At 72.7% G+C, this 54,725-nt stretch carries 52 protein-coding genes, 2 tRNA genes and 1 riboswitch (1 of these 55 cut by a window edge); of the genes, 17 read left to right on the forward strand and 37 right to left on the reverse strand.

Translation table 11 applies throughout. From position 1 onward, the window contains the following. Nucleotides 1-121: 121 nt before the first annotated feature. Nucleotides 122-1,972 carry an ABC transporter ATP-binding protein gene (locus ACFYM0_RS05700; RefSeq protein WP_388496942.1) on the reverse strand — a complete coding sequence of 617 codons (1,851 nt, stop codon included), beginning with the start codon at nucleotides 1,970-1,972 and terminating at the stop codon, nucleotides 122-124. A 233-nt stretch (nucleotides 1,973-2,205) separates the two neighbouring features. Between ACFYM0_RS05700 and ACFYM0_RS05705 the strand changes: the two genes are divergently transcribed. Further along, nucleotides 2,206-4,272, forward strand: a complete 2,067-nt coding sequence (locus tag ACFYM0_RS05705) for a phosphocholine-specific phospholipase C (protein WP_388496944.1) — start codon at nucleotides 2,206-2,208, stop codon at nucleotides 4,270-4,272. Nucleotides 4,273-4,308: 36 nt separating this feature from the next. On the opposite strand, the gene ACFYM0_RS05710 is transcribed toward ACFYM0_RS05705, so the two are convergent. The 4 genes from ACFYM0_RS05710 to ACFYM0_RS05725 form a co-directional block, all read right to left on the reverse strand. Next, entirely contained in the window at nucleotides 4,309-5,193 is an 885-nt protein-coding gene (locus tag ACFYM0_RS05710) for a DUF4436 family protein (protein WP_388496945.1), read from the reverse strand. 35 nt (nucleotides 5,194-5,228) lie between these two features. Beyond that, nucleotides 5,229-6,839 carry an alpha/beta hydrolase gene (locus ACFYM0_RS05715; protein ID WP_388496948.1) on the reverse strand — a complete coding sequence of 537 codons (1,611 nt, stop codon included), beginning with the start codon at nucleotides 6,837-6,839 and terminating at the stop codon, nucleotides 5,229-5,231. 12 nt (nucleotides 6,840-6,851) lie between these two features. Next, nucleotides 6,852-8,402 (reverse strand): alpha/beta hydrolase, encoded by a 1,551-nt coding sequence (locus ACFYM0_RS05720; RefSeq protein ID WP_388496951.1) that lies wholly within the window; start codon nucleotides 8,400-8,402, stop codon nucleotides 6,852-6,854. A gap of 739 nt (nucleotides 8,403-9,141) precedes the next feature. Beyond that, nucleotides 9,142-9,215 (reverse strand) — tRNA-Pro (locus tag ACFYM0_RS05725). A 119-nt stretch (nucleotides 9,216-9,334) separates the two neighbouring features. Here ACFYM0_RS05725 and ACFYM0_RS05730 point away from each other — a divergent pair. Continuing rightward, a complete protein-coding gene (locus ACFYM0_RS05730; RefSeq protein WP_388496954.1) occupies nucleotides 9,335-9,877 on the forward strand; it encodes a DUF309 domain-containing protein in 543 nt (180 codons plus the stop codon). 120 nt (nucleotides 9,878-9,997) lie between these two features. Here ACFYM0_RS05730 and ACFYM0_RS05735 read toward each other — a convergent pair whose 3' ends face one another. The 4 genes from ACFYM0_RS05735 to ACFYM0_RS05750 are packed head-to-tail and all read right to left on the reverse strand — an operon-like array spanning nucleotide 9,998 to nucleotide 13,260. Further along, nucleotides 9,998-10,387, reverse strand: a complete 390-nt coding sequence (locus ACFYM0_RS05735; protein ID WP_388496957.1) for a VOC family protein — start codon at nucleotides 10,385-10,387, stop codon at nucleotides 9,998-10,000. Nucleotides 10,388-10,391: 4 nt separating this feature from the next. Then, complete coding sequence (locus tag ACFYM0_RS05740; RefSeq protein ID WP_388496959.1) at nucleotides 10,392-11,024, reverse strand: lactate utilization protein C; 633 nt, start codon at nucleotides 11,022-11,024, stop codon at nucleotides 10,392-10,394. Beyond that, nucleotides 11,021-12,508 (reverse strand): lactate utilization protein B, encoded by a 1,488-nt coding sequence (locus ACFYM0_RS05745; protein ID WP_388496962.1) that lies wholly within the window; start codon nucleotides 12,506-12,508, stop codon nucleotides 11,021-11,023. The genes ACFYM0_RS05740 and ACFYM0_RS05745 overlap by 4 nt, the downstream gene beginning before the upstream one ends. After that, nucleotides 12,505-13,260: a (Fe-S)-binding protein gene (locus ACFYM0_RS05750; RefSeq protein WP_388496964.1), complete on the reverse strand. Its 756-nt coding sequence runs from the start codon at nucleotides 13,258-13,260 to the stop codon at nucleotides 12,505-12,507. The genes ACFYM0_RS05745 and ACFYM0_RS05750 overlap by 4 nt, the downstream gene beginning before the upstream one ends. Nucleotides 13,261-13,278: 18 nt before the next feature. On the opposite strand from ACFYM0_RS05750, the gene cobF reads away from it, so the two are divergent. Beyond that, entirely contained in the window at nucleotides 13,279-14,031 is a 753-nt protein-coding gene (cobF, locus tag ACFYM0_RS05755) for a precorrin-6A synthase (deacetylating) (RefSeq protein WP_388496966.1), read from the forward strand. Between the two features lie 15 nt (nucleotides 14,032-14,046). Here the strand turns inward: cobF and ACFYM0_RS05760 are convergent, their stop codons facing one another. From ACFYM0_RS05760 to ACFYM0_RS05775, 4 genes are all read right to left on the reverse strand, one after another. Continuing rightward, a complete protein-coding gene (locus tag ACFYM0_RS05760; RefSeq protein ID WP_388496968.1) occupies nucleotides 14,047-15,288 on the reverse strand; it encodes an aminotransferase class V-fold PLP-dependent enzyme in 1,242 nt (413 codons plus the stop codon). Nucleotides 15,289-15,412: 124 nt separating this feature from the next. Further along, nucleotides 15,413-16,036 (reverse strand): anaerobic ribonucleoside-triphosphate reductase activating protein, encoded by a 624-nt coding sequence (locus ACFYM0_RS05765; protein WP_388496969.1) that lies wholly within the window; start codon nucleotides 16,034-16,036, stop codon nucleotides 15,413-15,415. Further along, a complete protein-coding gene (locus ACFYM0_RS05770) occupies nucleotides 16,033-17,811 on the reverse strand; it encodes a ribonucleoside triphosphate reductase (protein ID WP_388496971.1) in 1,779 nt (592 codons plus the stop codon). Before ACFYM0_RS05770 ends, ACFYM0_RS05765 begins: the two co-directional genes overlap by 4 nt. 42 nt (nucleotides 17,812-17,853) lie before the next feature. Then, a riboswitch (cobalamin riboswitch) is annotated at nucleotides 17,854-17,995 on the reverse strand. A 121-nt stretch (nucleotides 17,996-18,116) separates the two neighbouring features. Continuing rightward, nucleotides 18,117-19,832: an endo-1,3-alpha-glucanase family glycosylhydrolase gene (locus ACFYM0_RS05775; RefSeq protein WP_388496972.1), complete on the reverse strand. Its 1,716-nt coding sequence runs from the start codon at nucleotides 19,830-19,832 to the stop codon at nucleotides 18,117-18,119. Between the two features lie 394 nt (nucleotides 19,833-20,226). Between ACFYM0_RS05775 and ACFYM0_RS05780 the strand changes: the two genes are divergently transcribed. Then, complete coding sequence (locus ACFYM0_RS05780; protein WP_388496974.1) at nucleotides 20,227-20,679, forward strand: hypothetical protein; 453 nt, start codon at nucleotides 20,227-20,229, stop codon at nucleotides 20,677-20,679. Between the two features lie 77 nt (nucleotides 20,680-20,756). On the opposite strand, the gene ACFYM0_RS05785 is transcribed toward ACFYM0_RS05780, so the two are convergent. Beyond that, nucleotides 20,757-22,976 (reverse strand): NADP-dependent isocitrate dehydrogenase, encoded by a 2,220-nt coding sequence (locus ACFYM0_RS05785; protein ID WP_388496975.1) that lies wholly within the window; start codon nucleotides 22,974-22,976, stop codon nucleotides 20,757-20,759. Between the two features lie 225 nt (nucleotides 22,977-23,201). Then, entirely contained in the window at nucleotides 23,202-23,555 is a 354-nt protein-coding gene (locus ACFYM0_RS05790) for a DUF805 domain-containing protein (RefSeq protein WP_388496976.1), read from the reverse strand. Between the two features lie 272 nt (nucleotides 23,556-23,827). Between ACFYM0_RS05790 and ACFYM0_RS05795 the strand changes: the two genes are divergently transcribed. Further along, nucleotides 23,828-24,832: an NAD-dependent epimerase/dehydratase family protein gene (locus tag ACFYM0_RS05795; protein WP_388496977.1), complete on the forward strand. Its 1,005-nt coding sequence runs from the start codon at nucleotides 23,828-23,830 to the stop codon at nucleotides 24,830-24,832. A gap of 86 nt (nucleotides 24,833-24,918) precedes the next feature. Here ACFYM0_RS05795 and ACFYM0_RS05800 read toward each other — a convergent pair whose 3' ends face one another. After that, nucleotides 24,919-26,064, reverse strand: coding sequence for a sensor histidine kinase (locus tag ACFYM0_RS05800; protein ID WP_388496978.1), 1,146 nt, complete (start codon nucleotides 26,062-26,064; stop codon nucleotides 24,919-24,921). Beyond that, nucleotides 26,061-26,759: a response regulator gene (locus ACFYM0_RS05805; RefSeq protein WP_388497698.1), complete on the reverse strand. Its 699-nt coding sequence runs from the start codon at nucleotides 26,757-26,759 to the stop codon at nucleotides 26,061-26,063. Before ACFYM0_RS05805 ends, ACFYM0_RS05800 begins: the two co-directional genes overlap by 4 nt. A 201-nt stretch (nucleotides 26,760-26,960) precedes the next feature. Between ACFYM0_RS05805 and ACFYM0_RS05810 the strand changes: the two genes are divergently transcribed. The 3 genes from ACFYM0_RS05810 to ACFYM0_RS05820 are packed head-to-tail and all read left to right on the forward strand — an operon-like array spanning nucleotide 26,961 to nucleotide 29,001. Next, nucleotides 26,961-27,683, forward strand: a complete 723-nt coding sequence (locus ACFYM0_RS05810; protein WP_388496979.1) for a glycosyltransferase family 2 protein — start codon at nucleotides 26,961-26,963, stop codon at nucleotides 27,681-27,683. Further along, nucleotides 27,680-28,303 carry a DUF2064 domain-containing protein gene (locus ACFYM0_RS05815; protein WP_388496982.1) on the forward strand — a complete coding sequence of 208 codons (624 nt, stop codon included), beginning with the start codon at nucleotides 27,680-27,682 and terminating at the stop codon, nucleotides 28,301-28,303. Before ACFYM0_RS05810 ends, ACFYM0_RS05815 begins: the two co-directional genes overlap by 4 nt. Next, a complete protein-coding gene (locus tag ACFYM0_RS05820) occupies nucleotides 28,300-29,001 on the forward strand; it encodes a class I SAM-dependent methyltransferase (RefSeq protein WP_388496984.1) in 702 nt (233 codons plus the stop codon). The genes ACFYM0_RS05815 and ACFYM0_RS05820 overlap by 4 nt, the downstream gene beginning before the upstream one ends. A gap of 117 nt (nucleotides 29,002-29,118) precedes the next feature. Here ACFYM0_RS05820 and ACFYM0_RS05825 read toward each other — a convergent pair whose 3' ends face one another. Further along, nucleotides 29,119-30,234, reverse strand: coding sequence for a serine hydrolase domain-containing protein (locus ACFYM0_RS05825; RefSeq protein WP_388496986.1), 1,116 nt, complete (start codon nucleotides 30,232-30,234; stop codon nucleotides 29,119-29,121). A gap of 86 nt (nucleotides 30,235-30,320) precedes the next feature. On the opposite strand from ACFYM0_RS05825, the gene ACFYM0_RS05830 reads away from it, so the two are divergent. Further along, the gene (locus ACFYM0_RS05830) at nucleotides 30,321-31,199 is read left to right on the forward strand and encodes a GyrI-like domain-containing protein (RefSeq protein WP_388496988.1); all 879 of its coding nucleotides are present in this window, start codon (nucleotides 30,321-30,323) and stop codon (nucleotides 31,197-31,199) included. Nucleotides 31,200-31,248: 49 nt separating this feature from the next. Here the strand turns inward: ACFYM0_RS05830 and ACFYM0_RS05835 are convergent, their stop codons facing one another. Continuing rightward, nucleotides 31,249-31,677, reverse strand: coding sequence for a hypothetical protein (locus ACFYM0_RS05835; RefSeq protein WP_388496991.1), 429 nt, complete (start codon nucleotides 31,675-31,677; stop codon nucleotides 31,249-31,251). Then, nucleotides 31,674-32,876, reverse strand: a complete 1,203-nt coding sequence (locus ACFYM0_RS05840) for a molybdopterin-dependent oxidoreductase (RefSeq protein WP_388496993.1) — start codon at nucleotides 32,874-32,876, stop codon at nucleotides 31,674-31,676. Before ACFYM0_RS05840 ends, ACFYM0_RS05835 begins: the two co-directional genes overlap by 4 nt. A 114-nt stretch (nucleotides 32,877-32,990) precedes the next feature. On the opposite strand from ACFYM0_RS05840, the gene ACFYM0_RS05845 reads away from it, so the two are divergent. Next, nucleotides 32,991-34,433: a glycosyltransferase family 87 protein gene (locus ACFYM0_RS05845; protein ID WP_388496995.1), complete on the forward strand. Its 1,443-nt coding sequence runs from the start codon at nucleotides 32,991-32,993 to the stop codon at nucleotides 34,431-34,433. Here the strand turns inward: ACFYM0_RS05845 and ACFYM0_RS05850 are convergent. Further along, complete coding sequence (locus tag ACFYM0_RS05850; protein WP_388496998.1) at nucleotides 34,406-35,251, reverse strand: chitosanase; 846 nt, start codon at nucleotides 35,249-35,251, stop codon at nucleotides 34,406-34,408. The genes ACFYM0_RS05845 and ACFYM0_RS05850 overlap by 28 nt on opposite strands. 297 nt (nucleotides 35,252-35,548) lie before the next feature. Here ACFYM0_RS05850 and ACFYM0_RS05855 point away from each other — a divergent pair, with 297 nt between their 5' ends. Next, entirely contained in the window at nucleotides 35,549-36,547 is a 999-nt protein-coding gene (locus tag ACFYM0_RS05855) for a methyltransferase domain-containing protein (protein WP_388496999.1), read from the forward strand. Nucleotides 36,548-36,569: 22 nt separating this feature from the next. Here ACFYM0_RS05855 and ACFYM0_RS05860 read toward each other — a convergent pair whose 3' ends face one another. The 4 genes from ACFYM0_RS05860 to ACFYM0_RS05875 all read right to left on the reverse strand — a co-directional run bounded on the left by ACFYM0_RS05860 (nucleotide 36,570) and on the right by ACFYM0_RS05875 (nucleotide 39,980). After that, nucleotides 36,570-37,226: a GNAT family N-acetyltransferase gene (locus ACFYM0_RS05860; RefSeq protein WP_388497001.1), complete on the reverse strand. Its 657-nt coding sequence runs from the start codon at nucleotides 37,224-37,226 to the stop codon at nucleotides 36,570-36,572. Between the two features lie 102 nt (nucleotides 37,227-37,328). After that, nucleotides 37,329-38,417 (reverse strand): magnesium/cobalt transporter CorA, encoded by a 1,089-nt coding sequence (corA, locus tag ACFYM0_RS05865; protein WP_388497700.1) that lies wholly within the window; start codon nucleotides 38,415-38,417, stop codon nucleotides 37,329-37,331. Nucleotides 38,418-38,537: 120 nt separating this feature from the next. Further along, nucleotides 38,538-38,930, reverse strand: a complete 393-nt coding sequence (locus tag ACFYM0_RS05870; RefSeq protein ID WP_327256190.1) for a TOBE domain-containing protein — start codon at nucleotides 38,928-38,930, stop codon at nucleotides 38,538-38,540. A 153-nt stretch (nucleotides 38,931-39,083) separates the two neighbouring features. Further along, a complete protein-coding gene (locus ACFYM0_RS05875; RefSeq protein ID WP_388497005.1) occupies nucleotides 39,084-39,980 on the reverse strand; it encodes a LysR family transcriptional regulator ArgP in 897 nt (298 codons plus the stop codon). 70 nt (nucleotides 39,981-40,050) lie between these two features. Here ACFYM0_RS05875 and ACFYM0_RS05880 point away from each other — a divergent pair, with 70 nt between their 5' ends. Together ACFYM0_RS05880 and ACFYM0_RS05885 are read left to right on the forward strand one after the other, a co-directional pair. Beyond that, nucleotides 40,051-40,686 carry a LysE/ArgO family amino acid transporter gene (locus tag ACFYM0_RS05880; protein ID WP_388497008.1) on the forward strand — a complete coding sequence of 212 codons (636 nt, stop codon included), beginning with the start codon at nucleotides 40,051-40,053 and terminating at the stop codon, nucleotides 40,684-40,686. A gap of 146 nt (nucleotides 40,687-40,832) precedes the next feature. Further along, nucleotides 40,833-41,951 carry an NUDIX domain-containing protein gene (locus ACFYM0_RS05885; protein WP_388497011.1) on the forward strand — a complete coding sequence of 373 codons (1,119 nt, stop codon included), beginning with the start codon at nucleotides 40,833-40,835 and terminating at the stop codon, nucleotides 41,949-41,951. A 26-nt stretch (nucleotides 41,952-41,977) separates the two neighbouring features. On the opposite strand, the gene ACFYM0_RS05890 is transcribed toward ACFYM0_RS05885, so the two are convergent. The 3 genes from ACFYM0_RS05890 to ACFYM0_RS05900 form a co-directional block, all read right to left on the reverse strand. After that, nucleotides 41,978-43,870, reverse strand: a complete 1,893-nt coding sequence (locus ACFYM0_RS05890) for a hypothetical protein (protein ID WP_388497014.1) — start codon at nucleotides 43,868-43,870, stop codon at nucleotides 41,978-41,980. A gap of 226 nt (nucleotides 43,871-44,096) precedes the next feature. Next, entirely contained in the window at nucleotides 44,097-44,489 is a 393-nt protein-coding gene (locus tag ACFYM0_RS05895; RefSeq protein ID WP_388497015.1) for a VOC family protein, read from the reverse strand. Beyond that, a complete protein-coding gene (locus tag ACFYM0_RS05900) occupies nucleotides 44,486-44,788 on the reverse strand; it encodes an ArsR/SmtB family transcription factor (RefSeq protein WP_388497017.1) in 303 nt (100 codons plus the stop codon). Before ACFYM0_RS05900 ends, ACFYM0_RS05895 begins: the two co-directional genes overlap by 4 nt. A gap of 288 nt (nucleotides 44,789-45,076) precedes the next feature. On the opposite strand from ACFYM0_RS05900, the gene ACFYM0_RS05905 reads away from it, so the two are divergent. Together ACFYM0_RS05905 and ACFYM0_RS05910 are read left to right on the forward strand one after the other, a co-directional pair. Further along, nucleotides 45,077-45,664 carry an RNA polymerase sigma factor gene (locus ACFYM0_RS05905; protein WP_388497020.1) on the forward strand — a complete coding sequence of 196 codons (588 nt, stop codon included), beginning with the start codon at nucleotides 45,077-45,079 and terminating at the stop codon, nucleotides 45,662-45,664. A 35-nt stretch (nucleotides 45,665-45,699) separates the two neighbouring features. Then, entirely contained in the window at nucleotides 45,700-45,981 is a 282-nt protein-coding gene (locus ACFYM0_RS05910; protein WP_388497703.1) for a hypothetical protein, read from the forward strand. 77 nt (nucleotides 45,982-46,058) lie between these two features. Here the strand turns inward: ACFYM0_RS05910 and ACFYM0_RS05915 are convergent. Continuing rightward, nucleotides 46,059-46,132, reverse strand: a tRNA-Pro gene (locus tag ACFYM0_RS05915). A gap of 134 nt (nucleotides 46,133-46,266) precedes the next feature. Between ACFYM0_RS05915 and ACFYM0_RS05920 the strand changes: the two genes are divergently transcribed. Then, entirely contained in the window at nucleotides 46,267-46,971 is a 705-nt protein-coding gene (locus tag ACFYM0_RS05920) for a transketolase (protein ID WP_388497021.1), read from the forward strand. Between the two features lie 12 nt (nucleotides 46,972-46,983). After that, complete coding sequence (locus ACFYM0_RS05925) at nucleotides 46,984-47,883, forward strand: transketolase family protein (RefSeq protein ID WP_388497022.1); 900 nt, start codon at nucleotides 46,984-46,986, stop codon at nucleotides 47,881-47,883. On the opposite strand, the gene ACFYM0_RS05930 is transcribed toward ACFYM0_RS05925, so the two are convergent. From ACFYM0_RS05930 to ACFYM0_RS05965, 8 genes are all read right to left on the reverse strand, one after another. Then, nucleotides 47,870-48,274, reverse strand: coding sequence for an MmcQ/YjbR family DNA-binding protein (locus tag ACFYM0_RS05930; protein ID WP_388497023.1), 405 nt, complete (start codon nucleotides 48,272-48,274; stop codon nucleotides 47,870-47,872). The two genes, ACFYM0_RS05925 and ACFYM0_RS05930, sit on opposite strands and share 14 nt — an antisense overlap. 69 nt (nucleotides 48,275-48,343) lie before the next feature. Further along, the gene (locus tag ACFYM0_RS05935; RefSeq protein ID WP_388497026.1) at nucleotides 48,344-48,895 is read right to left on the reverse strand and encodes a GAF domain-containing protein; all 552 of its coding nucleotides are present in this window, start codon (nucleotides 48,893-48,895) and stop codon (nucleotides 48,344-48,346) included. A 20-nt stretch (nucleotides 48,896-48,915) separates the two neighbouring features. Continuing rightward, nucleotides 48,916-49,593, reverse strand: a complete 678-nt coding sequence (locus ACFYM0_RS05940) for an ATP/GTP-binding protein (protein ID WP_388497028.1) — start codon at nucleotides 49,591-49,593, stop codon at nucleotides 48,916-48,918. Beyond that, the gene (locus ACFYM0_RS05945) at nucleotides 49,571-49,990 is read right to left on the reverse strand and encodes a DUF742 domain-containing protein (protein ID WP_327256178.1); all 420 of its coding nucleotides are present in this window, start codon (nucleotides 49,988-49,990) and stop codon (nucleotides 49,571-49,573) included. Before ACFYM0_RS05945 ends, ACFYM0_RS05940 begins: the two co-directional genes overlap by 23 nt. Then, on the reverse strand, nucleotides 49,987-50,418 hold the full coding sequence (locus tag ACFYM0_RS05950) for a roadblock/LC7 domain-containing protein (protein WP_327256177.1): 432 nt from the start codon (nucleotides 50,416-50,418) through the stop codon (nucleotides 49,987-49,989). The genes ACFYM0_RS05945 and ACFYM0_RS05950 overlap by 4 nt, the downstream gene beginning before the upstream one ends. 38 nt (nucleotides 50,419-50,456) lie before the next feature. Then, nucleotides 50,457-52,241 (reverse strand): ATP-binding protein, encoded by a 1,785-nt coding sequence (locus ACFYM0_RS05955; RefSeq protein WP_388497032.1) that lies wholly within the window; start codon nucleotides 52,239-52,241, stop codon nucleotides 50,457-50,459. A 397-nt stretch (nucleotides 52,242-52,638) separates the two neighbouring features. Next, entirely contained in the window at nucleotides 52,639-53,838 is a 1,200-nt protein-coding gene (locus ACFYM0_RS05960; protein ID WP_388497034.1) for an MBL fold metallo-hydrolase, read from the reverse strand. Nucleotides 53,839-53,975: 137 nt separating this feature from the next. Next, nucleotides 53,976-54,725, reverse strand: partial view of an SGNH/GDSL hydrolase family protein gene (locus ACFYM0_RS05965; RefSeq protein WP_388497036.1) — the 3' portion only. Its footprint extends 144 nt past the window's final position; only the last 750 of its 894 coding nucleotides appear in the window; its start codon lies off the right edge, out of view; the stop codon is at nucleotides 53,976-53,978.

Genomic DNA, 54,725 nt, shown 5'->3' on the forward strand with positions numbered 1-54,725 from the left:
GCCGGCGCCACGCCACCCGCCGGCACCACACCACCCGTCAGCACCACGGCATCCGCCGGCGCCACGGCGCCCGCCCGAACCGGGGCCCCCGCCGCCACGAAGGCACCCGCCCCTCCCCCGTTCAGCGCAGGTCGGCCCGCGCCGCGGTGTCGTCGATGAACCCGCCCGACTGGTGCTGCCACAGCTTCGCGTAGGCGCCGTCCGCGGCGAGCAGTTGGTGGTGCGTGCCCTGCTCGACGATCCGTCCGTGGTCGAGGACCACGAGCTGGTCCATGGTGGCGACCGTGCTCAGCCGGTGCGCGACCACCAGCGCCGTTCGACCCTCCATCAGCCGCCACAGCGCGTCCTGGACCAGGATCTCGCTCTCGGAGTCCAGGGCGCTGGTCGCCTCGTCGAGGAGCAGGATCGGCGCGTCGCGCAGGATCGCCCGGGCGAGGGCGACCCGCTGGCGCTGCCCGCCGGACAGCTTCACCCCGCGTTCGCCGACCATGGTGTCGAAGCCGTCCGCCAGCCCGTCGGCGAACTCCGTGACGTGCGCCGCCTCGGCCGCCCGGCGGATCTCCGCGTCGGTGGCGTCCGGTCGGGCGAAGGCGATGTTGTCGCGCAGCGTGCGGTGGAACATCGCCGGGTCCTGGGGGACGTAGGCGATCAGGCTGCGCAGGTCGGACTGGCTCAGCCTGCTGATGTCCTGCCCGCCGATCAGGATCCGGCCCGCGTCGATGTCCGTCATCCGCAGCAGCAGCCGGGTGAGGGTGGTCTTGCCCCCGCCGGACCGGCCGACGAGCCCGAGCTTCGACCCGCCGGGCACGTCCAGGTCCAGGCCGTCGAAGAGCGGCTTTCCGCCCTCGTGGCCGAAGGTCACCCGGTCGAACCGCACATCGGCGGCCGGCGGGTGGCGCAGCGGTTCCGGCTCCACCGGGTCGAGCACGGTCGGCGGTGTCAGCAGCAGTTCGGTGAACTGCGCGGCCTCCGTCATCGAGCTCTCCAGACGGCGGTAGATCTGGTTGAACTCGAACATGATCCGGGTCGCACTGGCGTAGTAGGTGAAGGCGACGATGACCGCTTCCACCCCGTGCGCTCCCCCGCCCAGCACGATGGCGAGCATCAGCCCCAGCACGTTGGTCGCCACGGACAGTGGCGCGACCAGCGTGTCGATGCGCAGGTTGCCGTAGTCCCAGGAGCGCAGGGTGAGCTTCCTCGACTCCGCCACCCGGGTGCGGTGTTCGGCGGCCTCGCGCGGTTCGGCGGCGAACGCCCGGACGGTGTCCATGTTCATCAGGCTGTCCGCGACGTGGCCGGACACCCGGGCGATGGCCTCCTCCCGCCGGGCGACGAGCACTTGGCGGCGGCGGATCAGGGGTCCCACGCAGAGCCCCGTGATGGTGATCATCGTCAGGAGCCCGACGACGAGCAGCGGGTCGTACTGCCACAGCACCACCGAGGCGAACAGCAGGGGCACGAAGCTGCCCATGACCGAGAACGTCAGCGTGTCGACGAACTCCTCGAAGCGGGAGGCGAAGCTCAGGACCCGCTTGGTCAGCGATCCGGCGAAGTTGTCGTGGAAGAACGCCGCGTCCTTGGCGAACAGTTCGTCCATGCCGGTGACGTAGAGCTGCTCGATCCCGCGGGCGTCGAGGCGGTTCAGGCAGTGAAGTCCGATCCGCCAGAACGCCTCCGCGAGCAACAGGACCCCGGCGAAGCCGATGATGTAGGGCATCGCCCATCCGAGGGCGCCGCCGACACCCTCGGCGGCTCCCTCTCCTCCCGCGATCCGTCCGACGAGCTTCGCGACGACCAGCGGCGCGATGTAGTGGATGCCGATGTTGCCCAGCGCCGGGAGCAGCATCGCGGGCGCCGTCAGCCATCGCAGGCGGATCAGCTCCCGCCCGTAGTAACGAAGTGCGAGGAGTACCGGACTCCTGCGTGGTGGACTCGTGTTCGGTGAATTCTCGTGCGATTCGGGCGATCCCATCCCAACCCTGCCTTCTCGGACCGTCTGGTCGGAAAGCGGAGTGTCCCGCACGGGCGCCCACGCGGTCCAAGGTTTTTCCGGCGGTAGCCCAAAACCGGCCGATCTGGGCACGAAACCCGACCGCCGTTCGCCTGGTGTACGCGCCGACGTCACGTCAGGCTCCCTTGTCGGAACCCCGGACGCGCTGTGCTGGGGTGTTCAGCCACCCCTCAACCGCGGAGGTCGTTCCCGCCATGGCAGAACTCGATCGTCGGCGTTTCCTGCAGCTCGCAGGCGGCACCACAGCCCTGACGATGCTGGGCGAGAGCATCGCCCGCGCCGCCGCGATCCCCGCGCAAGGGACCACCGGCTCCATCGCGGACGTCGAGCACATCGTCGTGCTCATGCAGGAGAACCGTTCCTTCGACCACTACTTCGGCGCGCTGCGCGGTGTCCGCGGCTTCGGCGACCCGCGCCCGGTGACCTTGCCCAGCGGCAAGTCCGTCTGGCACCAGTCCGACGGAACGAAGGAGACGCTGCCGTTCCGGCCGCCGTCCGAGGACCTGGGCATGGAGTTCCTCCAGGGCCTCAACCACGACTGGGCGGGCGGCCAGAGCGCCTTCAACAAGGGCAAGTACGACAATTGGGTGCCCGCCAAGACCGCCACCACGATGGCCCACCTGACCCGTCAGGACATCCCCTTCCACTACGCCCTGGCGGACGCGTTCACCCTCTGCGACGCCTACCACTGCTCGTTCATCGGCTCCACCGACCCCAACCGCTACTACCTCTGGTCGGGCCACACCGGCAACGACGGCCGGGGCGGCGGCCCCGTCCTCGACAACGCCGAGGCGGGCTATGGCTGGACCACCTACCCCGAGCGCCTCGAGGCGGCCGGAGTCTCCTGGAAGGTCTACCAGGACATCGGCGACGGCCTGAACGCCGCCGGATCCTGGGGCTGGATCAACGACGCCTACCGCGGCAACTACGGCGACAACTCGCTGCTGTACTTCAACAGCTTCCGCAACGCCCAGCCCGGCAGCGCCCTGTACGAGAAGGCCCGTACGGGCACCGACGCCAAGGCGGGCGATGGCTACTTCGACAAGCTGCGCGCGGACGTCGTGAACGGCACCCTCCCGAAGATCTCCTGGATAGCCGCCCCCGAGGCGTTCAGCGAGCATTCCAACTGGCCGTCCAACTACGGCGCCTGGTACATCTCGCAGGTCCTGGACGCGCTCACCGCCAACCCCGATGTGTGGGCCCGTACCGCGCTGTTCATCACCTACGACGAGAACGACGGCTTCTTCGACCACGTCGTCCCGCCGTACGCGCCCGCCAGTGCCGCGCAGGGCCTGTCTACGACACCCACCGCCCTCGACGTGTTCCCCGGCAAGGCCGGCTACGCGGCCGGACCCTACGGCCTGGGTCCGCGCGTGCCGATGCTCGTGGTCTCTCCCTGGAGCACCGGCGGCTACGCCTGCTCCGAGACCTTCGACCACACCTCGGTCATCCGCTTCATGGAACAGCGCTTCGGCGTCCACGAGCCCAACATCTCGCCCTGGCGCCGTGCCGTCTGCGGCGACCTCACCTCCGCCTTCGACTTCGCCCGCAAGGACACCGCCCCGGCCCCGCTGCCCGACACCGACGGCTGGTTCCCGCCGGACCGCGAGCGCCACCCCGACTTCCTGGCCACCCCGCCGGCCCGGGGGACCATGCCCCGCCAGGAGAAGGGGCTGCGGCCCACGCGCGCGCTCAAGTACGCCCCGTACGTGGACGGCGCCGCGCTCGTGGCGGACGGCAGGTTCCGGCTGACGTTCAGCGGCGGCCCGGAGCTGGGCGCGCAGTTCTACGTCACCTCCGGCAACCGCACCGACGCCCCCTGGACCTACACCACCGAGGCCGGCAAGTCGATCGCGGACACCTGGAACACCGCCTACTCGGCCGGGTCCACCGACCTGACCGTGCACGGCCCCAACGGCTTCCTGCGCGGCTTCCGCAACCCCGGCACCACCCCCGGCCCCGAGGTCACCGCGCGCCACAACGCCGCGACCGGGAACCTGGACCTGACCCTCACCAATGCGGGAGCCACCACCGCCACCCTGACGGTCGCCAACTCCTACGGCGGCAGCCCGAAGCGCCTCACGGTCGCCAAGGGCGCCACGCTCACGCACACCGTCTCCCTGAAGAACACGCGCCGGTGGTACGACGTCCAGGTCACCGCGTCCGGCGCCCCGGGCTTCCTGCGCCGCTTCGCCGGCAAGGTGGAGACCGGCGCGGCGGGCCTGTCGGACCCGGCGATCCTGACGGAGCAGTCTTCCTGACACCGACCCGCCCCGCCCCCGGCCCAGCCGTACGCCCTACGGGGTGTCGTCGTTCCGGAGGGCGGTGCGGACCCCCGTGACGACCACGGTGATGAGGCAGAGGGCGATGACGGTTTCGGCCCACAGGAAGGCGTACCAGTCCAGCACGCAGCCGATCGGCGGCGTGCCGGGGGCGTTGTTGCGGAAGGCCGAGAGGGCGAACAGGGTGGCGGCCATCCAGCCGAGTGCGGCCCAGACCAGGCCCTCGCCGCGGGTCGTCGCGTACCAGGCCCCGATGAGCACGGAGCCCGCCAGCGCCCACATCACGACCATCATGAAGACCGTGAAGACGAGCAGGCTGCCCGATCGGGACAGCCCCAGCGCCACGCCGGCGGCCTCATGTCCGGACAGGGCGGGTGTCGCGGAGACCGAGAAGAGTGCGTCGTCGTTGGAGAACAGCAGCCGCACCGGCACCGGCTTGCCGTCCAGCTCTGCCCAGAACTCGATGCCGGTCTCGTAGGTGTCGAACGGGTAGTCGCTGATCGATCCGTCCGTGAGCGCGACCTGTACGTCCCTGATCGTGAGCCGCTCGTGCGCGGTGAACTCCAGGTCGCCGAGGGTCTGCGCGGAGGTCTGGAGGCTGAGATCGGCCACCGGGGCGGTCCCGTCCTCCTCGCCCAGAGCCCCGCGCGGTGTGACCCGTACCCGCAGTGCCAGCTCTCTGGCCGCGGCGTCGACGCGTTGGACATCTGCCTCCACGTCCACCCGGTCGGCGGCCTGGGATCCGACCGTGTGGACCGTGTCGAGCCTCTGCCGCTCGGTGAACTGCAGCCACGACCCCACGGCCACCGCCATCAGGATCAGGACCGCGAGGGGAAGCAGGACCGGCAGGAGCGAGGCTCCGGAGCGGCGTGGGCCGCGTGCGTCCCAGGTGGGCGCCATGGTGACTCCGACGAGGCGAGAGGCGAGAGGCGGGCTCAGGGAGCGATCTCGAACGCGGGCGCCTCGAGGCTCTTCAGGCATTCGGTCTTCGGCGCCTCCGGGGTCTCGAAGAAGGAGACGGCGATCTCCTGGGCGCACTTCGACGTGGCGATCACCACGTGCGGCTCGTAGGGGATCGTGACGACCGCGGCCCTGCTCAGCGTACGGGCCACGTACGGCCCGTTGTCCGCCCCGGTCTGGGCGTCGAAGGCACCCGACAGGGCGAGGGTGGGGATGTCGCTGGTCGTGACGTCCCGGATCGAGCGATCGGCCGCGGGGATGTTCCAGGCGTCGCAGTCGGGATGGAGGAACGTCAGGAGCGGGGCCTGGGCCTGCACCGAGGCGGGGAAGGACGGGAACTCCTCCTGACCGCCCTGGAGCGCCGCGTCCTCGCTCTCGTACGGCGTCCACTCGCTGCAGAAGACGCCGTAGGCGAGACCGTGCGACACCACGCCGATGCCCTTGGGGTTGGTCCTCCAACCCGCCCACTGCCGGGCGATCCGCTCGGGGTTGCCGTTCGCCAGCTCGTCGATGGAAAGGGGTACGGCCTCCGCCGTGTGGGTGGCGGAGGTCAGCCAGTTCACCAGGGTCCCGCCGTCGATCACGACCTTGACCGGCTTGTCGCTGCCGGGGACGGTGACGGTGGTGGTGACCGGCTCGGCTTCGAGGTCGCCGACGAGCTTCTCGAAGGTGCCGCGCAGGTTCGGATAGCGCTCGTTGCAGGCCGGCTGGTCCGCGCAGGCCTTGAACAGCCCGTCGATGCCCTGCCGGAAGCTGCTCCAGGTCGCGGCCGACCCGGACCTGGACGGCGGCAGGATGCCGTCGATGCCCACCGAGCGGAGACCCTCGGGGTGCAGGCGCATGGAGACCAGCGCCAGGTGGGTGCCGTAGGAAATGCCGTACAGGTTCCACTGCTTGATGCCCAGCGCCGTACGCAGGTCGGCGTAGTCGGCTGCGCTCTCGGTGTCGTTGTAGGCGCCGAGGTCGACCCCGCGGGCCGCCAGCTTGTCGCGGCAGGCCTTCGTTGCCCCGACGTGCAGGCGCTCGGTGGAGGGAGCGTCGTAGACGAGGCCGACCACCTGCCCGTTGAACTCGTCGACGTTGGGACAGAGAAGCTCCGGGTCGGCGGAGTACGTACCGCGCTGGGACATGAGGATCACGTCGCGGTCGCGGTTCAGTCCGCCGTCGACGGCCATCTTGGCCTCGCCCACCGCATCGTCGCCCGGTCCGCCCGCGAGCCACACGATGGGGTCGGGTTTCGGCGTCTCGGCCACCGCGGGCACGATCGCGACACCGAGCCGGATCGTGCGGCTGCTCGGCCTGGCACGGTTCTCCGGCACGGTGAGCGTTCCGCAGCGGGCGTCCTTCAGCTCCTCGATCGGTTCCACCGTCTCGGGGCACGGGCCCGGCGCGAAGCGGGCGTCGCCCACGGTCCGGGCGGTCGTGCCGATCGGCGCTCCCGGGCCGGGACTGACGTCGGTGGGGGCCTGCGCCCGGGCGGGCGCCGCCAGCAGGCCGGTGACGAGGAGACCGGCCGCGATGCCGGCCGACGGGCCGAGGAGTCGTCGTACGGTGCGCCGACGACGGGGCGTGTGATGGCGTGTCATCTGCTCTCCCGGTCACTTCGGGATGATCGTGAACGGCTGGGGCTCGAGATCGTCCACGCAACTCGTCTCGGGCGCCGTCGGGTTGGCGAAGAACGAGGCCAGCACGCTTTGCGCACAGGGGGACTGCGGGACCACCCAGTGGCCGATTCCGGGTACCTGTATGGCGGTCGAGCGGGACAGGTTGTCGGCCACGCCCTTCGCCCAGCTCGCCCCGGTCTTCACGTCGAACGTGCCGGAGACGACGAGTGCCGGCACCGAACTGACCGTGGACACCCGCTGGACGGACGCACGGTCGGGAACGTTCCAGATCCCGCACACCGGGTACTGGAAGGGCAGCTGCGGAGGCTGGGCCAGGACCGTGTCCGGCCACCCGGGGTAGGTCTTCTGCCCCGCCTTCAGCACATCGGACTCCGTATGTCCCGGCGCCCATTCACTGCACGCGATCGAGTTCGTCAGGCCGTGGGCGAAGTCGCCCGCCTTCTGGACCGAGCCGGCCGCGCGGGCCTGCGCGAAGCGCTCCGGGTTCCCCTTGCTCAGTTCCTCGAGCGCCGCGGGCATGTCCTTGGGCCGCGGGGTGAAGGCGACGATCAGGTTCAGCAGCGCGCCCCCGTCGAGGACGGTCCTGACCGTCTTCCCACCGTCCTTCGGCATGACGTTCAGCGTCAGGGGGTGCGCCTCCAGCTTGCGCACCTGCTCCGTCAGCATGCCGGGGAGGTCCGGGTACCGGTCCTTGCAGGCCGGCTGCGCCGCGCACGCCTCGAAGATGTTGTGGATTCCCTCGGCGGTGCTGCCCCACGTCCACGGCAGGGTCACGAACTGGGAAGGTGCCACCGAGTCGATCGCCACCGCGCGGATCCCCTCGGGGTGCAAGCGCAGGTACGTCAGGGCCAGGTTGCTGCCGTAGGAGTACCCGTAGACGTTCCACCGGGGGATGTCCAACGCGCCCCGCAGATCGGCGAAGTCGGCGGCGTTCTCGGTGCTGTTGTAGGCGCTCAGGTCGACTCCGTCGGCCACGATGCGGGCCCGGCAGTCCGTCACCGCCTTCAGCATGATCTGTTCCGCCTGCGGTGCGTCATAACCCAGCCCCACGGCCCTCTCGTTGAACCGGTCGACCTCCGGGCAGGCGAGGTTCGGCTGGTCGTAGAGGTTGCCGCGCTGGGCCATGACGATCAGCTCGCGGTCCTTGTTCAGACCGGAGTCGACGAGGAAGGGGATGTCGTCGAACGTATCCGCACCCGGGCCGCCCGCCATGAACACCACGGGGTCGGCGCCGGGCTTCGGGGAGCCGGCCGAGATGCGCGCGACGGCAAGCTTTATGGTGCGACTGCCGGGGTCGGAGCGGTTCTCGGGGACCTCCAGGTAGCCGCACTTCGCGGCGCTCAGCGCTTCGACCGGCTCGGGCGGTTCAGGACAGGCGCCGGGCACGAACCGGGGGGCCACCGGGCCGGGCTCCCCGGCGGGCCGGTCCGCTCGTGGCGCGGCGCTGCCGGGTGTGGGGCCGAATGCAGCCAGGCAGACCAGAGCGGCTGCGGCAGTCACCGCGGGGACGCTGTGCTTTGGCATGTGATCCCGTTCCTCTGCCGACATCGGCGGCAGCCCTGCCGGGCCAGGCCGCAGCGTTCTGGGCGGAACTCACGCTTTCCACGCTACTCGCGGGCACCCTCACACGCGCGCGGAGCAGCGGAGCAGCCGCGGGCCGGTGCGGCGCTGCCCCTCGTGCGCCTCTTCCCGCCACCCGGTAGCGCTGATCGTGTGTGTTCCGCCCGCACCTGCGCTGCGCCGTCCGGCGGACAGCCGCCGATCGGCGCATGAGCCGGTGGCCCGGCCGCCGGCGTCGCACGTGGGCCGCCGCGGGGCGGACGGCACCAACTCGCCCTGATCGACACCCTGCTGGGCCGACAACTACCGCACCGGGCGCATCGGTGGAACGGAACTGCTCGCCGGGGTCAGGAGGGATCGGTGAGCGTGGGCGACGTCCTGCCGCGCGCGCGGCATCGAGGAGGGTCGGTACGGAGCCGGGATCCTCGTCCTCCCCGACGAGGGCCTGGTGCACCGCGGCGACTCGAAAGGGTTTCACAGCACCTTCAAGGTGAGCCCGGACCGCGACATCGCCGTCACCGTCGTGTGCAACGTGGATTCGCCCGATCACTTCCGTGCGGCGAACCAGCTGATGGACATCTGGACCGAATGACGCGTCGGCGCCCCCGCAGTGACCACCCCGGCACCCGACCGGTCCCGAAAACGATCAAGGGGCCGTTTCAGATTGCTCTGAAACGGCCCCTTGATTTGCGACTCTTTCGAGTCGGGACGACAGGATTTGAACCTGCGACCCCTTGACCCCCAGTCAAGTGCGCTACCAAGCTGCGCCACGTCCCGATGTGCTTCTGATCTGGGGTTTCCCCCGTCTCGGCGGCACATGCAGAACATTACCCCACACCGAGGGGTGTCCATGCACCGGTTATCGGCGGGAAGGGGGAGGAAGAGAGGATGGCGGAGTGAACGCACGGGATCGGGACGGTGAGGGGCGGGCGCGGAACGCGCGGCCCAGGGACGGGCTGGGGCGGCCGCTGCCCTACGGGGCCCAAGGGGTGGAGCGGCAGCCCGAGGGAGTGGTGCGCACGCCCGGGGAGACGGTGGCGCAGGCGCAGCTGCTGCTCGACGCCGGGATGCCCTTCCACGCGCACGAGGTGTTCGAGGACGCCTGGAAGTCCGGGCCCGGGGCCGAGGCACCGCTGTGGCGGGCGCTGGCGCAGCTGGCCGTCGGGCTGACGCACTGCGCGCGCGGGAACACGGTCGGCGGGGCCCGGCTGCTGCGCCGCGGAGCCTCTGCCCTGCCCCTGACCCTGGCCGGGCGGGACGGAGCCGGGTCTGACGGAACCGGGGACGCGGCCGCTCCCGGGGCCGGTCCCCCGTACGGGATGGACCTCCCCGGGCTGGTCCAGTGGGCGCGGGAGCTGGCGGGCCGCGTGGAGGACGGAGCTGTCGTCGACGCGGTGGCCGAGGCCCCGCGGCTCACGGGGGCACCCGGACCGGTCTGACTGGGACGGCGCGGGCGGACGGCCCGGTCGGACCGGCCGCCCGGCCGGGCCGGGGCAGTCAGGGGCCGGGGCCGGACCGTCCGGCCCCCGGACGGTGCCCGTCCCGCGCCCGGCCGGGGCCTACGCCGGCTGGAGGAGGTCCCAGCGGTTGCCGTAGAGGTCCTGGAAGACGGCGACCGAGCCGTACGTCTCGTGGCGCGGCTCCTCCAGGAAGCGGACGCCCTCGGCGGTCATCCGGGCGTGGTCGGCGGCGAAGTCGTCGGTGTAGAGGAAGAAGCCGACCCGGCCGCCGGTCTGGTCGCCGACGCGGGAGCGCTGGGCGTCGTCCTTGGCGCGGGCCAGCAGGAGGGCGGACTCCTTGGCGCCCGGCGGGCGGACCACGACCCAGCGGGAGCCGTCCGGGCGCACGGTGTCCTCGGCGAGGTCGAAGCCGAGCGCGCGGGTGTAGAAGTCGATGGCCTCGTCGTAGTCGTGGACCACGAGGGCGGTGAGGGCGAGGTGGGAGGACATGCCCTCATTGTGCGCCGAGGAGGACCACTTCCAGGGTGCGGGGGCCGTGCACGCCCTCCACCCGGTCCAGCTCGATGTCGCTGGTGGCGGAGGGGCCCGAGATCCAGGTCAGGGCGCGGGTGGGGTCCAGCAGCGGCAGCGCGCGGGGGACGGAGTCCACCACCTGGCCGGGGACGCGGACCACGCAGATGTGGTGGTCCGGGATGAGCGTGATCCGGCGCCGTCCCTGCCCGGGGCCGCCGTCGAGGACGATCGTGCCGGTCTCTGCGATCGCCAGGGCGCAGCCGGTCACCACGCTGTCCACCGCGTCCAGTTGGTACGGGGTGGAGCCCGCGCGGTCGTGGATCCGGGTCGGGCCGGCAGCAGCCGTCCAGTACGGGGGCAGCCCGGGCGGTACCAGGACCGACTCGGAGCCCCGCTCGGCGAGGAGCCGCATCAGCAGCACGGCGATGCCGTCCTCGCCGACCCGGTGCACCTTCGCCCGGTACTCCGTGAGGTTCGCGGCGAGCAGGTCGACGGTCTCGGCCGGGGTGCGGGCTCCGTGGACCTCGAGGTAGTCCCGGGGGATCGCGGTGTCCGGGCGCGGCTCCGGCAGGGCCCGGCGGATGCGGGCCAGGATCTGCTCCCTGGCGCTCATGGGCGTGCCTCCTTCTCGCGCGCCGCCCACCAGTCGCGGAACGAGCGCTCCGGGAGCTCGGGCAGCTCCCTGCTGTCGGTCCAAGCGCGCCCCGGCCCCGGCAGCCGGCGCGGTCGCAGCCGCCGGGCCCGGGCCAGCAGCCGCTCCCCCGCGCGCAAGGCCCCCGGATGGTCGAGGAGGAGCCGGGCGGCCCGCATCGCGGCCCGTTCCGCGGTGTGGCCGTCGGCGGGGCGGATGCGGACGCGGATGCCCTCGCGGGTCACCGGGCCGCCCTGGACCACGCGTTCGCGCAGGTGGACCAGTACCTCGGGGATGTCGATGGCGACCGGGCATACCTCGTAGCAGGCCCCGCACAGGGTGGAGGCGTAGGGCAGGGTGGCGTCGATCTCGCTCGCGGTGCCCCGGAGCTGGGGGCTGAGGATGGCGCCGATCGGCCCGGGGTAGACGGAGCCGTAGGCGTGGCCGCCGGCGCGCTCGTACACCGGGCAGACGTTGAGGCAGGCCGAGCAGCGGATGCAGCGCAGGGCCTGGCGGCCCACCTCGTCGGCGAGGGTGTCGGTGCGGCCGTTGTCGAGGAGGACGAGGTGGAAGGCGGAGGGGCCGTCGCCGTCGGCCCCCTTCGACGGCCCCAGCCCGGTCCACATGGTCGTGTACGGGTTCATCCGCTCGGCGGTCGAGGAGCGGGGCAGGGTCTGGAGGAAGATCTCCAGGTCGCGGAAGGTCGGGACCACCTTCTCGATGCCGACCACCGAGATCAGGGTCTCGGGCAGGGTCAGGCACATCCGGCCGTTGCCCTCGGATTCGAAGACGACCAGGGTGCCGGTCTCGGCCACCATGAAGTTGGCGCCGGACACGGCGACTTTGGCCCGCAGGAACTTCTCGCGCAGGTGCAGCCGGGCCGCTTCTGCGAGTTCGCGCGGGTCGTCGCCGAGCCCCTCCGGGGCCGGGCGGCCCCAGCCGCCCATCTCCGCGGCGAAGATGTCGCGGACCTCGCCCCGGTTGCGGTGGATGGCCGGGACCAGGATGTGGGAGGGCCGGTCGTGGCCGAGCTGGACGATGAGCTCGGCGAGGTCGGTCTCGTACGCGGCGATCCCGGCCGCCTCCAGGGCCTCGTTGAGACCGATCTCCTGGGTGGCCATGGACTTGACCTTGACGACTTCCTTCTCTCCGGTGGCCCGGACGAGCTCGGTCACGATGCGGTTGGCCTCGCCTGCGTCGGCCGCCCAGTGGACGGTTCCGCCCGCGGCGGTGACGGCGGCCTCCAGCTGGAGCAGGTAGCGGTCGAGGTGCGCCAGCGTGTGGTCCTTGACCGCCTTGCCTGCGGCGCGCAGCCGGTCCCAGTCCTCCAGTTCCGCGACGGCTCGCGCCCGCTTGTCGCGGATGGTGTGCGTGGCGTGGCGGAGGTTGGCGCGCAGCACCCCGTCCCGTACGGCCTCGCGGGCCGCGTCGGGGAAGGCCGGCATGCCGAGGTACGTGCCCGTCATACGAGTGGTTCCTCTTCCGTCGCGGCCAGGATCTCGGCGAGGTGCAGGGCGCGCAGCGGTGCGCCCCGGCGGCGCAGGATGCCGTCGAGGTGGGCGAGGCAGGAGTTGTCGGCCCCGCACAGCACCTCGGCGCCCGTGGACAGCGCGTGGGCGGTCTTGTCGGTGCCCATCGCGGCCGAGACGTCGGGGTTCTTGACGGCGAAGGTCCCCCCGAAGCCGCAGCACTCCTGCGCGCCGGGCAGTTCGCGCAGTTCCAGACCGCGTACGGCGGCCAGCAGCCGCCGGGGCCGGTCCCCGAGCCCGAGGCCCCGCAGGCCGTGACAGGAGGGGTGGTAGGTGACGGTGTGCGGGAAGTACGCGCCGACGTCCGTCACCCCGAGGACGTCGACCAGGAACTCGGTCAGCTCGTACACGCGCGGTACGAGGCCTTCGGCGAGCGCGGCCAGCCCCGGACCCCTGCCCTCGGCCTCGGCCGCGCGCCCGATCCGGGGGTAGTGGGAGCGGATCATGGCGGCGCAGGAGCCGGACGGGGTGACCACGTACGCGTGGCCGGCGAAGGCCTCGGCGGTACGCCGGACCAGTGGTTCGGCCTCGCGCCGGTAGCCGGTGTTGTACTGCGGTTGCCCGCAGCAGCTCTGCGCGGCGGGGAAGTCCACGGTGACCCCCAGCCGCTCCAGCAGGCGGACGACGGCGATGCCCGTGCGCGGGTAGAGCGCGTCGTTGACGCAGGTGACGAACAGGGCGGCGCGCATGACGGGCAGAATAGCCCGGTGAAGAAGTTCTCAGTGATCGGCATAGGCGCGGGCGACCCGGACCACCTGACCCTCCAGGCGGTCAAGGCGATCGGCGCGGCGGACGCATTCCTCATCCTGGAGAAGGGCGAGGAGAAGGCGGATCTGACCGGGCTGCGGCGCGCGATGCTCGACGCGCACGCACGCCCCGGACACCGGCTCGTGGAGGGCCGCGATCCCGACCGCGACCGGACGCCCTCCGACTACACCCCGACGGTGGACGGCTGGCGCAGCGCGCGGGCCGAGCTCTTCGAGCGGTTCATCGCCGAGGACCTGGCGGAGGGCGAGACGGGCGCCTTCCTGGTGTGGGGCGACCCCTCGCTCTACGACTCCACGCTCGCGATCCTCGACGAGGTGCTGGAGAAGGGCAGGGTCGCCTTCGAGCACGAGGTGGTGCCGGGCATCAGCAGCATCTCCTCGCTGCTGGCCCGCCACCGCACCAACCTCAACCGGGTGGGCCGTCCGGTCCAGATCACCACCGGGCGCCGGCTGGCGGAGGGCTGGCCGGACGGTGTGGACGACGTGGTGGTGATGCTGGACGCCCGGCACGCCTTCACGGCCCACCTCGACCAGGACCTGTACATCTACTGGGGTGCGTACGTCGGCACCCCGGACGAGATCCTGGTCTCGGGGAAGCTGGCGGAGGTCTCCGGCCGGATCGAGGAGCTGCGCACCGAGGCCCGTGCCCGCAAGGGCTGGATCATGGACACGTACCTGCTCCGGCGCGACTGAGGCCGTCCGCCGGGCCTAGGCCCGGCGGTAAGCGGGGAGATAGGCGGGGAGTACCTCGGCGAGCCGTTCGTACTCCTCGGCCCGGTTGTAGATCTGCCCGCTGACCCGGATCCCGCCGCCGCCCGGCCAGGGCCAGATCAGCACCCGGATCCGCTGCTCGGCCGCGATCCGCTCCCGCAGTTCGCCGGCCGCCGCCGGGGTCTGCGCGACCCCGGGCGGCAGCCGCAGCGTGCGCAGGGCCAGGCCTTCGGTGTACGGGAGCGGGGCCACCCCGGGGATCTCGGCGAGCAGGGCCGCGCCGTAGGCGGCCAGTGCGCTGTTGTGGGCGCGCACCTTCGCGGCGTCGAGTTCCTCCAGCAGGTCGAGCCCTTCCGGGGCGGCGAGCCAGCCGGTGTAGTCGAAGGTGGCCCGGTTCTCCACGGAGCGCGGGTAGCCGTGGTGATCCTCCCAGGAGGGCACCGGCGGGCGGACCCGGCCGCGGTGGTGCGGGGCGACGGACAGGATCGCGGTGCCGGAGGGGGCGTAGGCCCATTTGTGGAGGTTGCCGAACCAGAAGTCGGCGCCCCCGCCCAGGGGGTCGGGGATCATGCCGGGCGCGTGGGCGCCGTCCACGATGGTGGTGACGCCCCGCTCGGCGAGTTCGGCGAGCAGCCGGGGCGAGGCGATGAGCCGGGCGGTGGGCGAGCTGATGTGGTCGAGCACGGCGACCCGCGTGCGCGGGGTGACCCCGGCCAGCACGGTTTCCCGTACGGCGTCCTCGTCCGGGAGATCGGTGCCCAGGGCCACGGTGGTGAGCGGGGCACGCCGGGCGGCGGCCGCGACCACCGTGCCGTAGCCGTGGTCGGTGACCAGGATCTCGTCACCGGCTGCGAACTCCACGGCGTCGAGGGCCACGTTGGCGGCCTCGGTGGCGTTGGAGACGAAGGCGAGCCCGTCCGGATCGGCGCCGAGCCGGGCGGCGATCCGGGTCCGGGCCCCGACGAGTCGGTCGGGGGCGCCGATGAAGAAGGCGTCGGGGTCGGCGTGCGCCTCCGCCCGGAGGGCGGCCTGTGCTTCCTGGACGGGGATCGGGACCGCTCCGAACGACCCGTGGTTCAGATGGCCGACCGCCTCGGAGAGCCGGAACAGCTCCCGCCCGCCCGGGAATTCGGCGGGACGGCGCAGGGGCCCGCCGCGTGAGGCGGCCCCGGCCCGTCCGGCGGCGTCGGCGGGGCCGACTCGGTCGGTGCGGTCGGTCGGCTCTGCGGGCTGGGTCACGTGGGACCTCCGTGGGTGCGGCGCGGCTGTCGGCCCGATCATGCCCCGCCGCCCACCCGGAGCGACAGCCCCTTCCCCGGCCATCGCGCCCCGGGGCCGCCGGGCCATCGCGGCCGCCCGGGCCTCAGGCCGCCGGCGGGCGCACGGTCTGGCGGACCGTGGCCCCCGCGCCCAGCTCCGCGAGCCAGTCGTCCAGGTCGGCCATGGCGGGCGGGTCCAGGAGGTCCGGGTCCACCGTGGTGCGGAGCTGGTGGGGGACCTCCGAGGCGAGCAGCAGGCGCAGGCTCCGCTCGGCCGAGGCGGCCGCGTGGCCGATGCCGGTGACCCGTTCGTACCGGCCGGGCGGGGCCTTGACGTCGAAGCCGACCCAGTCCAGCAGGCCGGCGTCCAGCAGCCTGGCCAGGCGGCGGGGGAAGGCTCCCCCGGTGTGCAGGCCGACCTCCAGGCCCAGCGCACGGGCTTCCCGTACGGCCTGCGGCAGACCGCGCTGGAGCAGCGGTTCCCCGCCCGAGAAGACGATCCCGTCGAGCAGCCCCGTCCGGCGGGCGAGGTGGCCGAGCACCGCGTCCCAGGGGACGGCTGCGGGGGCCCGGGCGGGCAGCAGGCCGGGGTTGTGGCAGTAGCCGCACCGCCAGGGGCAGCCCTGGCAGAAGACGGTGGTGACCAGCCGGCCGGGCCAGTCGCAGGTGGACAGCCGGGACCAGCCTCCGATGCGGATGACCTCGTCCGGCTGCGCGGCGGGGATCACACCGCCGCCTTGAAGGGGACCCGCTCGGCGTGTTCGCCCTTCTTGCCGGTGTTGAAGGAGGAGACCGGGCGGTGGTAGCCCATGACCCGGGTCCACACCTCGCACACCGCCCCACAGGCGGGGCAGTGGGGCTGCTCCCCCGCCAGGTAGCCGTGGTCCGCGCAGACGGAGAAGGTCGGGGTGACCGTGAGGTACGGGAGCCGGAAGGTCTCCAGGGAGCGCCGGACCAGCTTGCGGCAGGCCTCCGCCGTCGGGATCCGCTCGGGGGTGTACAGGTGCAGGACGGTGCCGCCCGTGTACTTGCCCTGCAGCTCGTCCTGGCGCTCCAGCGCCTCGAAGGGGTCGTCGGTCCATCCGACGGGCAGCTGGGTGGAGTTGGTGTAGTACGGGTTGGCGTCGGTGCCGGCCTGGAGGATGCCGGGGAAGCGGGCCCGGTCCTCCTTCGCGAAGCGGTAGGTCGTGCCCTCGGCGGGGGTGGCCTCCAGGTTGTAGAGGTGGCCGGTGCTCTCCTGGAAGTCGACCATCCGGGCCCGCACCCGGTCCAGGAGGCGGACCGCGAGGGCGTGGCCCTCGGGCGCGGTGATGTCGTGCGCGCCCCCGCTGAAGTTGCGGACCATCTCGTTGACGCCGTTGACCCCGATGGTGGAGAAGTGGTTGCGCAGGGTGCCCAGGTACCGCTTGGTGTACGGGAAGAGGCCGCCGTCGATCAGGTCCTGGACGGTGATCCGCTTGATCTCGAGGCTGTCCCTGGCGAGCTCGCAGAGCCGGTCCACCTCGGCCAGCAGCCGCTCCTCGTCGCCCGCGCAAAGATGCCCGAGCCGGGCACAGTTGAGGGTGACCACGCCGAGCGAGCCGGTCTGTTCGGCGCTGCCGAAGAGGCCGTTGCCGCGTGCGAGCAGCTCGGTCAGGTCGAGCTGGAGCCGGCAGCACATGGAGCGGATCATGTTCGGTTCGAGCTCGGAGTTGATGAAGTTCTGGAAGTACGGGAGCCCGTACTTGGCGGTCATCGCGAAGAGCCGCTCGGCGTTCTCGCTCTCCCAGGGGAAGTCCCGGGTGATGTTGTAGGTCGGGATGGGGAAGGTGAACACCCGTCCGGTGGCGTCGCCTTCCGTCATCACCTCGATGTACGCCCGGTTGATCATGTCCATCTCGGCCTGGAGCTCGCCGTAGGTGAAACCGGTCTCCTCCCCCGCCACCACCGGGATCTGCTCGCGCAGGTCCTCGGGGCAGGTCCAGTCGAAGGTGAGGTTGGTGAAGGGGGTCTGGGTGCCCCAGCGCGAGGGCACGTTGAGGTTGTGCACGAGTTCCTGGACGCACTGCCTGACCTGGTCGTACGTCATCGCATCGAGGCGGACGTAGGGGGCGAGGTACGTGTCGAAGGAGGAGAAGGCCTGGGCGCCCGCCCATTCGTTCTGCAGGGTGCCGAGGAAGTTCACGATCTGGCCGACGGCCGAGGACAGGTGCCTGGGCGGGGCGGAGTCGATCTGTCCGGGGACTCCGTTGAAGCCTTCGGTCAGCAGGGTGCGCAGGGACCAGCCGGCGCAGTAACCGGAGAGCATGTCCAGGTCGTGGAGGTGGAGGTCGCCCTCGCGGTGGGCGCGGGCCACGGCGGCGGGATAGACCTGTTCCAGCCAGTAGTTCGCGGTGACCTTGCCTGCGGCATTGAGGATGAGCCCGCCGAGCGAATAGCCCTGGTTGGCGTTGGCGTTCACCCGCCAGTCCCGGCGGTCCAGGTATTCGGTCACGGTCTCCACGGCATCGACGACAGCAGTCACGGCAGCCCTCCCACGAGGCTCGGCACGGAAGAATGGCGGGCCTCTTCGAAAGCCCGTGCCGGCAGGTGTCGGACTCGTCCGCCGTGGCGGATTCACCGTTGCGGGGCAGTCCCGGATTCCCACCGGGTTCCCTGTTGCCTCGGTCGGGGAGGGGCCCCGCCGAACCGGCAAGACCAACACTACATATGGATGTGACGGCGGGGCACCACCACTACATATGGGGTGACGAAGGTCCCGCACCAAGGGACTTCAGCCCTGCGGAGAGCAGCGGAGAGCAACGGAGAGCAGCGCCGAGGCCCCCGGGCTCAGCTCCGGCCGCTGCTGGCGGCGTGGTACTGGAGGTCCTGCACCTCCACCGTGCGGTCCACCCGGTACCCCAGCTCCACCCGGGCCCCGGTCCTGCCGTCCCGCACCACGGCCGCCGAGCCGGTGCCCGGACCGAGGGGAAGCAGCTCGGAGTGGACCCCGGCCGGGGCCGCGTGCGCGTCCTCGGCCGCCCCCACGGCCGTACGGATGCTCGCGGGCCCGGTCAGGAAGCTCAGCACCTCCACCGTGTCGCGAGCCGCGGCGCTGCCGCCCCGCAGCGACATCACGAGGGACTGGCCGCCGCTCGGATCGGCGGCGGCGAACTGGGTGCGCGAGCTCAGGTACAGCGTGTCCCGGACGATCTTCGGCCAGCCGCCCGTCTTGAACCGGGTCAGGTAGTACGAGGAAAGGTCCAGGTAGGCATGGCCGTTGTGCAGGGAGGGCGCGAACTGGCTTCCCTCGCTGTAGTCGTTCCAGGTGGTGAGCTGGACCCAGTCGGCCCCGTCCTCGATGGCGCGGTTCCATGTGGTGCGCAGGGTCGCGGTGTTGCCCGCCTCGTCGTAGATGCCCTGGTTGGGACGGGCGTCCTGGACGGATACGGGCTGCATCCAGATCTTGCCCGCCGCGTGGGCGCGCCGCACGTCGCGCGTGGAGCTCTCCTGGCCGACGTAGCTGCGGCTGCCCCACTCGGAGAATCCGTAGCTGATCGACTCGAACTCGCCGCTGTGCGCGCCGAAGTCGAGGAAGAGCGGGACGAAGGCGGTGCGGATGCCGTGCCGGGACTTCAGGACGTCCATGACCCGGGTCCACCAGGCGGCGCTCTTCTCCTCCGCCTTGAACGGCGAGACGACCAGCCGTCCGTCGGGGAGCCGGTGGGCGGCCGGGGCCTTGCCGAGTTCCGCGAGGAGGTCGGCGAGCACGGCCGGGTCGTCGGTGCCCAGGGAGGTCATGTCCGGCATCAGCATGACCTTGAAGGCGGGGTCCACCGAACGGGCCGCCTCCATCAGGAGGTTGCAGCGTTCGAGGTTCTTCCCGGAGAGGGAGAGCAGGTCGAGGGTGAATCCGTCGATGCCGGCGGCGCGCGCGGTGCGGACCTCCTGCCGGAGGTTGGCGAGCTCCCAGTCCCCGGCCTTGGGCGGGACGGGCAGCGGCCGGTCGCGCAGCAGGCCGCCGTAGCGCTGGTGTTTGCCGTTCTCGCCGTCCGGCTTCAGGTAGTTGCGGGTGTAGTAGTCGGCGTCGGCGTTCGCGTTGTCCAGGGAGAGCGGGTACGGGGTGAAGTAGTGGGCGAAGACCAGCTTCTTGCCGGCGGCTCCGGAGCGCAGGGCGGCCGGCTGCGGCAGGTCGAAGGGCAGGGCTCCGGTGGGGCGCGCTCCGCCGTCCGTACCGGACCCCTGGGGCTTGGGGTCCGGGGCCGGCCCGCCCGGGCTCTGCGGGGCGGTGGTGCCCGGGCCGGTGGTGGCGGGGCCGGCGGTGGCGGGCGCGGAGCCGTAGCCGGACGCCCCGGACGGGGAGTCGGCCGGGCCGGGCCCCGAGCGGGCCCGTGCGTCCGAGACGGTACGGGGCTCCCAGGCGATGCCCGTCGCGGCGCAGACGCCCACGAGGAGGAAGGCGGAGAGCAGGAGGCTCAGCAGGGGTCTTCGGCGCCGGAAGCCCGCACGGCGCCGGTGCGACGCGGGTCTCGTGCCGCGCCCTGCCCGCCGCCGGTCCGCACTCATCCTGGCCCCTCCCCCGAATGTGCCCGCGCCATGCCCGTACATCGGGCCGCACAGCAGCAGTACAGCGGATTCCGGGGCCCCGGACAACTGTTCCCCGGGAGACGGGGCGTGAGACGGGACGGAACCGCGGGGCTACCGGAGTCCCGCCCGCGGCGGCCACCTCGGCCGACGGCCCCTTGGCCTGCGCGGTTCGGACGTCGGAGCGGCACTCTTCGCACGCGGTTGGACAAAGGCATGTGACCTGTACAACTGCTGCGATCACCGGGCGGCACGGGCTTTTCGCCGGAATAGGGAATTCCACTGGCCTTTCGCGAAAAGTGGCGCATAATCGTCTTCATGCGGCTTGAAACAACCCTCTTGCCGCAGGTCACGCATGCAGGGGGGCATCGTGTCGATGAGGGATTCCAGAGGCGCCGGAACGTTCCCGGCGACCTCGGCGGAGCTTTCCCGTCTTTTCACCGCCGTGCGGCGGGGCAAAGTGCTGACCGTCACCGGTCGGTTCCGCGAGCCCCGGAGCCAGTTGGTGCACGAGATCGGGAAACGGCTCTCGTCCAATTTCTACGACGGCGTGGCCGTGGTGTCCATGGACCGGCGGTTCGGGGTCCCCGACCTGACCGCCGCGCTGGGCTGCGTACCGGGCATGCCTTTCCTGCCTTACGGGACGCCGAACGCGGCGTCGTGGCTGGCGGAGCGCGACATGCTGCTCGTCCTCGACGGCTGCGAGCACCTCGCGTCCGACGCCCTGGACTGGCTGCGCGAGCTCCTCGCCGCGGCCCCCGGGCTGCGGGTCCTGGCCGCCGGACGCGACCCACTGGCCTTCGCCCGGGAGCAGGTCCACCCGCTGTGACGGGACGCTGAAACGGGTCCGCCCCGGTCGGCTGGTGCCGACCGGGGCGGACCCGTGAAGCGTTGAAGCGTTGAACCTCAGCCGAGGATCGCGAGCGCCGCGTTCAGCGTCGCGGACGGCCGCATGATCGCCGAGGCCTTGGCGGCGTCGGGCCGGTAGTAGCCGCCGATCTCCGCCGGGGCGCCCTGGACGGCGATGAGCTCGCCGACGATCTTCTCCTCGGACTCGGCCAGCGTCTTGGCCAGCGGGTCGAAGGCGGCGGCCAGCTTCGGGTCCTCGGTCTGGCGCGACAGCTCCTGCGCCCAGTACAGGGCGAGGTAGAAGTGGCTGCCGCGGTTGTCGATGCCGCCCAGCTTGCGGCTCGGCGACTTGTCCTCGTTGAGGAAGGTGCCGGTCGCCCGGTCCAGGGTGTCGGCCAGCACCTGGGCGCGGGCGTTGCCGGTGGTGGTGGCGAGGTGCTCGAAGGAGACCGCCAGCGCGAGGAACTCGCCGAGGGAGTCCCAGCGCAGGTAGTTCTCCTTGACGAGCTGCTGCACGTGCTTCGGGGCGGAGCCGCCGGCGCCGGTCTCGAAGAGGCCGCCGCCGTTCATCAGCGGGACGACCGACAGCATCTTGGCGCTGGTGCCCAGCTCCAGGATCGGGAACAGGTCGGTCAGGTAGTCGCGCAGCACGTTGCCGGTCACCGAGATGGTGTCCTCGCCGCGGCGGATGCGCTCCAGGGAGTACGCGGTGGCCTCGACCGGCGACAGGATCTTGATGGTCAGACCGTCGGTGTCGTGGTCGGCGAGGTACGTCTTGACCTTGGCGATCAGCTGCGCGTCGTGCGCGCGGCCCTCGTCGAGCCAGAAGACGGCCGGGACGCCGGTGGCGCGGGCCCGGGTGACGGCGAGCTTGACCCAGTCCTGGATCGGCGCGTCCTTGGTCTGGCAGGCGCGGAAGATGTCGCCCGCGGCGACCTCCTGCTCCAGGACCGTGGCACCCGAGGCGTCGACGACGCGGACGGTGCCGGCGGCGGCCAGCTCGAAGGTCTTGTCGTGGCTGCCGTACTCCTCGGCCTTCTGGGCCATGAGGCCGACGTTCGGCACCGAGCCCATCGTGGACGGGTTGTACGCGCCGTGCGCGCGGCAGTCGTCGATGACGGCCTGGTACACACCGGCGTAGCTGCTGTCCGGGAGGACGGCGAGGGTGTCGGCCTCGGCGCCGTCCGGGCCCCACATGTGACCGGAGGTGCGGATCATGGCCGGCATCGAGGCGTCGACGATGACGTCGGACGGAACGTGCAGGTTGGTGATGCCCTTGTCGGAGTCCACCATCGCGAGCGCCGGGCCCTCGGCGATCTCGGCATCGAAGGAGGCCTTGATCGCGTCGGCGTCGGGCAGCGCGCCCAGGCCGTTCAGGATGGTGCCGAGGCCGTCGTTCGGGGACAGGCCGGCGGCCGCCAGGGTCTCGCCGTAGCGGGCGAAGGTCTTCGGGAAGAAGGCGCGGACCACGTGGCCGAAGATGATCGGGTCGGAGACCTTCATCATCGTGGCCTTGAGGTGCACGGAGAACAGGACGTCCTCGGCCTTGGCGCGCTCGATCTGGTCGTTCAGGAAGGTGCGCAGCGCGTCGACGTGCAGGACGGACGCGTCCACGACCTCGCCCGCGAGGACCGGTACCGAGTCGCGCAGCACCGTGACGGCGCCGTCGGCGTCGACGTGCTCGATGCGCAGCGTGCCGGCCTCGGCGATCACGGCGGACTTCTCGGTGGAGCGGAAGTCGTTCTCGCCCATGGTGGCGACGTTCGTCTTCGACCCGGTGGTCCAGGCGCCCATGCGGTGCGGGTGCGCCTTGGCGTAGTTCTTGACCGAGGCGGGGGCGCGGCGGTCAGAGTTGCCCTCGCGCAGGACCGGGTTGACGGCGCTGCCCTTGATCTTGTCGTAACGGGCGCGGTTCTCGCGCTCCTCGTCGCTCTTCGGGTCGTCCGGGTAGTCCGGAAGGGCGTAGCCCTGGCCCTGGAGCTCGGCGACCGCGGCCTTGAGCTGCGGGATCGACGCCGAGACGTTGGGCAGCTTGATGATGTTGGCGCCCGGGGTCTTCGCCAGTTCGCCGAGCTCGGCGAGGGCGTCCGCGATCCGCTGGCCCTCTTCCAGGTACTCGGGGAAGCTGGCGATGATCCGACCTGCCAGGGAGATGTCACGGGTCTCGACATTCACACCGGCCGTCGACGCGTACGCCTGGATCACAGGCAGGAACGAATACGTCGCGAGGGCCGGGGCCTCGTCAGTGTGCGTGTAGATGATGGTCGAGTCAGTCACCGGATGCTCCGCTCCACAGTCTGCGTCTCTCGTCTGCAACATTGCTCGACATCAAGATATCTCGTGATCGGGCCGGTCTGGACAGCCCCCCGGCGCAAGCACGGGCGAGACGCGCGTCACTCTCGGTGGCCGTGGGGGCCCCGACCCGCCCACAAACGGCGAAACGCCGCCACCGGCTGTTTCCAGCCAGGGGCGGCGCTTCGGGCACGACGACTGCCGGCCTGCTCAGGCGTGGACGGCCTTGGGGCTCGGGCCGTACTGGTTCGGGTTCGGCTGACCCTCGGTGGCCGTCAGGACCAGCAGCCAGATGCCGCCGACGAGCGGGACCAGAGCGATGAGCAGCCACCAGCCGGACTTGCCGAGGTCGTGCAGGCGACGGATGGAGAGGCCGAGACCCGGAAGGAAGGTGGCCAGTGCGTAGAGCAGGTAGATCCACGGCGAGGTGCCGAGGATGCCGTCGATGACGGCGGCGATGATCAGCGCGGCGATGTCGAAGAGGACGAACATCCAGTACTCCTGGCGGCGCGCGCGGCCGGAGAAGACGGCGTACTTCTTCAGGACGTCGGTGTAGTAGTGCATGGGTCCCCCCAAGAGACGGTGTGCCGGCCGGTCCCCGATGGAGCGAGCCGGGGCAGAACTTATGCCCCGCTTACGTCGCGGTCAAGCCAGTTGGCAAGGCACCAAAAGGGTTACTTTTCGCCGCTCGGTCACTCAAACACCCTGGTATCGGACGTAACTTGGGACACCCTGCCCCCATCCACTCACCGCCCGTGACGAAATCGGCTGACGGAAGTCTTACGGCAAGGCGTGGGACACCCCGCCGCCCCCCGGATTTCCGTAGCGTCGCCACCATGCGCGTACTCGTCACCGGCGGATCCGGGTTCATCGGCTCCCACATCGTTACCACTCTGCGTCTTCGCGGCCACGATCCCCTCGTCCTGGACCTCGTCCCCCCGGCGGACGGCGTCGAGTTCGTACGGGCCGACGTCCGCGACCCCGAGGCCGTGCGCGCCGCCCTGCGCGGGGTGGACTCCGTCTGCCACCAGGCGGCGATGGTCGGCCTCGGCAAGGACTTCGCGGACGCCCCGGCGTACGTCTCCCACAACGACCTCGGCACGGCGGTGCTGCTGGCCGCGATGGCGGACGGCGGGGTCCGGGACCTCGTCCTCGCCGGCTCGATGGTGGTCTACGGGGAGGGGCGGTACGAGTGCCCGCGCCACGGGGTGGTCCGCCCGGGCCCGCGCCGCGCCGCCGACCTGACCGCCGGCCGCTTCGAACCGCACTGCCCCGTCTGCGACTCGGAGCTCGCGCCGGGCCTGGTCGCCGAGGATGCGCCGGCGGATCCGCGCAACGTGTACGCGACCACGAAGCTGGCCCAGGAACACCTGGCGGCCTCCTGGGCGCGGTGCGTGGACGGCCGGGCGGTGTCGCTGCGCTACCACAACGTGTACGGCCCGGGGATGCCGCGCGACACCCCGTACGCGGGCGTGGCCTCCTTCTTCCGCTCCTCGCTGGCGCGGGGCGAGGCCCCGCAGGTCTACGAGGACGGCGGCCAGCGGCGGGACTTCGTCCACGTGACGGACGTCGCGGAGGCCAACGCCCTGGCCCTGGAGGCGGCGACGCCGCTCGGCGCGTGCACCGCGTACAACACCGGCAGCGGAACCCCGCACACGGTCGGCGAGATGGCCACCGCCCTGGCCACGGCCCACGGCGGCCCCGCCCCCGTCGTCACCGGCGAGTTCCGCCTGGGCGACGTCCGCCACATCACGGCCGACTCCCACCGCCTGCGCACGGACCTGGGCTGGCGCCCGGAAGTCGACTTCGCGAAGGGCATGACGGACTTCGCACACGCCTGACGCCGGCCAGATCCAGCCCCTCCGGCGTTTGAGGAGCAGGGTCGGGGGCGGCGCCACCCGGGTCCCGGCCCCCTGCCGGCCCGGCCTCAGGCCGACACCGGCAGGGTCACCTCGAACCGGCACCCCCCGGGAACGTTCCGGACCGCCGCCTGCCCCGCGTGCGCCTCCACGATGCCCCGCACGATCGCGAGCCCCAGCCCCGCCCCCGCCGGAGGCGCCGGCACCGACGCCACCCCCGCCGGAGGGGTCCGCGCCGGGGTGCCCCGCCAGCCCGTGTCGAAGACCCGCGGCAGGTCCTCCGGCGGGATGCCGCCGCAGCCGTCCGTCACGGAGACGACCACCGCTCCCCCGCCGGCCGGCACGGAAGCCGCGATCGCCACCGTGCCGTCCGCCGGCGTGTGCCGGATCGCGTTGATCAGCAGGTTGGCCAGGACCCGCGTCATCTCCTTGCCGTCCACCTCCACCGGCACCCGGTCCACAGCTCCGCCGTCGAGCCGGACCCCGCGCTCCCGCGCCAGCGGGTGCACCCCGGACAGCGCGTCGCCGACCAGGTCGTACACGGACATCCGGCTCGGGCTCAGCGTCAGCGCCCCCGCGTGGATGCGGGACAGTTCGAAGAGGTCCCCGACCATGGAGTTCAGCCGGTCCACCTCGGTGCGGATCTGCCGGTGGTACCGCGCCGGATCCTCCGCCATGCCGTCCTCCAGGGCCTCGGACATCGCCCGCAGACCTGCCAGCGGGGTCCGCAGGTCGTGCGAGATCCAGGCAACCAGCTCCCGCCGCGAGGTCTCGAGCGCCCGCTCCCGTTCCCGGGACACCGCCAGCTTCTCGCTCGTCGCGGCCAACTCCCTCGACAGCGAGGCCAGTTCCGCGGTCGCCAGCCCCGGCGGCGCCGCGAAGCTGCCGCCGTCACCGAAGTCCCGCGCGGCCCGGGACAGTTCCCGGCTGCGGGCCACCACCCACCGCCCCAGCAGCAGCGCCACGGCGAGCGAGACCACCGCGGCCATCGCCACGACGAGGGTGACCACCCCGAGGTCGTGCCGGGAGAGGAACATCGCCTGGGCCACGGCGAGCGTCCCGGCCAGCATCGCGGTGACGGTCACGGCGGCGATCACGGTCAGGGACACCGCCACCGACCGGTGCCGCACCAGCCTCAGCACGAGCGCGCCGAACGCCCCCGCGCACACGGCCCCGCCGAACGCGAACAGCGCGATGAACAGGATGTCCTTCATGCCGCGGCCACCTCGCCCGGTTCGAAGCGGTAGCCGACGCCCCACACCGTCTGGATCAGCTTCGGCCGTCCGGGGTCCTCCTCGACCTTGGCGCGCAGGCGGCGTACGTGCACGGTCACCGTCGACAGGTCCCCGAAGTCCCAGCCCCACACCTCGCGCATCAGCTCCTCCCGGCCGTGCGCCTGGCCCGGATGCCTCAGGAAGTGCGCGAGCAGGTCGAACTCCCGGACCGTGAGCGCCAGTTCCCGTCCGTCCTTCGCGGCACGGTGGGTGGCCGGATCGAGCGTGATCCCGGCGCCCGTGAGGCGGGCCTCCGCCGCGCCCGCGGCACCGGCGGCACCGGCGGCCGCCGCGCGCCGCAGCACCGAGGTGACCCGCAGGACCAGCTCGCGCGGGCTGAACGGTTTCGTGACGTAGTCGTCGGCGCCCAGTTCCAGTCCCGCGATCCGGTCGTCCTCGTCGCCCCGCGCGGTCAGCATGATCACGGGGACCGGGCCGGTCGCGCGGAGCCTGCGGCACACCTCCAGCCCGTCCAGCCCCGGCAGCATGAGGTCCAGTACGACCAGGTCCGGCCGGATCAGCCCGGCGCGGGCGAGCGCCGCCGGGCCGTCGGCGCTCGCCACGGTGTAGCCGGCGCGCCTCAGGTAGCCGGTGACGACCTCCGCCACCGTCGGGTCGTCGTCGACGACCAGGATCCGCGCGGGCGCCTGCTCCGTACCGCCACCGCCGCCCTCGCCGCCACTGCTGCCGCTGCTCACGTCGTCACCGCTCATACCGTCCAGCCTCCCACCCACGGGCGCCGGTGCGGGCCCCGGACCGCGGCCGTGGGGGCGACGTCCGCGTTTCGTAAGGAGTCCACGCCCCTTTCGCGCGGCCCCGGTTCCTACGGTGAGACCGTGAGCGAAACCGTGACGGTAGACGTCGTACTTCCCTGTCTGAACGAGGCCGAGGCCCTGCCCTGGGTCCTCGCACGCATCCCGGTCGGCTGGCGGGCCCTGGTCGTGGACAACGGTTCCACCGACGGCTCCGCCGAGCTCGCGCGGGCCCTCGGCGCGACCGTGGTCACCGAGTCCCGGCGCGGTTTCGGCGCCGCCTGCCACGCCGGGCTGCTCGCCGCGGAGGCGGACGTCGTCTGCTTCTGCGACTGCGACGCCTCGCTGGACCCCGGGCTGCTGACCGGCTTCGTGGCGGCCGTCGCCGCGGGCGAGGCCGATCTGGTGCTCGGCCGGAGGCGGCCTCAGGGCCGCGGCGCCTTGCCCCCGCACGCCCGGGCCGGGAACCTGGCACTGGCCCGGCTGCTGCGCCGGCGGACCGGTCTGCGGCTGCGCGATCTGGGCCCGATGCGGGCGGCGCGACGGGAGGGCCTGCTCGGGCTGGACCTGTCGGACCGGCGCTCCGGCTACCCCCTGCAGATGGTGGTCCGGGCCGCGGACGCGGGCTGGCGGGTCCGGGAGGTGGACGTGCCGTACCTGCCGCGCTCGGGGAAGTCGAAGGTGACGGGCACCTGGCGGGGCACCTGGCAGGCGGTGCGCGACATGAGCCGGGTCCTGGCGCAGCCCGCCGACGGCCGGGCTGCCGGCCGGGCCGGTGCGGGCGCACCCTCCGGTGGTGCGCGATGAACACGACCACCCTGCTGGTGATCGCGAAGGAGCCGGTCCCGGGCCGGGTCAAGACCCGGCTCACCCCGCCGTTCACCCCGGTCGAGGCGGCCGCGCTGGCCGAGGCCGCGCTCGCCGACACCCTCGCCGCCGTGGCCGCGGCCCCGGCACGGCGCCGGGTCCTGGTACTGGAGGGGCGGCCCGGCCCGTGGCTGCCGCCCGGCTTCGAGGTGCTCCCGCAGTGCGCCGGGAGCCTGGACCTGCGGCTCGCCGCCGCGTTCGGGGCCTGTGACGGCCCTGCGCTGCTCATCGGCATGGACACCCCGCAGGTCACGCCGGAGCTGCTGAGCGTCGACTGGTCGCAGTACGGGGCCTGGTTCGGGCCCGCCGTAGACGGCGGGTTCTGGGCGCTCGGACTGGCCGTCCCGGACCCCGCCCTGCTGCGCGGCGTACCGATGTCGGTCCCCGGAACGGGCGCGGCCCAGTACGAACGGCTGCGCGCGGCCGGGCTGCGCACCGGCAGGCTGCCCGTGCTGCGCGACGTCGACACCGCCGAGGACGCCGGACCGGTCGCCGCTCAGGCCCCGGCGGGCGCCTTCGCCGCGCGACTGGCCGGCCTCACCCGGCCGGTCCTGCGATGACCACGCTCACCTCGGGCGGGGCCCGGGCCCGCGGCCCGGTCACCGCCTGGTCGGCAGACCCGTACACGGTGGCCCTGCGGCGCGGCCGGGGGCCGCTCTACCTGCGGCGGGGCGACGGGTGGCTGCTCCCGCTGGACGTGGAACGCTGGTGCGAGGCTCCGGACGGCGCCGACCGGACGGTGCTGGGCCGCTGCCGGGGAGCCGTCCTCGACATCGGCTGCGGCCCCGGCCGGCTGGTGGCCGCGCTCGCCGCACGCGGACACCTCGCCCTCGGCATCGACGTCAGTTCGGAGGCGGTGGCCCGGACCGCCCGCTCGGGCGGCAGCGCCCTGCACCGGTCGGTGTTCGACGCCCTTCCGGGAGAAGGCCGCTGGGACACGGCGCTGCTCATCGACGGGAACATCGGCATCGGCGGCGACCCCGTCGCGCTGTTGCGCCGGACGGCCGAGGTGCTCGCGGTGACCGGCTCGCTGATCGTGGAGTGCGCGCAGGCGGAAGCCGGGGCCGATGTGGACGAACGCTGCCAGGTCCGGGTGGCCGACGGCCGCGGCGGCCTCGGGGCGCCGTTCCCCTGGGCCCGCGTCGGCCCGGCGGCCCTGACCCGCCACGCGGCGGCCGCGGACTGGACCCCGGCCGGCCACTGGACCGCGGCGGGCCGGGCCTTCACCGCACTGACGCGCGGGGCCGCAGCCCCGTAGGCCGCGGCCGGTACGGTCCGGCGTCACTGCGTCCGGCGTCACTGCGTCCGGTGTCAGGCCAGTCCGGTGCCTGGCCAGTCCGGTGTCAGAGCAGTCCGGTGTCAGAGCAGTCCGGTGTCAGAGCAGTCCCGAGTACGCGGCCATGACGATCTCCATGCCGCGGTCGTCCTCCTGCCGGTCCCGGTCGATCATCTGGTTCATGACGTAGGCCACCGTCATCCGTGCGTCGGGATCGCTCACGACCAGCGAGCCGCCCCAGCCTCCCCAGCCGAAGGTGTTGCCGAACTTCCCGAAGCCCGCCGTCCAGGACATCGGCGTACCCAGAACACGGTCCTCGCCGCCGAACACCTCCTGCCACGCGGGCTCGCACCCCCGCGGGGACAGCAGGCGGACACCGCCGGCCGTGCCCCGGTTCGCCAGGACCGACTGGACCAGGGCGACGGAGCGGGCGTTGCCGAAGCCGTTGACCGCGGGGATCCGCGCACGCCGCCAGGCCGGGGAGTTGACGTCCCTGACCCGGACGGCGACGCCGGCACCCTCCCGGCGGGCGCCGTCCGGGCCGGGCGGCGCGGTGGCGGCGTACTCGTCGGTCAGTGACGGCGGCGCGATGAGCGGTGCGACGCGGTGGTCGTGCTCCGCGGGGAGCCCGATGTGGAAATCCGCGCCCAGCGGCCCGGCCACCTCCTGCGCGAAGAACTCGCCGAGACCTCGGCCGGTGACGCGGCGGACGATCTCACCCACGAGGAACCCGAAGGTGAGCGCGTGATAGCCGGCGGCCGTTCCCGGTTCCCAAGCGGGCGCCCGCGCGGCCAGCCCCGCCGTCACGCGCTCCCAGTCGTAGAGGTCCTCGACCGTCGTCGGCCCGGACAAGTCCGGCAGTCCCGCGGTGTGCGAGAGCACGTGCCGTACCAGCACGCCCTCCTTGCCCGCCGCGGCGAACTCGGGCCAGTAGGCGGCGACCGGCGCGGACAGGTCGAGCAGGCCGCGGTCGGCCAGGATCAGCGCGCACAGGGCCGTCATGTTCTTGGTCGTCGAGTTCACGCCCGTGAGGGTGTCGCGCTCCCAGCGGGCGGAACGGTCCGCGTCGGCGTACCCGCCCCAGAGGTCGGCCACCGGCTCGCCGTCGAGGTAGACGGCCGCCGAGGCGCCGACGTCGTCCTTGCCGAGCAGCCCTGCGAGTGCCTCGTGGACCGCGCCGAACCGCGGATCGCAATATCCCTTAATGTCGTTCATGAGCGTAAGCCTCGGGTAGCGCCACGGCCTGCTGCCCGACAATTCCCGTACCGGATTTGTCGGGCGGGCACGGAAGGACGGACGGCGTGCTGGAGCGGCTGAACCAGGCGTTGGAACACCTGGAGTCCTGCCTCGACCGGGAGATCGACATGGCCGAGGTGGCCGGGATCGCCGCGGTGTCGGAGTACCACTTCCGGCGGCTGTTCTCCGCGCTCGCCGGGATGCCGCTCCCGGTCTACGTGCGGCGTCGGCGGATGACGCTCGCCGGGGCGGACGTACTGGCCGGGGAGCTGACGCTGCTCGACGTCGCGGTGCGGTACGGGTACGGCTCGGGCGAGGCGTTCGCCAGGGCGTTCCGGTCGGTGCACGGCATCGGGCCGGGCGAGGCACGGCGCACGGGCGCGGTGCTCACGGCGCAGCCCCGCATGTCCTTCCGTGTCGTCGTCGAGGGAAGCACGACCATGCGGTACCGGATCGTGGAGAAGGCGCCGTTCCGGGTGGTCGGCAGGAAGGCCCGGGTGCCGCTCGTGCACGAGGGGCCCAACGCGGCCGCCACGGCCCATGTGGAGAGCCTCGACGAGCAGGCGATCGTACGGATGAAGGCGCTGGCCGGCCGGGAGCCGGAGGGGATCTTCTCGGCGGTGGTGCACCTGACCGGCAGCCGGGAGGAGGGCGCCGAGGTGGACTACTGGGTCGGCGTGGCGACCGGCCCCGGGACGACCGCCGAGGATCTCGACGCCCTCGACGTGCCGGCGGGGACCTGGGCGGTCTTCGACAACCGCGGGCCCTACCCGAGCTCCCTCCAGGAGCTGTGGCGAGACGTGTTCACCCAGTGGTTCCCCTCGAACCCGTACGCGAGCCGGCCGGGTCCGGAGTTCCTCCGGACACAGCCGGTGGAGATCGGCGCGGAGACCGACTCCCAGCTGTGGATCCCGGTCGAACGGAGCAGCGGGAGCGCCGGCTGAGCCGCTTTGCCCACGGCCGCCATCCGCTTCCCCACTGTCCGCTGCTTGTCTACTTGTCGGTTCGCGTCGCGGCGGCTTCGGACGGATCGGGCCGTGAGCGCCGCCACCGTCCCACGGCCGCCGTCGCCCCGGCGGCGACCGCCACCGCGGCGAGCACCAGGAGCAGGTTCCGCCCGTACGGAAGCGGCAGGGCCGACGGGTTCGCCGGCGTCCCCGGTCGCAGCAGCAGGGGCAGCGTGACCAGTACGAGCACGCCCGCCGTCAGCAGGGCCCCCCGTACGAGACCCCGCGCGGGCACGGCGGCGACCGCGAGGCCGGCCACCAGGACGAGGGGCGCGATGATCCCGTCGTGCAGGACGACCGCACCGCCCATCCACACCAGCACGTCGAGGGGGTCGGGCAGGTCCGCCAGCAGCCGGCCGCCGATGGCGATCAGCAGCAGTCCGGCGCCGCCCAGGAGCAGGCGCACGCTCTTCACAGCACCTCCAGCAGGGTGACCCACTTGGTCTGCAGCACTCCGGGACGGTTCGGCGCGATGACGCGCGCCGGATAGCCGTGGTCGGCGGTCAGGACCTGCCCGTTCAGTTCCAGCGCGAGCAGGGTCAGCGGGTCCTCGGCGTAGTCCCGGCCCATCTCCATCACCCGGTAGGCGCCGCCCGCTTCCAGCGAGGTGACCCTGAGCGCGGAGCCGGCCGGGGCGCCGGCCCGTGCCATCAGGTCGCGGATCCGGACGCCGCTCCAGCGCGCTTCCACGCTCCAGCCCTCCACGCACGCGATCGGCAGCCGCGCCTGCGCCCTGGGCAGGGCACGGAGTTGATCGAGCGTCAGGGTGTAGGGGGCGGGGCCCCGCACCTCCAGCCGCCAGTCCCGTACCGCCCGCCCGGTGACCCCTGCGGCCGCGGCCGTGCGGTTGACCGGGAGGCCCTGCGGTCCGTGGTCGGGGTGCCGTGGCGCGAGGAGGTCGAGCCGCTTCAGCGGGGTGAAGGACTGTCCGACGGTGGTGAGGGTGACGGCTCCGACGGCTGCTCCGACACCGAGCATCAGAGAGCGCCGGTCCGGGCCGTCCCCGGCGGGGAGTTCGAGCGCTCCGGGCGACCGGCTGCTCCAATGGGCCTTGATGTCGGGGGCCTTGACGGCGATGTGCAGCAGCAGCGAGCCCATCACCACCCAGGCGAGCGCGAAGTGTGTCTGGATGAATCCGAAGGGCCAGGGGTACCACTCCGCGATGTTGAGGAGGCCGGTGAAGACCTGGAGGACGGCGGAGGCCACGAGCACCGCCACCGACAGCCGCTCCAGCCCGTGCCGGAGACCGCGCACCGGGGGCCACACGAACAGCCTCGGGTACACCGTCCACAGTTTCGCCAGGAGCAGCACGATCGCCGCGAGCCCCGTGGCGATGTGCAGGCCCTGGCTGAGCCGGTAGCCCCAGACCGGGCGGCCGGGCAGCGAGTTCGCCGCCCAGCCGGGCGGGTGCTGGAGGTAGTGGCTGATCAGGCCGGTCAGGAAGCAGACGGCGAAGGCCGCGCCGAGCCAGCGGCCGAGGGAGGTGGCGGTACGGGCGTCGTGCAGCCGGCCGCCGAAGGAGGGCGGCCGGAACGGGAAGCGGGAGGCGGGTTCCGGCGGAGCGGGGGGCGGCGACGGGGGCGGGGGCACGGACGGAGGTACCGGCGGAGTCATGCCCTCCATGAGAGCGCCGCCGGGCCCCGCGCGGGCGGCCCGACACCTTACGAAACGCGGACGCCGGGCCGGGTCGCCCGCCCGGCGGCGCCCCGCGCTGCCAGGCTGGCCCGTATGGACCACCCCCGCGCCCGGACCCTCCTCACCGTGCTGCTGCTCACCGCGCTGACCGCCGTGCTCGTGCCGGCCGTCCGCGAGGAGGGCTACTTCGCCGACCCGGCGCGGCTCACCTGGTGGTACGCCGCCACCTGGACGCTGTTCGGCGCGGCCGCCTGGTCGCTGCGGCGGGTGCCCGAGCGGTACGTGGTCCCGCTCGTGCTGGCGGGCGCGCTGGCCGTCTGCACCGCGGGACTCTCCGGGCCGCCCCTGACCAGCACCGATTCCTTCCGCTACGCCTGGGACGGGCGGGTGCAGGCCGCCGGGATCTCCCCGTACGACCACGCCCCCGCCGATCCGGCGCTGCGCGCCCTGCGCGACGAGTGGCTGTTCCCGCGCGGCGCGGCCGCCTGCGCCGGACCCGACCGGGTGACCGTCGAGCCCGGGGTGTGCACCCGCATCAACCGGCCCGGCGTGCACACCGTCTACCCGCCCGTCGCGGAGGGGTGGTTCGGGCTCGTGCACGCCCTGTCCCCGGCGGGCGTGCGTCACAAGGCCCTGCAGACCGGCGGGGCCCTGCTGGCGCTCGCCGTCACCGGGGCGCTGCTGCTGGTCCAGCGCCGCCGGGGCGCGCGGCTGCGTACCGCCGCGTACTGGGCCTGGTGTCCCGCGGTGGCGGTGGAGGCGGTGAACAACGCGCACGTCGACGTGCTCGCCGTGCTGCTGTCGGTGGCGGCGCTGGGGGTCGTGGTGCGCCGACGTCGGCTCGGCGGAGCCCTGTTCGGGCTGGCGATCGCGGCGAAGCTGCTGCCTGCGGTGCTGCTGCCGGGCGCGCTGGCCGGCGTACGGCGGTGGCGGGACGCGGCGGCGCTGCTGCTGCCCGCGGCGGCGGTGGTGGGCCTGGCGTACCTGCCGTACGTGCTGGTCTCGCGCGCTACGGTCTTCGGGTACCTGGGCGGCTACGCCGAGGAGGAGGGGTACGAGGATCCGGGCGCGGGCGGCCGCTACGCGCTGCTGCGCCTCGTGCTCCCGGACTCCTGGTCGGTGCCCGCGGTCGCGGTCGGGATGCTGGCGGTGACGGCGTACGTCTGGCGGCGCGGGGATCCGCGGCAGCCGTGGAGCGCGGCGCTGCTGGTGACGGGCACGGCGTTCCTGCTGATGACTCCGGGGTACTCCTGGTACGCGCTGCTGCTGATCGCGCTGGTGGCGCTGGACGGCCGCGCCGAGTGGCTGGGGGTGGCGGTCGCCGGGGCGGCGGCGTACGTCTCCGTACGGGCGCTGGGCGGGGCGACGATCCCGGTGGCTTACGGGCTGGCGGGTGCGGCCGTGCTGGTGGGCTGGGCGCTGCGGCGGCGGGCGGCGGCCCGGGGAGGGAGAGGAGTTCGCCCCGGGCCGCCGCCTCACGCTCCGCGGAGCGGACCGATTCAGCCGATTCAGCCGATGTGGAACGGGTCCCCGTAGACCTTCCAGTCCAGGGGGGTGTTGAGGTTGAGGTTGCCCTTCTTGAGCCACACCCGCTGGGCCGTGTCGACCCGGCTGGTGTCGCTGTGCGCCTCCTCCTGCTTCATCGCCCAGACCCGGGCGTCGAGGAAGGCGTTGAGCCAGGTGGTCTCGTTGCCGCCCTGGGCCGGGGGCTTGGCCTTGGTGAGGGCGCGCTTGCGGATGTTGCGGAAGCTGGTGGAGTCGTCGCCGTCGCCGTGCATGACGATGGCGTCGTAGTAGGTGAACTGGCCGAGCACGCCGACGCCGTCGGACTTGCCCCGGCTCACGGCCGGGTTGAAGTAGACCCGGTCGCGCTCGTGGTCCTGTGCCTTCTTGAAGTCGGAGTCGGAGGCCGCCTTCACCCAGTCCTTGGTGAAGTTGGGGTCGAGGCCGGCGTGCGAATCGCTGCCGTCGACCTTCCGCAGGGCGGGGAGGTACTTGGCGAGGACGTTGCCCGGCTTGATCTGCGTGTAGTACTCGACGAGTTCGAGCATGTCGTGGGTGCCGGAACAGAAGCCGATGATGCCGGCCGTGTAGCCGCGGCCGTCGTCTATATCCTCGATGTACTTGTACTGCGCCTTCCAGTTCAGCGAGGAGTTCTCCGCACTGGAGACGATCTGCATGGCGATGTCCTTCTTCACCGGGTCGTCGAGTCCGACGGCGGCGGCCGACACCTGCGCGGCGGCCGGTGCCGCGGTGGGGGCGGAGGCGGTCGCATGGGCGGTGACGGGCACGGCGAGAAGGGCGGCGCCGAGCAGGGTACTTACGGCCAGCCGCTTGCGGTGGGGGGTGAACACAGTGCCTCCATGAGGGAGTTGATGCTCGGGCGACTTCGTTAGGAAACTTTACTACCAGAAGTCCCACGACCTCAAGACCCCGGACCGGCCCGCTCCGGCCGGGCGGAATCCGGCCCGCCCACGCCTGGCATATGAGAGGCTGCGCAGGGCATGCTTACGCAGATGCGGTCGATTCCGGCTGGTGGAACCTCATCTGCATGATCAACGAACAGCGCACTGCAGGCCAGGGCGAGCGCAGGGCAGGCCGGCGCAAGCGCGAGAGCAGGCACGAGCACGACGCGGGAAAGGGAGGCGCAGATGGCCGTCCTCGTCATCGGAGACGCACCCACCGCCGCCATCGAGGCGGCCGGGCTGCGGATCCACGCGTGCCGGAACGACGCCGACGACCCCCTGCCGGTCACCCTCACCGGGATCGACGCGGTGGTTCTCTCCCCGGGCGCCACCCCTGCCGCCCTCCCCCTCGTCGGGCCCGCGCTGGCCGCCGAAGTGCCCCTCCTCGCGCTGGGCGAGGGGGCCCGGCTGCTCGCGGAGGCGGCGGGTGCGACGCTCGGCTCCGGGGGCGACGGCACCGACCCCGTGCTCGGCGCCGGCTCCGCCCCGCACGGCTTCCGCGTGGGCGCCAGCGCCTGGGGGCTGCCCGTCCCCGACGAGGCCGACCGCGAACTGCTGCGCCGCTTCGCGGAGCTGGTCGCCGGGCGGGCCGAAACCACCGCCACCCGAACCTTCTTCACGCCCCGGGCCGCCGCCTGGGAGGAGCGGTTCGCCCACCAGACCCCCGCCTACGAGGCCGCCGTCGCCCGGATGCGGCTGCGACCCGGGCAGCGCGCCCTCGACCTGGGCTGCGGCAGCGGCCGAGCCCTGCCCGCGCTGCGGGCCCTGGTCGGAGCCGCCGGCACGGTCATCGGCGTCGACCTCACGCACGCCATGCTCACGGCGGCCGCCCGCGCGGGCCGCGGCGGCCCGGCGCGGCTGCTGCTCGCCGACTGCGGGCGGCTCCCGCTGCCGGCCGGTGCCGTCCACGGCATCTTCGCCGCCGGGCTCCTGGACCACCTGCCGCATCCCGGCGCCGCCCTGCGCGAGTGGGCCCGGGTCACCGCCCCCGGCGGGGAGTTGCTCCTCTTCCACCCCTCCGGCCGTGCCGAGCGCGCGGCCCGTCACGGCCGCACCGTCGGCCCCGGCGATCCCGGCGACTTCACCGCCGAACCGAACCTCCGGCCGGCCCTCGAAGCGGCGGGGTGGCACGTGGCCGCGTACGAGGACGCCCCCACCCATTTCCTGACCCGCGCCACCCGCTGACCCCGCGGGGGCCGGACTCCGCTCAGCTTTGGGAGCGGCCGGCGGTCCGGGCCGCCAGGCGGTCCAGCAGGCCCTGCTTCACGTCCGGCCACTCCGGGCGCGTGATGCTGTAGACCGCCGTATCGCGGATCCAGCCGTCGCGCATGACCATGTGGTGCCGCAGTACGCCCTCGTGCTTCGCACCGATCCGGGTGATCGCCGCCCGCGACTTCTCGTTCCGCACGTCCGTGAGCAGCTCGACCCGGTTCATCCCCATCGCCTCGAAGGCGTGGGTCAGCATCAGCAGCTTCGCCTCGGCGTTCGCACCGCTCCGCTGCCAGGACGCGGCGAGGAAGGTCCAGCCGATCTCCAGCCGCCGGTTCGCCGTGTTGATCACCATCAGGCGGGTGGACCCGATGACCCGGCCCGTCGCCGCGTCCACGGTCGCGTACGGGATCTGCGTGCCTGCCGCCCGTGCCGCGACCGCGTCCTCGATGAAGCCCCGGACATCGTCCGGGTGCGGGACGATCGTCACCGCGAGCTCCCAGAGGCTGCCGTCACGGACCGCCTCGCACAGGCCGTCGTGGTGGCGGATCTCCAGCGGCTCCAGCCGCACCCGCGCCCCGGTCAGCTCCGCCGTAGCCGTAGCCGTAGCCGTAGCCGTAGCCGTCTCGTCCGCGTCCGCGTCCGCCTGCTGCATGTCCGACCTGCCCGTTCCTCGTGGTTGCACGCCAACACGCGGACCCTAATCGGCGGGGCCGGGCGCCCTCACCCGGTTTTCCGCCGCCCCGGCCGTGCGCGGTCAGAGCCAGCCGTTGCGCCGGAAGCCCCGGTGGATGACGAAGCAGGCGACGACCATCACCCCGAGCACGAGGGGATATCCGTAGGTCCAGTGCAGTTCGGGCATGTGCTCGAAGTTCATGCCGTAGACCCCGCAGACCATCGTCGGGACGGCGATGATCGCCGCCCACGCGGTGATCTTGCGCATGTCCTCGTTCTGGGCGACGGTCACCTGCGCGAGATGGGCCTGCAGTATCGAGTCGAGGAGGGTGTCGTACGCGCCGATCTGGTCGGTGGCGCGGGTCAGATGGTCGGCGACGTCCCGGAAGTAGGTGCGCATCTCCGGCGGGATGACCGCAATGGGCAGGGTGCTCAGCTGCTGGAGCGGCCGGCCCAGCGGGGCCACCGCCCGGCGCAGTTCCAGCAGTTCGCGCTTGAGCTGGTAGATCCGGCCGGCGTCCCCGCGGCCCCCGTGCTCGCTGAAGACCATGGTCTCGACGGCGTCTATGTCGTTCTGCACCGCGTCCGTGACGGCCACGTACTCGTCGACCACGTGGTCGGCCAGTGCGTGCAGGACGGCGACCGGCCCCTTGGCCAGGTGCTCGGGGAAGGCCTCCAGCTCCTCGCGGACCGACCCGAGGGTGCCCCGGCCGCCGTGCCGGATGGTGATGACGAAGTCGTTGCCGGCGAAGGCCATGAGTTCGCCGGTCTCCACCACCTCGCTGTTCGCGGTCAGCTCCTCGTGCTCCACGTACCGCACCGTCTTGAACACGGCGAAGAGGGTCTCGTCGTAACGCTCGATCTTGGGCCGCTGGTGGGCCTGGACCGCGTCCCCGACGGCGAGCGGATGCAGTCCCAGCAACTCGGCGAGCCCGGCCAACTCCTCCTGCGAGGGCTCGTGCAGGCCGACCCAGACGAAGCCCTCGCCCGTCTTGCGGACCCGGCGCAGCGCCTCGCCGACGTCGGCGTGGCCGTGGCCGTCCTGGCGTACGCCCTCCCGGTACACGATGCAGTTGACGACGGCACTGCCGAGCGGGGAGCGGGCCGGGTGACTGAGGTCGACGGCCCGCCGGTAGCTGCGGCGCACGACCCGGCGCAGGTTGCTGAACATGGACAACGGACGTACTCCCCTTCGGCGGAACAGCGGCCAGTGTGCCATCGGCACGCGGACCGCGGGACCACAGGGCTGCCCGGCTGCCGGGCTGCCGGGCTCGGGTCTCCGGGCCTAGGCCTAGGCCCGGTCGATGAAGACGCTCGTGGACTTCACCCGCGCCGTCGCCCTCGCCCCGACCTCCAGGCCGAGTTCCTCCACGGCCTCCCGGGTCAGCAGCGACACGACGCGGTGCGGTCCGGCCTGGATCTCCACCTGCGCGTCGACCGTGCCCAGTTTCACGCCCGTCACGATGCCGGGGAAGGCGTTGCGCGCCGAGGTGTACGGGGCCCCCTCGCCTTCGCCGCCCTCCTGCGCGACCTCCACGCAGAACGCCGCCAGGTCCGGCCCGTCGACCATCCGGCGGGTACCGTCCCGCCGCGTCGGAAACCGTTCCGCGTCGGCCCACCGCCGGGCCGTGTCTACGCTGACGCCGAGCAGCCGGGCCGCCTGGCCGATCGTGTAGGACTCCATGCCCGCAGCCTAAGCCCTCCTCCGACCGGTCCTCGCAGGCCAAGGGGCCGGGACTCGACCCCGGCAGGCCCTCGGAAGGCCCCCGGAAGGCCCCCGGCAGGCCTCCGCAAGGCCTCGGCACGGCTCCCACGGGCCCCGTGCGCCTCCCGCCCGCTAATCGAGCGCCGCCGCGGCCGCCCGCGTGATCGCCTCCGCGACCGTCGACAGGGCTGGCGAGTCCAGCTTCCACTGCTGCCAGTACAGCGGTACGTCCAGGGTCCGCCCCGGCGCGATCACCACCAGCTCCCCCGATTCCACCCGTGGGGCGGCCTGTGCCCGCGGCAGCATCGCCCAGCCCAGCCCGGCGACCACCGCATCGCAGAACCCCTCCGACGTCGGCACGTAGTGGCGGACCTCCGAGGCCCGGGCGCCCGCGTCCCCCGTCACCAGTCGCACGAACTCGTCCTGGAACAGGTCCAGCCGGTCGAACACGACGGCCGGCGCCCTGCGGAGGTCCCGCTCCACCGTCTCCCGCAGGTGCCGCGCCGCGAAGGCCGGGCTCGCCACCGGCAGGTACCGCGCGACTCCCAGCCTGCGCACCGTGCACCCCGCCACGGGCGCCGGCTGTGAGGTGACCGCCGCCATCACGCGTCCGTCCCGCAGCAGTTCGGTCGCGTGCGCCTCGTCCTCCCGGTGCAGTTCGAAGCAGACCGGCGGATCCTGCGGCACCCCCGCCAGCGCGGGCAGCAGCCAGGTGGCCAGCGAGTCCGCGTTGACCGCGATCGGCAGCCGTACCGGCCCCAGGCCCCCGGCCATGCCGAGCTCGGCCCGCGCGTCGCGCTCCAGCCGGACGAGCTGCCGGCCGAAGCGCACGACGACCTCCCCGGACTCGGTCGCCCGTACGGGCTTGGTGCGCATCAGCAGCACCCGACCGGTCCGCTGCTCCAGGGCCTTGACGCGTTGGCTGACGGCGGACGGGGTCACGTGCAGGGCGGCGGCCGCGGCGTCGAAGGTGCCCTCGTCGATCACCGCGAGCAGGGTCCGTACCTGGTCGACAGGCAGCTCATCCATCACACCGGCTAATGGTACGTAAGAATCTTTAGCTGTACTCCTCGCCGCGCCGCTGCCTACGGTCGAAGACATGACACACGGCATCATCGCGGCGGCCCTCGCCGGCTTCGGCACCGGCCTTTCCCTCATCGTCGCCATCGGCGCCCAGAACGCCTTCGTCCTGCGCCAGGGCGTACGCCGCCAGTCGGTCCTCGCGGTGGTCGCCATCTGCGCCCTCTCGGACGCGGCACTCATCGCCCTCGGCGTGGCCGGCGTCGGCGCGTTCGTCACCGCTTGGCCGCCCGCCCTCACCCTCGTCGGCATCGTCGGCGGCGCCTTCCTGATCGGCTACGGAGCCCTCGCCGCCCGCCGGGTGCTGCGCCCCGACCCGGCCGCCGCCCTCGCCGCGGACTCCACCCGCGGGGCCGCCGGCTCCGCCACCACCCGGCGCGCCGTGCTGACCTGCCTGGCCATGACCTGGCTCAACCCGCACGTGTACCTCGACACCGTGCTGCTGCTCGGGTCCGTCGCCGCCGGCCGCGGCGACCTGCGCTGGGCCTTCGGCGCCGGGGCCGTCCTGGCGAGCCTCACCTGGTTCGGCGCGCTCGGCTACGGTGCCCGGCTGCTCAGCGGCCCGCTCGGCAAGCCCTCGGCCTGGCGGGCACTGGACGGGCTCGTCGCGGCGACCATGGTCACGATGGGCGGCCTGCTCCTCGCCCGGGCCTGAACCCCGGCACCCCGCACACCCCGCACCCCACACCCCGCAACCCCACGTCCCCCGCCGCGGCGGCCCCCAAGTCCGCGGGCACCCCATGGACACTGCCCGAGTGGGTACGGATCACCCTGCCCCGCCCCGCACCTCCAGGAGCCCCCGTGCCGGATCAGCCCCCGTCCTCGCCGCCCCCGTCCTCACCGCCCCCGTCCTCACCGCCCGCGTCCCCGCCGCCGCCGTCCCCGTACACCGACTCGGTCCGCGCCCACTACGCCGCCCAGCCCTCCCCCCTCGTGGCCGCCACCGGGATCGTGCTGGACCCGCGCGGGCGGGTCCTCGTCCTCACCACCTCGTACAAGGAGGAGTTGGAGCTCCCCGGCGGGGGCGTGGAGGACACCGAGACCCCGGAGGAGGGGCTGGCCCGCGAGCTGAAGGAGGAGCTGGACCTGAGCGTGCCGGTCGGGCGGCTGCTCGCCGTGGACTCCCGCCCGCCGGGGCCCCTCGGCCGCTCCCTCGTCGTCCACGTCCACCTGGTCGGCCCGCTGACACCGGAGCAGACCTCCGCGATCTCCTTCCCGGACGGGGAGGTCACCGAGGCGCGCTGGCTCACCCCGGACGAGGCCTACGAGGCCCTGGGCGACCGGAAGGCGTCCCGCCTGCGCGCCGCCCTGGCAGCCCTGTACTCCGGCTCCCTCGCGCACCTGATCAACGGGGTACCTCAGCCCGGCTCCCCGGCCGGCCTGGACCCGGCACGCCGGGCGGAGCTGGAACACGCGGGCGCCTTCGACACCGCCGGCCACCGCGCCGCACGCCCCAAGGCCCTCACGGCGGCGAGCGTGCTGTTCACCGACGCCACGGGCGGGGTCCTGCTGGTCCGGCCCGCGTACGGCGATCCCGACCACTGGAACCTGCCCGGCGGCGGCATCGACAGCGACCTCGGCGAGATCCCGCGCGACGCGGCCCGCCGGGAGGTCCTCGAAGAGCTCGCCCTGGACCTCGCCCCCGGCACGCTGCTCGCCGTCAACTGGTCCCACCGGTCCGGCTATCCGGCCCGGGTCCGCTTCCTCTACGACGGCGGCACCCTGGACGCCGCCGCCCTGGCCCTGATCCGGCTGCCCGAGACGGAGCTCCTCGAATGGCGCGCGGTCCCCCCGTCCGACCTGCGCCGCTTCACCAAACCGGCACTCCGCCGCCAGATCGAAGCCTGCCTCACGGCCCGCGCCACGGCCACCGGGCCCCTCGAACTGCACGCCGGCCGGCGGGTGGACCAGATCCGGTGACCGGCCGGACACGGGTCCGGGTCAGATCAGAAGAGCTGGGTGACGCCGGTGGCCCAGCCGCTCCCGCCGACCAGCAGGGGCGCCTTGAGGCCGGTGGGACCACCTGGATAGAAGAGCAGGCATCCGGTGGGGCAGGTCGTGGTGGCCGCCGCACCCGCGCCGGTGACGTAGTTCACCACGAGCTTGGGATCGGCCGGAGTGGTGGCCCACAGGTCGCCCTGCTCGTCACCCGCCTTGGGCTGGAACTGCTTGTACGGGATGACCTGGCCGTCGTCGGTGATCGTCTTGCTGACGACGGTGCCCTGGGCATTGCCGTGACTGACGATCAGCGGACGGCCGGCGGGCTGCCAGCCTCCCGGGGCGTAGACGGCCCGGGACGCGAGACCGAAGGTGCCGTCCATGCCGATCTTGCCGGGATAGAGGTACAGCTTCCCGTCGGTCTTGCTGCGGGCGAGGATGTCCTTGACCCCGTCGCCGTTCTGGTCCCCGATGCCGAGGATCGTGTAGTTCTTCCAGGTGTTGCCGCCGGTGAAACCGGGGTTCTGGAAGTCGAAGGGCTTGCGCTGGTCCGCGCTTCCATCGGACAGGGTCCGGCCGGAATAGATGCGCAGGCGGGCACCGGAGCAGGCGTCGTCCACGCATTCGACGACGGCCAGGTCGTTGCCCTTCTTGAAGCCGGCATCGGTGCGCTGATCCAGATCGCCGGGGGCAATGATCTGCTGGAGCCGCCCCCAGCCCATGGATCCGAAGCCGAGGGGCGGGGTCAGTTCCTGGCGGTTGGCATGCGAGAAATCGCCGAACCCGTTGCCGGGATAGACGTAGAGCTTCTTGTCGCCCAAGCGGGCAATGACGTCCTCATAGCCGTCGGGGGAGGCCGTGGGACCGGCGAAGCCGACGAAGTCACCGCCGTGCGCGATCAGCGCACCCTTCCAGCCCGAGTCTGCGACGACGCGCCTCTGCACGCGGCCGGCTCCGTTGCCTGCGTAGAAGCGCAGACCGCCGTCCGCTTCGGGGCCGAGCAGGTCGACGAAACCGTCGCCGTTGAGGTCGCCGAGGAGGTCCGTGCGCGTCCCGTTCAGCGGAGTCTGCCCGGCCGGGTAGACGAAGGATGCCGGGGATGTCTTCAGCACCGTGGCGTCGGCGCCACCCCCGGTCGGCGAGTGGTTGCCGGCCTTGTCGACGGCGTGGACGTACAGGGTGTGCTGGGGCCAGAGCGTGAGGCTGACGTCGGCCGTGGCTTCCGTGCCGCCATTGGCGAGGGGAATCCAGTTGGCTCCCTTGCAAGGAGTGCTGGATACGGAGATGGGACGGTCCATGGACCAGCAGAACCCGGCGAGGTCGGTGGCCGGGTTCTTGAACTTGAGGCGCACCTTGGTGCGCGCCTGCTGCGTGGTGAGGGCGGTGCCGTCCGCCTTGGTGACGGTGACGGGGTCCGCGGGCGCGTTCGCGTCGACGCGGAAGGCACACTCGCCGGTGTAGGCGCTGTAGGCGCCTTCCTGGTCCTTTGCACGGACCTTCCACTTGTAGGTGCCCGCGGGAAGGTTCGTGGCGAGGACCGTTGCGGTCGCCGTGCCTCCGCTGGGCACGGTGGTGACGTTGGAAACCGGTACGGCCGCACCCGCGGCTGTGGTGACGACGAACCGAGGCGTGACGGTGCCGCCGTCGCCGTCGTACAGGTTCGCTGTCAGTGCCAGGCCGTTGTTGCCCATCACCCCGTTGCAGGGGACCGGCTTGTTGCCGTCGGCGGAAGGCGCCCAGCTCCCTTCGAAGGCTCCGGCGCTGACGACCTCGGGCTTGGTCGGGGTCGCTGCGGCCGCACCCGGTGCGGAGAGCAGGTCTGCCGCCGTGAGCGGGAGGACGAGCGTGAGGACGGCGGTGAGTGCGCGGGGCACGCGTGCACCGGCTCTTCGGTAAATCATGTGAACGGTGAGTCCTTCTGCGGGTGTCCAGGGCGTGGATCACCGCAGGGTAAGGCACCCAGTTCGCACGGGCACAGCAAAATTGAGTGGGCATCACCACGCCGACACCGCCCCCGAACCCAATTGACCTGGTTCAAGACGGCCTGGACAGCTTTGGCGGTTCATCAGGGATTTTGCTGTACCAAACAGCGGCTCCGGGCCCCCCTGCCGCCGGTGCGGTGGTCGGCTACTTCGGCTCGGTCGCGAGCTGGATCAGGTTGCCGCAGGTGTCGTCGAAGACGGCCGTGGTGACGGGGCCCATCTCCAGCGGCTCCTGCGTGAAGCGGACGCCGAGGCCGCGCAGGCGCTCGTACTCCGCCTTGACGTCGTCGACGGCGAACTGGGCGAGCGGGATGCCGTCCTCGACGAGCGCGTCGCGGTAGGTCCTGGCGGCCGGGTGGCCGGCGGGCTCGAGGAGGAGTTCGGTGCCGCCGGGCTCGTCGGGCGAGACCACGGTCAGCCACCGGTCCGGCCCGCCCAGCGGGACGTCGTGCTTCTTCACGAAGCCGAGGATCTCGGTGTAGAAGTGCAGGGCCTTGGCCTGGTCGTCGACGAAGACGCTGGTCAGGTGGATCTTCATGGGGTGCTCTCTTCCGGTCCGGACGGGTCGGGCATGCGCCACCGCTCGGCGATGTGCCGCAGCGGGGCCGTGTTCAGGTCGTGGAACTTGTACCGGCCCTCCCTCCGGGTCTCGACGAGCCCGGCGGCCTCCAGCACGGCGAGGTGCTGGGAGACGCCCTGGCGCGAGATGCCGAGCCGGTGCTTCATCGTCAGCCGCGAGCAGATCTCGAACAGTGTCTGCCCGGACTTCTCCGCGAGCTCGTCGAGGATGGTGCGGCGGGTCGGGTCGGCCAAAGCTCTGAAGAGTTCATCGGCCACCACCACAGGATAGGCAAGCGACCACTTGCCTATCAACCCGAGGAAGACATCGGGCCGATCGCGAATCCTTTTCGGGCCTCCCCGCCTCTTGTCCGTGTACCGGCCGAACGGGCCGGCGGGACCAGGAGGAAACACCCATGATGATCACCAGCCTCGTAGTGATCGGAGCCCTGCTCGTGGGCGCGTGCAGCCTGCACCTGCTGCGCCGCTACAAGAGCCGGGTCTGACCAGAGCACGGCGCGGGACACCACGAGACACCATGGGCCACCATCCGGGAATGAGCACCACATGAACCGACGCTTCCCCTGGCCGGACGAGCGGCTGATCAGGGCCGCTCAGGACGGCGACGTCACGTCACTCACCACCGTCGTCATGGAATCGCAGCCCCATGTGCGCAAGTTCGCCCTGTCGCTCTGCGCCTCGCCGCAGGACGCCGAGGACGCGGCGCAGGAGGCGCTGATCATCCTCTACCGGAAGATCGGCACCCTGCGGGCCACCGGCGCCCTCGCCTCGTGGATGTTCCGGATCGTGCGCAACGAATGCCTCCGGCAGATACGGCTGCTCTCCTCGCGGAGCGAGGAAGCGCCGGCCCGGCCGGCGTCCTCCGCGGAACCGTCCGCGGAGGACGCCGTGCTGCACAGGCTGGAGGCCGAGCGGATCGCGGCCGCGCTCAGCACCCTCCCCCGCGACCAGCGTCAGGTCCTGATCCTGCGGGACGTCCGGGGCCTGCCCGGCAAGTCCGTCGCCGATGCGCTCGGCCTGAGCACCGCCGCGATGAAATCCCGGCTGCACCGAGCGCGCGCGGCACTGCGCCACTCGCTTGAAGCGACCGACCCATCGATCGACCCACCAGTCGAAGGAGACTCACGACGGTGAACACCGTGAAGCCCGCACCCTCCGCGGCGCCCGAAATGAACTTCGCCAGCACGTCCGTTCCGCGCCACCTGGTGCGCGGCGCCATCGGCTTCGGGCTGATCATCGGCTCGGTCGCCCTGGTGCCCGCCGTCGGCCCGGTGACCCTGCTGGCGGCCCCGCTGGCCCTCGTCGCCTTCCGCGGCTGCCCCACGTGCTGGATGGTCGGCCTGGCGCAGACCATCTCCCGCGGCCGCCTGGAGCGCCAGTGCGCGGACGGCGTCTGCACCCTCACCAAGGCACACCCGACGACGAAGGCCACGGCGAAGGCCACGGCGTAGCCGACAGGCCCCGGACACACGAAAGGCCGTTCTCTCGTGAATGAGAGAACGGCCTCCGACCTTGCGTTTCCGCTCAGTCGGGACGACAGGATTTGAACCTGCGACCCCTTGACCCCCAGTCAAGTGCGCTACCAAGCTGCGCCACGTCCCGATGCCCGTTGACCTGGGGTTTCCCCTGGTTGAACGCGCAGGAGAACGATACCGCACTTCCGGCAGTGGTCGCGCGCACCTTTCCTTCCGGGCGAGTGTTGACCTCAAGCGCGCTTGAGGTTGCACGATCGGTCCATGACACCGACAGCACCTGCGGACACCCGCTTCCGCTACGAAGACCTGGGGGGCCTCATGGCCCTCATGACCGGGGCCGAGAAGCACGGTCCCGCCGCCACCTCCACGCTCGACGCACTGTGGGTGCTCTACGACCGGGTCCTGCGGGTCGGGCCCGGCAGCGCCGGGGAGCCGGAGCGGGACCGGTTCCTGCTGTCGAAGGGGCACGGGCCGATGGCCTACTACGCCGTGCTCGCGGCCAAGGGGTTCTTCCCCGTCGACTGGCTCAGCGGGTTCGGCGCGTACGACTCACCCCTCGGACACCACCCCGACCGCACCCTGATCCCCGGCGTGGAGATCGGCAGCGGCTCACTCGGACACGGGCTGCCGCTCGCCGTCGGGAGCGCGCTCGGACTGCGGGCCCAGGGGCTCACCGACCCGGCCGTGTGGGTGCTGATCGGGGACGCCGAGCTGGACGAGGGAAGCAACCACGAGGCGATCGCGTACGCCGGCTCGGCCGGCCTGGAGCGTTTGCACACGATCGTGATCGACAACGACTCCGCGACCCACGGCTGGCGGGGCGGCATCGCCTCCCGTTTCGAGGCGGCCGGCTGGTCGTCGGTCACCGTGGACGGCCGGGATCACGCGGCGCTGCAGATGGCGTACACCACACCTCATCCGGGCCGGCCGCACGTCGTGGTCGCCCGGGTCGAGAAGAAGCAGTGAAGAGGGGGAGACATGGACACCATGCGCGAACGGTTCATTTCGGTCACATCACGTGCGCTCGACGAGGATGCCCGGCTGGCCCTCGTGCTGGCCGAGATCACCATGGACGGCTTCCGGCCCGCCCGGGACCGCCACCCGGACCGAGTGATCAACGTCGGCATCCGCGAACAGCTGCTGGTCGGCGTGGGCGGCGGCCTGGCCCTCACCGGGCTGCGCCCGGTGCTGCACACCTTCGCCAGCTTCCTCGTGGAGCGGCCCTTCGAGCAGGTCAAGCTCGACTTCGGGCACCAGGGCACGGGCGGGGTGCTCGTCAGCGCGAGCGCGAGCTACGACTGGCCGGCCGGCGGGTTCACCCACATGGCGCCGGGCGACGTGGCCCTGCTGGACACCCTGGACGGCTGGACCGTGCACGTCCCGGGCCACCCGGACGAGGCCGAGGCGCTGCTGCGCCACGCCTACGCCGCCGGGGACGACAAGGTCTACGTACGGCTCTCCGCGCAGTCGAACAGGGCTGCCCGCCCCGTCGCCGGCCCCGGGTTCCAGACCGTACGGGAGGGCCGTGCGGGCGTCGTCATCGCCGTCGGGCCCCTGCTCGACAACGTCCTCGCCGCGACCGAGGGCACGGAGGTGAGCGTGCTGTACGCGCCGACCGTACGGCCCTTCGACGACGCGGCACTGCGCGCGGCCGTCGGGCCCGGCCCGGCCGAGGTGGTGCTGGTCGAGCCGTACCTGGCCGGGACCTCCACGGCAGCCGCGAACCAGGCACTCGAAGCGGTGCCGCACCGGGTGCTCGGCCTCGGGGTCGGCCGCGCCGAGCTGCGCCGCTACGGCACGATCGAGGAGCACACGGCGGCCCACGGACTCGACCCGGCCGCGCTGCGCGCGCGGATCTCCGCCTTCATGACGAGGTGACCGGCCCCTTCGGCCCGGGGCGGTCCAGTTCCGGATGGGCCGCCGCCAGGCGCTTGGGGGCCGCCTGGCGCCAGGAGTCGGTCAGGATCGAGCGGAGCTCCGCCGTGTCCTCCACCGCCGCGAGCCGGACCCGGAGCCACGCGTAGTTGTCGTCGTGACCGGGCCGGATGAAGAACTTCTCGGGCTCCGCCGCGATCAGCTCGGCGCGCTCCTCCTGGGGGCACTTCACCCCGATCGACGTGTCGTCGTCGGCCAGCGCCGCGAAGATCTTCCCGCTCTTCCCGCTCGCACCGCCGCCCACCCTGAAAGTGGGCATGCCCCAGGCCGGCTTTTCGCTGCTGTCCGGGAGCGACAGTGCGATCCTCCGGGCGTCCTCCGCCGTCGTGGCCATCCCCCGACTCCTCTCCGGTCCCCTGCGGTGCCGTCCCTCGTCTCCGACCGTAGCCCCGGGCACTGACATTCACCCGCGGGCCGCGAGGTCCTCCCGGTGGTGCACCAGTTCCACCAGCTCCGCCGCCAGCGCCTTCACCGTCGCGAGCCCCGCCAGCCCCCACCGCCTCGGCACCACGTCCACCGCGCACACCGTCCCCAGGACGATCCCGCGCCGGTCGGTCAGCGGCGCGCCCGCGTAGGAGCGCACCCCGCTCTCGTCCACGACGGCGTTGCCCGCGAAGCGCGCGAAGTCCCGTACGTCCTCCAGCACCAGCGCGCGCCGGCGTACCACCACGTGCGGGCAGTACCCGTGGTCCCGGGGGAGCGTCCGCGCCGGATAGCCGCTCGCCGGGGCGTCGGCGGCGTGGTGCAGACCGGCGAAGAACTGGCGTTCCTCGCTGATGAAGTTGATACCGGCGTACGGCGCGGCCAGCTCGTCCGCGACCCGCCGGGCGAACGCGTCCAGCTCACCGTCCACCCGCTCCCCCAGCCCCAGTTCACGCAGTCTCAGCACGCGCGCGGGCGCCTCCCGGTCCACCGGTGTGAGCAGCAGGTGTCCGGTCGATTCGTAGTAGGTCATGGTGTCTCCCCCACATCACGTCACTCCGCGCGCCGCGCGGACCTCATGGACATCGCGTGCTCCGGACGCTCCGAGTGCTCCGGATGCGCCGCACGCTTCGGGTACTTCGTGTCGAGCAAGTGGTGGACCAGGGCTGCCAGCACCCCCGTTCCGGAGCTCGGCAGGCGTGCGTCGCAGCGCACGACGGGCACGTCCGGGCCGAGCCCCATGGCGTCCCGCACCTCGCCGGCGGTGTAGCCGTGCCCGCCGTCGAACTCGTTGACGGCGACGAGGAAACCGATCCCCCGCCGCTCGAAGAAGTCCACGGCGGGGAAACTGTCGGCGAGCCGGCGCGTATCGGCGAGCACCACCGCCCCCAGGGCGCCCGCGCACAGCTCCTCCCAGAGGAACCAGAAGCGCTGCTGGCCGGGGGTGCCGAAGAGGTAGAGCACGTGCCGCTCGTCCAGCGTGATCCGGCCGAAGTCCAGCGCCACGGTCGTGGTCGCCTTCGCCTCGACCCCGTCCAGCGGGTCGGCTGCCTCGCTCAGCCCGCTCAGCAGTTCCTCCGTGCTCAGCGGCTCGATCTCGCTCACCGCGCCGACGAAGGTGGTCTTGCCCGCCCCGAACCCGCCCGCGACCAGGATCTTCAAGGTCGCGGAGGTCGCGGAGGTCGCGGAGGATCCGCGGGCGGCCGGGTCAGAGCCGTTTGCGCAGGCCATCGAGCACCGCCCGGAGCAGGGACTGGTCGTCGTCGGCGAAGGAGCCGCCGGTCGGGAAACAAGGTGCCCGTACCGTCACGGCCCCGTGTTCCATCAAGTCGCCGAGGACGACCTTGACCACCACCGCCGGCAGCCTCAGGTGCCCCGCCACCTCGGCGACGGTGACCGCGGCCGAACCCGCGCACAGGCGGAGCGCGAGGGCGTGCTCGGCGCCGAGCGGCGCACGCGGGCGCACTCCGGTCGCCGTCACCAGCGACAGCAAGTCGAGGGCGACCGACGGTCGCGTCCGCCCGCCGCTCGCGGTGTACGGGCGGATGACCCGGCCCGCCGAATCGTCCAGCCACGGTGCATCGCGCGGTCCCCCCGGTGCCGTCGCCCCCCTCGCGCCGGCCCTCATCGCTCCGCGTCGGCGGCGGGCCGCCTCGGCGGGGCCGCCAGGTACGGGCGAACGCTCTTGACCAGCATGGCCATCTCGTAGCCGAGCACGCCCGCGTCGGCCTCCCGGTCGGCCAGTACGGCCAGGCAGGTGCCGGATCCGGCCGCCGAGACGAACACGAGCGCGGTGTCGAGCTCGACCACCACCTGCCGCACCTCGGCGCCCTCCGCGAACCGGGACCCGGCGCTGCGGCCCAGCGCGTACAGCCCGGAGGCGAGGGCCGCCAGGTGGTCGGCGCTGTCGGCGTCGAGCCCGTGCACGCAGGTGACGAGCCCGTCGGCGGTCAGCAGGACCGCGCTGCGCGTGTACGGGACCCGCTGGACCAGGCCGCTGAGCAGCCAGTCCAGGTCCGAGAGCCGACTGGTCGTGGTCGCCACTTCGCCGCCCATGGGGGTGCGCTCCTTCGCTGTCGGGTGAGAGGCCGGGGTCACGTCTGGTGCTCCGACTGGGCGAGGCCGAAGCCCCGTTGGAAGGCGGCCATCAGGCCGGGGTCGTGCACGGGCCGCTCCGCGCCCTCGGCACCGCCGGGCCGGGGTACGGGGGCTTCGCGCAACTGGGGCGCGAGGTGTTCCTGGGCCCGTCGGCGGGGCAGCGGCGGCCGTTCCCCGCCGTCCCGGGCGGCGGGTACGGACAGCGGTGGCACGAGCGGCGCCCTCACCGCGGCCACCGCCATCACCGTGGCTTCCGCGACCACCGGTTCCGGGACCACCGGTTCCGGGACCACCGGTTCCGGGACCACCGGTTCCGGGACCACCGGTTCCGGGACCACCGCTTTCATGATCACCGGTTCCGCGACCGCATGGTCCACTACCGCGGGTTCCGCACCCGCGGGCCCCGTACGGGGCACCCTGCCCGGCACGCCGGCATCCCGGCCCGGTACCACCGGCGGAGCTCCGGAGGGCTCCGGCCCGGGCAGGGGCACCCGGACCGGCTCCAGCCGTGGCGCGCCCGTCCCCTCGCCGGTCCCCCAGGAGGTGGCCCGGGAGCCGCCCAGGGCGTCGGCGGCGCTCGGCGCCTCGGCCCCCAGCAGCTCCTGGGGCAGGACCAGTACGGCGAGCACGCCGCCGTAGATGTTGGACTTGAGCTCGACGGCGATCCCGTGCCTGCGGGCGAGCGCCGAGACGACGAACAGGCCGATCCGGCCGTCGGCGAGCAGTTGCCGGACGCTGATCTGGTCGGGATCGCCGAGCAGGGCGTTCATCCGGTGCGCCTCCTCGGGCGGCATGCCGAGGCCCCGGTCCTCCACCTCGACCGCGATCCCGGCGGTGACCCGTTCCGCGCGCACCACGACATCGGTGTCGGGGGCGGAGAACACGGTGGCGTTCTCGACGAGTTCGGCCAGCAGGTGGACGACGTCGGCGACGGCGTGGCCGCGTACGGAACCGCCGGCGGGGGGCACCACCTTGACCCGGGTGTACTGCTCGACCTCCGCGACCGAGGAGCGCAGTACCTCGCTCAGGTCGACGGGCCGCGTCCACTGACGGCGCGAGGCGGCCCCGCCGAGCACCGCGAGGTTCTCCGCGTGGCGCCGGATCCGGGTGGCGAGGTGGTCGACGTGGAAGAGCTCCTTGAGCAGGTCCGGGTCCTCGACCGTGTCCTCCAGGTCGTCCAGCAGCGAGATCTCCCGGTGCACGAGGGACTGGAGGCGGCGCGCGAGGTTGACGAAGACCTCGACCTTGCGGTCGCTGTCGGAGGGCGTGACGGGGCCGCCGAGGCGGACCAGGGTCGCGTGGGCCTGTTCGCGGGCGCCGCGCAGTTCCTGCGAGAGCAGCCAGAACTCGTCGATCCCCGCCGTCTCGGCACCGAAGGACGGCGCGGCCGGTCCGCCGCGCACCGGGCGGGCGGGCAGTTCGCCGCGCTCCAGCCGGTCGGCGGTGATGTGCAGCTCCTGGCGGCCCCGGACGCTGGAGCGGCGCAGCGCCTCGCAGCGGTCCCGTACGGTCTTGGCCGCGCGCTGGGCTCCGAGCAGGGCGGCCGCGAGCGCGCCGGCGAAGAGCAGGGCGCAGCCGCTGAGGACCGGCCACAGCCGGGGGTCGCGGGCACCCGCGCCGCCACCGAGCTGGAGCGCGAAGATCACCGCGGCGGCGCCGCTGAGCCCGGCGGCGAGCGTGGGCAGCAGGGCTGCGCGGATCAGCTGGGGCCGTATCTGCCGACCGGGACCGGTGACGGCATGTCTCGACGGGGAGTGGCGGGCGGCGCGGAGTCCGGACATCGTCGTCCTCGGTATGTGGGGCCCGGCCCCCGGGCTTCCCGGGATCCGGTGTTGATCACCGGATACCCACGCTAGACCGCACGCTCGGCCCCAGGACGGCCAGTTGGGGAACTTCGCCCGGGTGCTTCCCGCTCCCGATGGAGCGCTCGTACGACAGCCCGAATGCGCCGGGAGCGCGTACGCCCCGGCTCTCCGCGGGCACGCGCCGCCTCCCGCGGCTCCCGCCCGCACCTCGTCCCTCTCCCGCCCCACGGCTGCGACCGGGTCACCGGGGAGCGGCTACCCACCAGCGGGGGCACGCCCTCCCCCGGCGGCGCCCCCGGAAGCACGGAGGAGCGGGACCCCCCGACCCGGGAGGTCCCGCTCCGCTCAGCTTCCAGGCCTGCGGCCTGCGGGCCTACGAGCCCACCGCCTCCGGCTCCTCGCGCGTCACGGCCTCCGGCCGTGCGACCGGGGCGGGCCGGGCCGCCGTGACCGGCGGGGGCGAACCCGCGGCGACGAAGGGCCGCCACCACGGTGCGCTCGGCGCATCGGCCGCGCCCGGCTCGAAGGGCTGCCCCGGCACCGGCAGGGCGATCGCCGCCCCGGCTCCCTCCGCGGCGGTCACCGTGCCCTCCCCGGGCTCGTCCCACGGGTGCGGGGCCAGGTTGAAGGTGCCCCAGTGGATCGGCAGCATCGTGCCGCGCGGGGCGCCGCCCTGGAGGTCGAGGTGGGCGCGGACGCCCTCCTCGGGCGTCATGTGGATGTCGGTCCAGAACTCCGAGTACGCACCGATCTGGATCATCGTGGCGTCGAACGGCCCGTGCGCCGCGCCGATCTCCTTGAAGCCGGGGAAGTAGCCGGTGTCCCCGCTGTGGTAGATCCGGTGCTCGTCGCCCGCGACGACCCAGGACGCCCACAGGGTGAACTGCTGGTTGCGCAGACCGCGCCCGCAGAAGTGCTGGGCCGGGGTGGCGGTGAGCGAGAGTCCGGCGACCTTGGTGGTCTCGTTCCAGTCGAGCTCGCGCAGCCGGTCGGCCGGGACTCCCCAGCGCTCCAGGTGCGCGCCGACCCCCAGCGGGACGGCGAAGACCGTGTCCGTACCGGCCAGGGCCTTGATCGTCGGCAGGTCGAGGTGGTCGTAGTGGTCGTGCGAGATCACCACCACGTCCACCTCGCCCAGCGAGGCCAGCGGCACCGGTACGGGGTGCAGCCGCTTGGGCCCGGCGAAGGGGAAGGGGGAGCACCGCTCGCCCCACACCGGGTCGAAGAGGACCCGGCGCCCGTCGATTTCGGCGAGCACGCTGGAATGGCCCATCCAGGTCAGCCGCAGGCCGCTGGCCGCGGGCTTCGACAGCTCCGCGAGGGTCGTCGGGTAGACCGGGATGGGGGCGCCGGGGCTACGCCGGAGCCGCTGCTCCTTGTGGAAGTAGATCTTGGCGAACTCCGCCATGGACCCGGAGGGTCTGGTCCGGGTCCCGACCGGGTTCTGGAAGACTCCGTCGGCGAAGTTCGGCGAACGCCGGATCCGCTCCAGCCGGGCACCGGACGGGTCCGCGCCGAAGGCTTCGGGCCGCAGTGCACGCAGCCGTGGACGCAAGGGACGGGAGCCGGTCAAGGCGCCTCCAGTGTGGGGGGTGCGGGCAGGGCGTTCTCATGGTTACCACCATCCCAACGCGCGACACTCCCCAAGGATTCCGTTACCCGGATCCGAACGCGCCCGGGGCCCCCTCCCGGCCCGCCCCCGCACCCCTTCTACAGCGGCAGCAGGTCCGGCCGCTTCGCCTCCATGTGGTCTCCGGAGGACTCCCCGCGCAGCCGTCGGCCGATCCAGGGCACCAGGTGCTCGCGCGCCCAGTGGATGTTGTCGCGGGTGGTGTCCACCGATCCGCGCGGGCGCATCGGCGGCCAGGGCTGGTCCGGGTCGGCCGGCGTGTCGAGGCCGAGCACCTGGGCGGCGCGCAGGGCCACCCGGGTGTGTCCCTCGGGCGAGAGGTGCAGCCGGTCGTCGTCCCAGGCCCGCCGGTCCTGTACCGATTTCAGCGACCAGAGGTCGAGTACGGGGCACTCGTACCGGTCGGCGATCGACCGGACGTGCGCGCTGAACGTCGCGATCTTGCCCCGCATGTGCTTGAGGACCGGCACGTCCCGGGTGTCGAAGCCGGTGGTGATCACGACCAGGCCTACGGATCCGGCGAGGTCGCGCACGGCCGCCTCGTACCGTTCGGCGACGTCGTCCGGATCGCTGCCGGGCCGGATGATGTCGTTGCCGCCCGCGCAGAAGGTCACCAGGTCGGGTGCGAGCTCCTTGGCCCGGGGGACCTGCTCGGCCACGATCTGGTCCAGCAGCCGGCCCCGTACGGCCAGGTTCGCGTAGCGGAACCCGCCGGAACCGGCGTACTCGCCGGGGTCACCCGACGCGCCGGACGCGCCCGCCCCGCCGGACGCCCCTGATTCTTCGTGTCGCTCCTCGCGCCGGTCGGCCAGGAGGACGGCCAGCCGGTC

The sequence above is a fragment of the Streptomyces sp. NPDC006487 genome, assembly GCF_042870555.1.
GTDB lineage: Bacteria > Actinomycetota > Actinomycetes > Streptomycetales > Streptomycetaceae > Streptomyces.

What these genes read in the sequence shown, in the direction of transcription:
- ACFYM0_RS05710 (WP_388496945.1), bottom strand. Translation starts at nt 5,193, where the DNA reads ATGGCGCCCACCTGGGACGCACGCGGCCCACGCCGCTCCGGAGCCTCG.
- ACFYM0_RS05950 (WP_327256177.1), bottom strand. Translation starts at nt 50,418, where the DNA reads ATGGGCGGCGAAGTGGCGACCACGACCAGTCGGCTCTCGGACCTGGAC.
- ACFYM0_RS05840 (WP_388496993.1), bottom strand. Translation starts at nt 32,876, where the DNA reads ATGACTCCGCCGGTACCTCCGTCCGTGCCCCCGCCCCCGTCGCCGCCC.
- ACFYM0_RS05795 (WP_388496977.1), top strand. Translation starts at nt 23,828, where the DNA reads ATGCGCGTACTCGTCACCGGCGGATCCGGGTTCATCGGCTCCCACATC.
- ACFYM0_RS05720 (WP_388496951.1), bottom strand. Translation starts at nt 8,402, where the DNA reads ATGCCAAAGCACAGCGTCCCCGCGGTGACTGCCGCAGCCGCTCTGGTC.
- ACFYM0_RS05800 (WP_388496978.1), bottom strand. Translation starts at nt 26,064, where the DNA reads ATGAAGGACATCCTGTTCATCGCGCTGTTCGCGTTCGGCGGGGCCGTG.
- corA (WP_388497700.1), bottom strand. Translation starts at nt 38,417, where the DNA reads ATGTTCAGCAACCTGCGCCGGGTCGTGCGCCGCAGCTACCGGCGGGCC.
- ACFYM0_RS05780 (WP_388496974.1), top strand. Translation starts at nt 20,227, where the DNA reads ATGAGGGATTCCAGAGGCGCCGGAACGTTCCCGGCGACCTCGGCGGAG.
- ACFYM0_RS05935 (WP_388497026.1), bottom strand. Translation starts at nt 48,895, where the DNA reads ATGACCTACTACGAATCGACCGGACACCTGCTGCTCACACCGGTGGAC.
- ACFYM0_RS05705 (WP_388496944.1), top strand. Translation starts at nt 2,206, where the DNA reads ATGGCAGAACTCGATCGTCGGCGTTTCCTGCAGCTCGCAGGCGGCACC.
- ACFYM0_RS05715 (WP_388496948.1), bottom strand. Translation starts at nt 6,839, where the DNA reads ATGACACGCCATCACACGCCCCGTCGTCGGCGCACCGTACGACGACTC.
- ACFYM0_RS05890 (WP_388497014.1), bottom strand. Translation starts at nt 43,870, where the DNA reads ATGATTTACCGAAGAGCCGGTGCACGCGTGCCCCGCGCACTCACCGCC.
- ACFYM0_RS05815 (WP_388496982.1), top strand. Translation starts at nt 27,680, where the DNA reads ATGAACACGACCACCCTGCTGGTGATCGCGAAGGAGCCGGTCCCGGGC.
- ACFYM0_RS05920 (WP_388497021.1), top strand. Translation starts at nt 46,267, where the DNA reads ATGACACCGACAGCACCTGCGGACACCCGCTTCCGCTACGAAGACCTG.
- ACFYM0_RS05700 (WP_388496942.1), bottom strand. Translation starts at nt 1,972, where the DNA reads ATGGGATCGCCCGAATCGCACGAGAATTCACCGAACACGAGTCCACCA.
- ACFYM0_RS05735 (WP_388496957.1), bottom strand. Translation starts at nt 10,387, where the DNA reads ATGTCCTCCCACCTCGCCCTCACCGCCCTCGTGGTCCACGACTACGAC.
- ACFYM0_RS05775 (WP_388496972.1), bottom strand. Translation starts at nt 19,832, where the DNA reads ATGAGTGCGGACCGGCGGCGGGCAGGGCGCGGCACGAGACCCGCGTCG.
- ACFYM0_RS05875 (WP_388497005.1), bottom strand. Translation starts at nt 39,980, where the DNA reads ATGGATGAGCTGCCTGTCGACCAGGTACGGACCCTGCTCGCGGTGATC.
- ACFYM0_RS05845 (WP_388496995.1), top strand. Translation starts at nt 32,991, where the DNA reads ATGGACCACCCCCGCGCCCGGACCCTCCTCACCGTGCTGCTGCTCACC.
- ACFYM0_RS05955 (WP_388497032.1), bottom strand. Translation starts at nt 52,241, where the DNA reads ATGTCCGGACTCCGCGCCGCCCGCCACTCCCCGTCGAGACATGCCGTC.
- ACFYM0_RS05910 (WP_388497703.1), top strand. Translation starts at nt 45,700, where the DNA reads ATGAACTTCGCCAGCACGTCCGTTCCGCGCCACCTGGTGCGCGGCGCC.
- ACFYM0_RS05895 (WP_388497015.1), bottom strand. Translation starts at nt 44,489, where the DNA reads ATGAAGATCCACCTGACCAGCGTCTTCGTCGACGACCAGGCCAAGGCC.
- ACFYM0_RS05820 (WP_388496984.1), top strand. Translation starts at nt 28,300, where the DNA reads ATGACCACGCTCACCTCGGGCGGGGCCCGGGCCCGCGGCCCGGTCACC.
- ACFYM0_RS05745 (WP_388496962.1), bottom strand. Translation starts at nt 12,508, where the DNA reads ATGACGGGCACGTACCTCGGCATGCCGGCCTTCCCCGACGCGGCCCGC.
- ACFYM0_RS05880 (WP_388497008.1), top strand. Translation starts at nt 40,051, where the DNA reads ATGACACACGGCATCATCGCGGCGGCCCTCGCCGGCTTCGGCACCGGC.
- ACFYM0_RS05855 (WP_388496999.1), top strand. Translation starts at nt 35,549, where the DNA reads ATGGCCGTCCTCGTCATCGGAGACGCACCCACCGCCGCCATCGAGGCG.
- ACFYM0_RS05870 (WP_327256190.1), bottom strand. Translation starts at nt 38,930, where the DNA reads ATGGAGTCCTACACGATCGGCCAGGCGGCCCGGCTGCTCGGCGTCAGC.
- ACFYM0_RS05750 (WP_388496964.1), bottom strand. Translation starts at nt 13,260, where the DNA reads ATGCGCGCCGCCCTGTTCGTCACCTGCGTCAACGACGCGCTCTACCCG.
- ACFYM0_RS05940 (WP_388497028.1), bottom strand. Translation starts at nt 49,593, where the DNA reads ATGGCCTGCGCAAACGGCTCTGACCCGGCCGCCCGCGGATCCTCCGCG.
- ACFYM0_RS05945 (WP_327256178.1), bottom strand. Translation starts at nt 49,990, where the DNA reads ATGAGGGCCGGCGCGAGGGGGGCGACGGCACCGGGGGGACCGCGCGAT.
- ACFYM0_RS05905 (WP_388497020.1), top strand. Translation starts at nt 45,077, where the DNA reads ATGAACCGACGCTTCCCCTGGCCGGACGAGCGGCTGATCAGGGCCGCT.
- ACFYM0_RS05825 (WP_388496986.1), bottom strand. Translation starts at nt 30,234, where the DNA reads ATGAACGACATTAAGGGATATTGCGATCCGCGGTTCGGCGCGGTCCAC.
- ACFYM0_RS05930 (WP_388497023.1), bottom strand. Translation starts at nt 48,274, where the DNA reads ATGGCCACGACGGCGGAGGACGCCCGGAGGATCGCACTGTCGCTCCCG.
- ACFYM0_RS05860 (WP_388497001.1), bottom strand. Translation starts at nt 37,226, where the DNA reads ATGCAGCAGGCGGACGCGGACGCGGACGAGACGGCTACGGCTACGGCT.
- ACFYM0_RS05790 (WP_388496976.1), bottom strand. Translation starts at nt 23,555, where the DNA reads ATGCACTACTACACCGACGTCCTGAAGAAGTACGCCGTCTTCTCCGGC.
- ACFYM0_RS05740 (WP_388496959.1), bottom strand. Translation starts at nt 11,024, where the DNA reads ATGAGCGCCAGGGAGCAGATCCTGGCCCGCATCCGCCGGGCCCTGCCG.
- ACFYM0_RS05925 (WP_388497022.1), top strand. Translation starts at nt 46,984, where the DNA reads ATGGACACCATGCGCGAACGGTTCATTTCGGTCACATCACGTGCGCTC.